This window comes from Bacillus sp. bc15 (assembly GCF_900142585.1).
Taxonomy (GTDB): domain Bacteria; phylum Bacillota; class Bacilli; order Bacillales; family Bacillaceae_G; genus Bacillus_A; species Bacillus_A cereus.
Window position 1 is genome coordinate 609027 of record NZ_FRBJ01000002.1, and the last position, 57671, is coordinate 666697.

The window sequence follows — 57671 nt, forward strand, 5'->3', positions numbered from 1 at the left end:
TACTACTTTGTCTGCTTCCACAACGACTTCAATTTCTTCTTTTAGCAATTTATATCCTTGTGGTGCTTTTGTTTCTTTTAATGTGTATGTTCCTGGTTCTAATTTCTGAGAAACTACTTTACCAGTTTTATCTGTTCGTAACGTATCTACTTTCTTGCTGTCTTTATACACTTCGAATTCTGCGTCTGATAATACTTTCGTTTTATCTTCCGCATCTACTTTCACGATTTCGAATTGACCCGTTACTTTTTCATTCGTAACTTCTTGTTTTACTACTTCGTTCGCTACAACGTTCACTTCTACTGTCACTTCTAGCGCTTTATAACCTTCCGGCGCTTTCGTTTCTTCTAACGTATACTTTCCTGGCACTAAGCTTTCGAATTTCACAACGCCGTCTTTATTCGTTGTTTTCGCTTCTCCAACTACTTGACCAGCTTCGTTCTTTAATTTAAATTCCGCACCCGCTAGAACTTTTCCACTCTCTGCATCCTTTTTGATTACTTGTAAGCTTCCTAGTTCTTTTGCATTTTCTACTTGTACTTCTACTACTTTGTCCGCTTCCACAACGACTTCAATTTCTTCTTTTAACAATTTATATCCTTGTGGTGCTTTCGTTTCTTTTAATGTATACTTTCCTGGTTCTAATTTCTGAGAAACTACTTTACCAGTTTTATCTGTTCGTAACGTATCTACTTTTTTACCATCTTTATATACTTCGAATTCTGCATCTGATAATACTTTCGTTTTATCTTCCGCATCTACTTTCACAATTTCAAATTGACCTGTTACTTTTTCGGGGATCTTTTTATTCACCACATCTACAGTCAATACTTTATTAGCCTCTACATCAACAGAAACTGAACTAGATGATAATTCATATCCTTTCGGTGCTTCTACTTCTTTTAATGTATAGCTTCCAACTGGAAGTCGTTTCGATAAGGCTTCACCTTTATCATCTGTAACAATTGTTTCCACAACTTTCCCATCTTTATCGATAACATCAAATTTTGCACCTGGTAGAAGTTGACCAGATTCACTATCTTTTTTCAATAATTTAAATTGGCCATTCTCTACTTTTTTCGTATTCTTCATAACAAGTTCAATTACGTTTGTATTATCAATTGTTACTTTGACTGGTGTATCAACTTTTATATATCCTTCTGGTGCATTTATTTCTTTTACAAAATAGTCACCAAGTGGTAAATCTTTAACTTCCGCAATACCCTTTTCGTTTGTTGTAACAGTAGCCACAACGTTATTATCTTTGTCTATAACATCAAATTTTGCGTCTTTTAAAAAAATGTTTTCATCGTTTTCATCAACTTTTTTAATTTGTAAATGTCCTTTTTCAACTGCTGGTTTATTCCACTTTGGCCAGTTAAATTTAAAGTTATGAACCTCAAAACCATCTCTTTGGTGTAATCCTCCAACATAGGCTTGTCCATTAATAGAACCACCTTTTGTTTCTACAACTGCATTAGGTGCAAACACACTACCTACTACACCATAACCTTTAGTTGTTATCTTTGTAGCATTAGGAAATACCCAAATTACCTTACTAGCTAACTCAGTAAAAGATGAATTAGGATCGTATGCTTGAGATGTATTAATTAAATCCGTCGCCATCCCAGTATTTCTTGTATCATACAAAATTGCACCGCCACCAAAACTCACTTCTTCTGCATCTGAATAAATAACAATAAAGTCTTTATTCTCTACATTCGGAAGAAAAACGTCTTTTACATCAAATGCTTTCTTTCCCGTCTGGCCTGAAGAGACATAAATATTAGGGTTGTTTACATCTTCACCGATTCCAAAGCTCATATTAGGTTTTGGCTTATCAGTGTATAGTTTACTTGCATCCCCAATTACACCATCAACGTCTTTTCTAAATTCTTTAAACTTAGCATCAATCTCCGCTTGCTCTTTATAAGAGATACGGTCATATGACGTTTTCATTGCTCCATCTGGGTCACCGTCTTTTGTCATCGCCACTGTTCCATCTTGAATAATTACCTGTCCTGCTCCCGCTTTCGTAAATTGACCGCCTAGTAATAATGATGGATATCCTTCATCTACCCAAGTTGCTCCAGCTAAGTTATTTGCTCCAGTTGCAGCCGCTACGACTGTATAACTTGATGCGTTCATATTTTTCTGAACAGCCATCGCACCTTCAATATCCGCACTCGTTGCACTATGATCTCCAAAAATGATGGCGTTGTAATAAGATACATCACCTAAACCTTTTAATTCTGTTGTAGCTGCCTCTGCTTTTAATGGTAAATGGATTAAAAAATTCATACATATTAGTAATACAACTATTAAACTACTACTTAACTTTTTAATTTTTTGATTAAATGATTTCCTCAAGAAATTCATTCCCCCTTTTAAACTTCCTAAAACCACAAAAAGAAGTACATATCATATGTACCAAACCTTACTCACATTAACTTAAAATAATCCATTTAAATAAAACAAAGAAACACTACAACTACTTAATAAGATTGCTACAATTCATTTTTGAAATAATACGTGAACTAAACTGTCATGCGGAAATACTTTTACGTATGGGAGCCCAATAAAATTAATCTGAAGAATATTTCATGTGGTGTAACTGTTTTGGCAACATCATCCACTTTACATTAGTTTTCTAAAGGATTCAAGTGAATTGTATAGATTTCATACACAATTCATATTTTAAAACGCTTTCACTATTTTTAATAAGATAAACAAAAAAACGTAGCCAAAAAGCTACGTTTTTCTGTCATCGTTTCGGTGTATTTTTATGATTCTTCAAAAACGGAAGCGGGAATTGCTTACGGAAATGCTCTTTAATCATGTACTCTACACCGTTCTCACTATTTGAACGTGTAATCCAATCTGCTGCTTGCTTTAACTCTACAGGTGCGTTCCCCATCGCTACACCAAGTCCCACGTTTTCAATAACCTCTAAATCTTCCATACTATCTCCAATCGCAACCATTTCATTTAGCGAAATATTTAAATGCTCTCCAAGCAATTGTAATCCGCGTAACTTTGATACATTTTGCGGCAAGATTTCTATTCGTTTTGAATCACATTCAACATACTCTACATCTTGGAATGCTTTTCTTAATGTGTTTAGCCCGCGTTCTTTTTCACCTTTACTTTGGAAAAGAACATCAATTTTTGGCGCCGCTACCGGATGGTCACGAAGCGCGTCACCTAACGAATCTACAAATTGAACTGGATAAAATAACGGATCTGCGCTTGATAATACAGTGCGCGCAATTAAGTTTGGTGTAGTTCTCTCACGATTTCCTATCGAAAACCGTTCATGAGAAATACGTACGTTACAATCAAAGTGCTCTAACACTTGCACAATGTTAAAAGTCTTCTCTTCGGACAATCTTCTTTGAACGTACGGCTTATCTAACGTTGCTGAAACGAAAGCACCACCATGTGTCACTAATATAGAATCTAATTTTAAAGCCTTTGCTACTTTATGAGCGGATTGAAAATTACGGCTCGTAAATAACGTAACGTATACATCTTTTCTTTTCACAAATTCAATTGTTTCTCTTAATCCTTTTGCAATTTTTCCATTGTTGTATAGTAGTGTCCCATCTATATTAAGAGCTAGTAAGCGATAAATCATGTCGCACTCCCCCTCTTCGCTGTTGTACTCTATCCATAATTTATGAAATAAATGTAGCAAATAGAACGAGTTAGAATTACTACTGAAAATTTGGTTTACTATATACATATACACTTAGTAAAGGAGATAGTACAATGCAGGCACCTCCTTCTTTTTATGAAGGCGATACGTTAGAAGTCGCAAAAAAATTACTCGGGCAAAAACTTGTTCATATTGTAGACGGAATAAAGCGAAGCGGAATCATTGTAGAAGTAGAAGCATATAAAGGCCCAGATGATAAGGCCGCACATAGTTACGGCGGCAGACGGACAGATCGCACAGAAGTTATGTTTGGCACACCAGGGCATGCTTACGTATATTTAATTTACGGTATGTACCATTGTTTTAACGTTATTACAGCACCAGTTGGCACCCCGCAAGGTGTTCTCATTCGAGCCCTTGAGCCAGTAGACGGTATTGAAGAAATAAAACTAGCGCGCTACAACAAAACAGACATTACAAAAGCGCAATATAAAAACTTAACAAGCGGTCCTGGCAAACTATGCCGTGCACTCGGAATTACTTTAAAAGAACGAGGCTTATCATTACAAAGTGACACATTGCATATTGAACTGGTCCCAAAAGATGAACATATATCATCACAATATAAAATAGCAGCAGGACCTCGTATTAATATCGACTATGCAGAAGAAGCTGTACATTATCCGTGGCGTTTTTATTATGACGGGCATCCGTTTGTTTCAAAGAAATAAACATATGTAAAGGGAGAGACTATGAGAGGCAAACCTGAACTAAAAATAGAATCAGAAAAAGTATATAAAACGAAGAAAAATCCAAATGGAATGTTTATAGCAAGAATACTACAAATTCCGAAACAAGAAGATAAACTAGACTTTGTCCTTATTTTACAAAATAAAAAAACGAAAAATATTATTTATAACAAAGTTTTAGTAACAACAGATAACGACTATTATTCTTTCCGACTCGCTCGTGGGAATATTAAATGGTCATCCTTATATACTGTTACAGTATGGGATGGGCTTGGACATCAATTAGTAGAAGTATCAGCCTTAACTGGTAAAGAGAACTATTCTATTTCTGATGAGCATTATTCCGCATATCGGGAGTAACTCAAAATAAAAGAGAAGCCGAATTGGCTTCCCTTTTTACTCTGCACCTTCCGCAGTTGCAATATTATCCTCTAAGTTTTCTCTTGATAATTCAGCCGCCATAAAATCAGCTGTTTCTGGAAGTGCTAAATGCATATGAGCTTTTTGACAAATTTGGATCGTACAGTTTTCTATAACATAGTCGAAAACATGTCCACCTCCGCTTCTTTCATCATCAATATAATGTAAGTGGAATCCAGCTACACCAATACCTTGCGCATAATCTGGTGTCCAAAATCCAGCAAGCGTACCTTCTGTATTTTCAAATGAAAAGATTGGTTGTGATTTCGTCACTTCAACGAGCGGTGTATACGGTTTTTCTTGTCTTGGAACAGTTCTCGTCCTTACTTCACGGAACGTACCGTCCATTCGAATACCGTAAAATAAGTTTTTACTTGGCATTAATTCATGTAATAATGCTTCAACTTCTTCACGATTCATCGGATGCTCTACCGTATAACTCATTTCTTTTTCAAAAAACGTTACAGTCGCAAATGGCGTTGTTTCTTCTGGCTCTACTTTTTCCGCTGAACCGTCTGAACGTAAATGATAAAATTCATTATCAAATGCAATCATTTCACCATCTAATTGATCAAATGTGCCGATGCCGAAATCACCATGTTTTTTCAAATCTTCAAAGCTAATCACACCATCATATATACCATCTAATAGCGCAAGCATTGTAGATGTTTGATATACTTCATTACTCATTTTCGTTTTTTTTGCATCAATATCAATTAATTGCGCAACAGTCATCTCAAATCTGCCTCCATTAGTTTAATTGGTTTGGTAATAATTTTTCGCTTAATTTAATGTTGTCACGATAGTCAATTGGAATATCAATAATGACAGGACCATCTGCTGCTAATGCTTCTTTTAATACCCCTTCTAATTCATCAGGCGTGTTAACACGAAGACCTAACGCTCCGAAACTTTCCGCATATTTCACAAGATCAACATCACCAAACTCTGTAGCTGATGTTCTACCGTATTTCATCATTTGTTGGAATGCAACCATATCATATGTGCCGTCTCTCCAAACAAGATGGACGATTGGAGAATTTAAACGTACCGCCGTTTCTAACTCCATCGCTGAGAATAAGAAACCACCGTCACCTGATACGGAAACTACTTTTTTACCTGGTTCTACTAAAGTAGCTGCGATTGCCCAAGGAAGTGCAACACCTAACGTTTGCATACCGTTACTAAATAATAATCTACGTGGTTCATAAGAACGGAAACATCTCGCCATCCAAATAGAATGGGAACCGATGTCACATGTAACAGTTGTATCGTCACTAATTAAAGAACGAAGTGTACGAATCACTTGAAGTGGATGCGTAACACCCTCCGAAGCACGGTTCGGAACTTCTGCTTGTTCTGATAATTTCGCGCGTAATCGTTCTAATACCGCTTCTGATTTCGTACTTAATACAAGTTTCGGTAATTTCTCCGCGATGCTATTTACCGTTAAGGCAATATCACCAATTAATTCACGCTCTGGTTGGTAATCATGGTCGATATCTGCTTGATGGTCGTCAAGATGAATAATCGTTCTGTCGCCAAGTTTATTCCAGAATTTTGGATCATACTCGATTGGATCATAACCGATAGAAATAACAAGGTCTGCTTCTTCTAGTAAAATATCACCTGGTTGGTTACGGAATAATCCAACGCGGCCGAAGAAATGATCTTCTAACTCACGTGAAATCGCACCAGCTGCTTGATATGTTTCAACGACAGGAAGTTCTGTATCCGCAATTAATTTACGAACAGCTTTCGTCACTTCATTTGTGCTCGCTCTCATACCGAGTAAAATAACTGGTAATTTCGCTGATTTTATTTTTTCTACTACATATGTAATATCATTTGTGGGAGCGATTCCAAGCTGTGGCTTAGAAAGCGCACCGATAGACTCTACAGTTGTTTCCGCAGTCATAACGTCTTGCGGAAGACTTACTAAAGTAGCTCCCGGATTTGTGGAAGTCGCACTTCGAAATGCATTACTAAGTGCTTCTGGCACATTATCAGGATGCTCTACTTCTACGCTATATTTTGTGATTGGTTCGAATAGTGCAGCATTATCCATAGATTGATGCGTACGTTTTAATCGATCCGTACGCGGTACTGCACCAGCTAAAGCAACAACGGGATCACTCTCCGCATTCGCAGTAACAAGACCTGTCGCTAAATTTGATGTCCCTGGTCCTGAAGTTACAAGACATACGCCCGGTTTCCCTGTTAATCTACCAATAGCAGCTGCCATAAATGCTGCATTTTGTTCATGACGACAAACGATTAACTCTGGTCCTCTTTCTTGCAATACATCAAATACAGAGTCAATCTTTGCTCCTGGAATACCGAAAACATGTGTAACACCTTGTTTAATTAAACAATCAACAACAAGATCTGCTCCTTTTGTTTTTGTCTTCACGTCGTTTGCTTTTACACCTGTACTCAAAACTAATCATCCCTTTATTTCATAATGTGTGTAATAAAGATTTTAATTTCACCTAGTTAATTAAGCTGGTGAAGTATCATTTATCATTATATTACAAATGCATTATTTTTCCAACAATATGAATTCGACATTATTTTGACAAGATTTAAAGAATACGCTTACAACCTTTTGTTTATCTTAAAATAACATTTTTATATCTCTTCTAAAAATGTACAAAAATACTTCCACCTATTCACATTATTAACAAATTTATAGTACCTTGCAAAGAATAATAGTAAGTGATATATTTGTAAATAATGGAATACCCATTATTTGGAATGTTATTCGCAATTAGTATATCTCCTTTCAAAAAGTAGATATAGATTGTGTGTGCTGTTTAGAAAAAAGATAGGATTTTCAGCCATAATTCATCATTTTATAAAGGAAAGTGATCGTTATGAACAAAAGTGAATTTTTAGAACAACTTAGTTCTTCCCTACGGAATATGCCTAATTCAGAAAAGGAGGATATTATCTCGGAGTACGAAACTCATTTTATTAGTGGTAAACAAGATGGAATATCTGAAGAGGAAATTTCTAAAAAGCTAGGAAATCCTAAAACTATCGCTAAAGAACTTAATATTTCATATGTAATAAGTAACGCTGACAATAGGCGTAGCCTAAAAAATATTATGACAGCACTGTTTTCTGTTATGAGCTTAAGTATTTTAAACTTTATATGTATCATTATCGCCTTTTTCGTACTACTCTTTTTATTACCGATTCTTCTAGCACTTATCATTGCCACGCCAGTATTAATTATTTCGCCTATTTTATTAATAGGATTAGGATTCTTTAAAGGGTTTCATCAAATTAGTTATTCCGATGTTTATAATGTGTTCATCGCTTTTTGCGTCGGTTTACTCATATCCGTCATATCTTATCAAATGGTAAAACATCTATATGCACTTTTAGTAAAGTATTTGAAATGGAATATTGCTATTTTACAAAGACACTAATGAATGTAAAAGGAGATTAAAATGAAGAAATATACTTTATATTCACTCATGCTACTTACTCTTTTATTTCTATCAGCTTGTTCAAACAGTGCACAACCTAAGGAAGAAAACGATGTACAATCTATTAAAGATGTTGCTATTAAAGTTCCAGAAAATATATTTAGTTCCTCAAAGAAAAATGAAAATATTAGTGAAGACGAAATGAAACAAAATATAAAAACTTATTTAGATTATAGCGGAGAGTTATACGAGAACATCGTTCCACTTTCGTCAGCCATGTCTGACGAGAAGGTTACTGAGTCCGACCGGGATAAATTACAAAAACTAATAGATTTAGCTCAACAAAACGATGCGAACTTCCATCATTTTATTAGTAACAATACGATTCCTGCTGATTACAAACAGCCTTCGAAGGAGATTCATAATTATATTTCAGCATCTACAGCACTTTCAGTAGAATTAGATCAGGAAATAGAAAAATTCGCTCAAGATGGTAACTTATTCAAAACTGATTTCTCTTTTACAAAGCGCTTTGAGAAAGTTAATGGTAGGAAGCAAAAAGAAATTGAAGAGTTTTTGAAGGAAAAGAACATTAAAACTGAGTATTTCAGTAAGTGATAATACATGTTAGATCATACATTCCTCTTTAAAATAGTCACCAATATATGGAGATTTTAAAGAAGCTTTATTATGTGTAAGGATGCACTTCATCCGTTTCCTATAAAAAAGGCCTCCTTAAAGGAGGCCCAAGCAAAAACAACAAACGCAAAATAACAACAAACGCAAAATAACAACAAACGCAAAATAACAACAAATAATGGACGATAAAATCACTATATTGACAAAGTATAGGATTTTTATCAATTGGAGTAACTCAACCCTAAATTACTCTTTTAACAATGCAATACTAATAACTTATTACAGCAATTTTTTACCGTGTCTTAAAATAATTGACTGTCTTTCAAATAATTCTATTTATATTGATTGTTATTAATTAGTATATACTTGAATACGACTATACATCCTAATAAAAGGCAATATATTAAGCTGTTAGTCCTCGCGAGTTTATTTTGCCTTTAATGTAACTATACTATATTCTTCCATTTATATCACCGAACATTCCTCTCGTATTCACGCATTTTTCTTGCGTGAATACCGCAACTTAATAAAGAGCTACATTAAAAATTTATAGTTGGAATAAACCATAGTTCTTTCGCCTTTTGTACTGCTTCCATTCTTGATGAAACTTGTAACTTATGAAATATGTCGGTCAATTTATATTCTACCGATCTTTGACTTAAGTTTAATATTTCGGCAAGCTCTCTATTTGTTTTTCCTTTACCAACTTCAACTAGAATCATCTTCTCTTCATCATTTAAAGAAATTATATTTTTCATTTCGCCTTCTACATTTATATTAGATGCATTTTCTACTATCCTTAACTGTCTTACAAGTTGATGAGAAAGAACTACTTCTTTTTTCACTGCATGGCGGATTGCGTTTACCACTTCTTTCTCAGAAGAAGTTTTACTTAATACACCAAGTACTCCGTTATCTATTAATAAATTATAATGTGCAAGCACATCAAATCCTGTAAAAATAAGAATAGCTGCTTCTGGTTGCACACTAAGTATATATTTAGAAAGCTCTAAACCATTTATTTTTGGCATTTGTAAATCTATTAAATATACATCATACTGTTTATTATGCATAACTTCTCTTATTTCTTCACTATCATGGAAAACATCAGCCTCTATATCATCATATCTTTCAATTAATGCTTTAGTCCCTAGGCCAACTGCAACGTGATCATCTACAACAAGAACAGAAATCATTTTTTCATCCCTTCCACATCTAAAGATTGAATCAATTAATCAATTTTCATACTAACTTTAATCTTTAATCCATTATTCACCTTTGAATCTATTGACATTTCTCCACCTAAACTATGAATTCTAGCTACAATCCCGGATAAACCTAAACTACTATAAGAATGATTTAACTCGTCTAAATCTATCCCCATTCCTATCCCATCATCATCATAAGTTAAATTCAAATATCCATTTTGCTCATATAATCGAATTGTAACTTTAGAAGCTTTTGAATGCTTTAGTGCATTATTTAATAACTCCTGAATAATTCTATAAATTGCTTGTTCATATTCTACATTAGGTAGAATAATATTATCTTGAATTTCATAATAGAAGAAAAATGTAGCTTTAAGATTTACTTGTTTAAATAAATCTAATAATGCTTTTTTCAAACCTAATTCATATAGAAATGGAGGACGTAAGTTATTACATGTTTCACGAATGACATAAATATGATCTAAGACATCTTCATACACTTCGTTAATTATTTTTTTCATATCGACATCTGGAATATCTTTATGATATTCCTCTAATTTCCTAGACAAGCGTATTTGGTCTTGTAATACACCATCATGAATATCACTCGCCAAATTTGTCCGCTCTTTTTCAGACAAATTAAATAGTAACTTTGAAAGCCAAATTGGAGGGTGTTTCGGTTCATTTATCGTTTGCAACTGATTCACTAATTCTTCCACTTGATATGAGCATTCTAATAATAAATCAGCATAACTACACAATGTCTCTAACCATCCAATTTCTTGAATGTTCAAACCTCTCCTATTATTAGATTTACATAACAATATAATCATTGTTTTTGCTGAAATGGACAAAACAAACACAAAATGATCTTCTAATTGTATAATGGAACCAACAGTATATGTCTCTAACTGATATCCATTCAATTGCTTTAGCACATCTTCAGAAACATATCCATCCCCAATAATTTGGAGCGAATTATCCCCTTTACTCACTTCAATACAGCATATTTCTTCTATTCTTAATACATCATTGATTTCTCTCTTTATGCTAACAATTAAGTTTGAAAACTTATATTCATTTTTTGCCTAATGTAAAAATCTATGTAAACTAAACTGATAATTTTTCTGAGAATGATATAATTTTTTCCTTAATTTAAAATCCAAATAATCCTTTATAAAGCAAGAAAGCATTAACGAAACAAACAAGATACCAGCAAATCGAATAACATCTAATATGTTATCGCTAGTATTGTGGAAAATTAAAATCCCTAGTATAACGATGAAACCCGTTAGACATATCGACAGTAAAGCATAATATTGAACTCTATGAATAACATAATTATAATCAAATATTTTCCCTTCAATAATCATATAAAAAATACAAATTGGAACCAATAAAAAAAAGATCGCTGTCGTCTCGACACTTATTATTTCTTTGTAATTTATCAAATTAGGAATTAAAAATAAGAATATAAATGGCATGGCTGATATGATTGTGCTCATAATAATAACTCTTATAAACTTAAAATAATAACTTTTTCTACTTTTAAAATAAAATCTAAACAATACATATACTGTTAATAAAAACAAAACAGAACTTAACAATATAATATAACTCGTCGATAAATCATTATATTTTAAATAAATAAAAATGGTTAAACAAACTAAAATAAACGCTATTATATTTATGTAGATTAATTTTGTTTTTGTTATAAACCTTATCTTCAAGTTTTTCGTAAACATGTCCATAAATTTTATAAAAAAGACAACTGAGTACGTTAAAGAAATAGCAACTACAATATACGCTATTGAATCTTTTCGTAACCCCGCCATAATACTAATGTAACTCATTCCTAAACAATGCAGAAAATAGATTAAATCTTTCGTTCCTGCATTCAAGTATGGAGCACGTATTAAAATATATGTAGCCACAAAAAAACACGTTAGATAAAACACAGTTGGTAAAAAAAGATGATAAACCAATTGCTTATCGTACGGATTATACTCTACTTTATATTCTTCTATTGTTCCCCCTTTCTTCATTGTAATTTTCTTTACCCTTTCAGTAGCGCCATATAATGAAATATTAGAGTTATCATCAGGGAGAATCCCATCTATTTTTTCAATAATATCCCCGACTGCTAGATCTTGTTCTGCTGCCCAGCTATTTTTCACAATATTATTAATCACCAAATGATTTTCTTGATGCTCTATCTCAATCCCTATCCTAGGATATAACATAATTTCGATTGCAAAATAACTAAATAAACTAAGCGATAGTAACGTTACAATCAATTGATATTCATACTTAAATACTCGAATCACTTTTGTACAAAACTCCTTTATAACTACAGCAATAACTCCACTTTCCACATTTTGTCATCATAAATTAAAGCATACACATTTCATTTAACGGTTATAAGCACAAAAAATATAGTTATCCTCTAATATAGAATAACTTTCACATTATCATTCACATTTGTTAGATAGAATTTATCATTCATTCAATAAATCTCTACTTTGTTAGTTGTAATACTAATATTATTTATCCTAATTTCAGACTCATTTATAAGTAAAATTCCTAATAGCTGAGAATTTTGATAAAAAATCACTTTCCATCATCACATGTACCAACTTTTTTAATGATATTTCATATTTAAAGTGATATAACTCGATACAACGCCTCACAGTTCACCTTCCTCCTTGTCCTAATATGCAATTTTAAAGAAAAACCTTAGTTAATACTAATGAAAGTTTATTCATATTTCATCAAAAATTGATTACGCTTTACCGAACATGAATTATTCGGATATATAATATAAAACGTACAGTTCCCCTTATTCCAAATATAAGCCTTTTTCTACAACAAAAAAGACGCTCCTAAACTAGGAGCGTCTTCCACTATTAAGCTTGTTGTTGCGCGCTATATAATTCTTCAAGTGGCTTCATGATAATTTTGTTAACGTCACCGATTACAACGTTTAGGCGTTGCTCAGTTTCCATTAATTTTGTAATTTTAGCATCTTGTTGAATGCGAGCTACAACTTCTTGTGCTTGTTGGTTGTCTTCTTCAGTGATTTCTTGGCCTTGCATCATTTTTTGTTGTAGGCTAAGTTGCATTGTACGGAACTCATCGAATAAATTCTTTGAAGCTGTGTCAGCTTGAACTGCTGCGTAGCTCTCTTTTAAAGTTTTGAAGTCTTCGTTTTCAGCGATTGCTTTTTGTAATTCATATGCAACATCATGAATGTTCTTTGTCATTTTATTTTTCCTCCTTTAGAAGGCTAGCGCTTTTCATACGCACTGCCTTTTCAGTGCATTTACATACGCACCTCTTCTTACCATATCAAACTATGCAAGAGATGTGAAGAAATTTCACTTTTATTTCTATGTACTCACCTTATTATCTAAGAAACAATAGTAACAATCCTTGCATGAGACCGATCATTCCACCTAATAATGCTCCTAAATACGTAATCATTTTCAATTCGTTTTTCGTAATAGACAGAACTAAGTCTTCTAATCTTTCTGTTGAGAATGTAGACACTTCTTGCTGGACAATTTCCGCAAGGTGTAGATTATTTAGTATACTCTCTACGTTTTCTGTTCCCCACTTCAAGCCTTTCTTTACTGCACTTGGAACCACTTTTTCAATAATTGTTTCTCGAACCGGCTCACATACTTGCTGAACAGATTGATTTAAAAACTTACTCACTGTTTCCTCTACTTTAACTGCTGACAGCACGGAGCTTACAATCATTTCTTTCTCTACAAATGCTTCTAATTCTTTTACATCTCTTCCTTTTAACTTTTCCCACTCTTTTTGCAGTACGTCAGTTAAAAGCTGCTTTGTACCATCTTGACCTAAAAACTTAATAACTTCTGGCTGCACACGATCCACTACACTTACATTTCCTAAAAACATTCCGACTAAGTTAAGTAGCGTTCCGCGAGAAGCAAAGAAATCATCAATCATTTTTGAAAGACGTGCTTTCCCTTCTTCACTTTCAAAAAAGCTAATTCCTCGCTCTAAAATAAACGCCGAGACATTCGGAATCGCATTCTCTACTTTTTCATTTACAGAATGAGGTAAAGCCTGTTCCCATGTATATGTATAATACTCTGCTAAAAATGCATGAATTTTTTCTGTAATAACATGTTCGATTTTTCGAGTCGCTTCTTCTTCTACATGCGCTACATTCCATTTTTCTAACATATGTCGCAGTGATTGTTCATTCGTAATTACTTTATCCACTTCCACTTGCGCCCAGTGAATTAAACCTTTTTGAAACTCTTCATTTGTTAGCTTTTTTCCAATTCCTTCTGGTGTTAACAAATGTTCTACAACCATATTTCCTAATTGAACAGCAAGTTCATCACGACGCTTCGGAATTAACCCTGGTGTAAATGGAACTTGAAACTTTCCGATATAAATAGGACGATGAGGACGAAATAACATTTTTATCGCTAAATGATTCGTATATCCCCCAATAATTGCTCCGAGTCCTGTCGTCGTTAACATATTTAACCATATATTCATTACAATCAACCTTTCACTTCTCCAAAACTATAGCATATCATCATACGGACAAAAGTATAATGGTATAAAAACGTATTTGCAATATATAGCTTCGCCTATTATGCAAATAGTAGTAAAGGAGTGATTTCGTTGGTTCTCGGTCTTTTAGCTTCTAAACTTCATTACGAACAAACGTATTACACCGAAATCGCTAAACGCGCTCGGCTTTATCATAATATCGTTGCCCAGTTTACGCCATTTTGTATTGATCCTAAAACAGACCTTATTTCTGGTCTTATTTACGATACAGATACAGGAAAATGGAAAGAGCAAACATTCCCTATTCCTTCTTATATATATGATCGTTATTCTTTTCACGAGGAAACAGACTTTGAAAAAGCAAAATCAATTATTCACTCTTTGCACAATCGTCCTTCCACTACCTTTTTAAATAACACACTTATTAATTTAAGTGAACTACATGATTTATTTCTCACTAATAAAAAACTGTCTCCTTATATACCAAAATTTGAAATTGCAACGATACAAAACATTTTCAAACTGTTGTTAAAAACTAAAGATATTATTATACGCCCCACTAATATACATTCTAAGGATAACTTATATCGAATTGCTTACAAAAATAAAACGTTTCATATCGATACAGTAAATGAAAAATACCATACTTCTATTACAAACAAACGGACAGACGAATTTATATCTTGGTGTAAATCTAACATACGTTCATCCCGTTACATAGCACACACTATGCTACAACCACCAAACCAATTAACATATCCACTCCACATTCGAACCATTTTGCAAAAAAACAAAGAACAAACCTGGAATGTTATAGGTCAATTTATACAAAAAAGCTCATTTCCTAATCAACTTTTACCCTCAACAACGGACGATGATTCATTACATTCATTTTCAAAAATTAAATACGTACTATCTAGTACGGGTGTGCAACTATTGCAAGATGCTTTACACGACATTGTAAATGAAGTATTCCAAACACTAGATCAGTCTTATTCTTCGTTATTTGAACTAGAACTTTCCACAATTATGGATCAAAAAGGCGCAATTTGGCTTATGTATGTCAACACGATTCCCCCTTACGAACAATACATTCGTCATAGTGATTCATTAGCTGAAAAGATATTTCACGGACCACTTAAATTCAGTCGCTTTACACCATAATGAAAGGAGGTAAACCTATTTTGAAAGAACATATATATACATTAAACATTTCAGATGAACATCCAAATAGTATTACTTTACCTTACGTTTTTTCTATTACGCCACCTATTACATCCCTCTCCTTCGGTATACGTCACATTGCAAGTGAAGAGGTGAAAATTCATTATTCCTTTACTCGCGAAATTATTATCGGAAAACATATTGCCGAAAAACTTTTACTACCTCAATCCACTACTATTCATGCATTCACACAAAACCAAACAATTATTTTCGGACCATTAATCGGCATTTTTACAACTGGCTTTAACGATGATTCTTCTAACCCTTTAGGAAATCGTTCAATTGCTCTCAGTGAGTTGTTAACACCACCATTCTCATTACGACCGTTCGTATTCGTCTTTGGCGTTCAGCATATAAACTGGGAAGAAGAAACGATTGAAGGATATTTCTTTCAAGAGAAACAATGGATAAAGAAAAAGGTCCCTTTACCAAATGTTATTTACGATCGATTACCGAATCGACAAGCAGAAAATTACAAACCGATCGTCAGAGCAAAAAGAAAGTTAGAACATGACTACTCCATTCCATGGTTTAACCCAGGATTTTTCAATAAATGGGACGTTCATCAACTTCTTATAAAAGACGAATCAATTAGACACTTATTACCAAACACAGAAGCATTTCAGCATTTTGAACAAGTAGAACGGTTTCTTGGCACGTATAAATCTGTGTACATGAAACCAATACACGGGAGCTTTGGTAGAAATATTCATCAAATATTTTATTCCCAAACAGAGAATTGCTACTACTGTCGTTATCGCGAAAATGAAAAAAATAAACTGAGAAAGTATCAATCATTAGAAACTCTTCTAAACCACGTATTAAAAGGACATGATTTAAAAAAGTTTATCGTACAGCAAGGTATTTCATTACTTCGCTTCGATGGGCAACCTGTTGATTTCCGCATTCATACAAATAAAAACCATTTCGGTAATTGGATAGTTAGTGCAATCGTCGCCAAAATCGCCGGCAAAGGCAGTTTAACAACGCACGTAAATAGCGGCGGTGATACAAAATTGCTACAAGAGCTTTTTCCAGATTCAACGAAACAAGTTCAAATTGAAAATAAATTAAAACATACTGCCTTACAAATAAGTTACGCGCTCGATGAACAAGTAACCGGAAATATTGGAGAAATCGGTTTTGATATCGGTTTAGACACAAAGGAAAATCCGTGGCTCTTTGAAGCTAACTCTAAACCTGGGCGAACTGTATTCCAAGATGAAAAATTAAAAGAACAAAGTGAAATGACGCGCCAATTATTTTACGAATATGCCGTCTACTTAACTGAACATTCTTTACGTGATACAAAAGAAAAAATGTCTCAAATAAAATCAGGGACTTCATCAAACACCGAACATATCCCTTCTCCTATGATTCACTCACAAATACAAAAACAAAAACTTCCACCTAGATAATAAGGTGGAAGTTTTCTATTTACACAAGTTTCACTACAACCTCAGTTTCCACGTTACATACTCCGCAATAAAAAATATGATTGCAATATTCATTTGAATTATTATGCGTTAAACCATCTACTGCACTTAATAATTCTTGATCCATATAGGCACTATAATCGTCTATGTAATCTACAGACTTCCCATAATCTTGGAGTATACTTTGGCAATTTTGACAAGAATATGTTTGTGATTCTAATGCGTTGCAAAGCGGGCAAATCCCCATCATTATTCCTCCATACGTTATCGTTTAAAGCCTCTCTTTTTTAGATTGAAGAGAGCACCTACCCATGCATAGGAGCGGTCACTCCATCCCTACTTAAAAATAGAACTATGAAGTCGCTACCGATTTCATTTCAATAAATCATAAATAAGAAGCTAATAATTAGCCTACAAGTAGCAGGCTACAATGAGAAAATTATATTTAATATCCTCCTTAGTTTGGCCTGTTTTCTTAAAAATACAACGATTACTCTTATTTCATAATTTACGAAATCAATACGTTTTTTTGACAAAATTTACAAATTATTATTTTGTATATCTTTCTAGGTAACATCCATACTATGAGTACAAACTTAATTACCGATGGATTAGCGCCAACCGGGGCGATAATCTGGTTCAACTCCAGCTAGTCCAACCAAAAAAAATTTTTATAACTCTAAGGAGGATATATTCCTATGGCAAACCAAAATTCTTCAAATCAATTAGTAGTACCAGGTGCAACAGCTGCAATCGATCAAATGAAGTACGAAATCGCTCAAGAATTTGGTGTACAATTAGGAGCAGATTCTACGGCTCGCGCTAACGGTTCAGTTGGTGGAGAAATTACAAAACGTCTAGTTGCAATGGCTGAGCAAAGCCTTGGCGGATTCCACAAATAAATATATATGGCAAAAAGGTCTCAAGGCATATGCCTTGAGACCTTCCTTAATTTATTGCAACATTTGTAAAAACTTCTTCGTACGTTCTTCTTTTGGATTTGTAAATACTTCTTCTGGTGTACCTTGTTCGACAACGACACCACCATCCATGAAAATAACACGATTGGCAATTTGATGTGCAAAACGCATTTCGTGCGTTACAATAACCATCGTCATGCCTTCTTTAGCAAGTTCTTTCATTACTTTCAAAACTTCTTGAACGAGTTCAGGATCAAGCGCTGAAGTCGGCTCATCAAATAGTAACACTTCTGGCTCCATCGCAAGCGCACGCGCAATTCCAACGCGCTGTTGTTGTCCACCTGATAATTGGAATGGATATAAATCCACTTTATCTGCTAAACCAACTTTTTCAAGGAAATAGTTTGCTTTTTTCTTTGCTTCTTCTTTCCCTACTTTTTTCACTGTAATGAGCCCTTCCATTACATTCTGAAGTGCTGTTAAATGAGGGAATAAGTTATGGTGCTGGAAGACCATACCTGTTTGTGTACGAAGATTTACAATATCTTTCTTCGATACTTTTTGAGCGAAATTAAGCTCTTTATTACCGATGCTAATATTACCAGCATCCGGTGTTTCTAGTACGTTGAGACAACGCAAGAATGTCGTTTTACCAGATCCAGACGGCCCAATAATAACAACAACCTCGCCCTTCTCAACTGATAAATCTATATGCTTTAGTACGGTATTATCTCCGAAACTTTTTTGTAAGTGCTGAATTGAAATCATAAAAACAAAAACTCCTTTTGTAAAAGGATTATTTTAACGTATAGCGTTCTGAACGCTTTTCTAACATCTGTTGTACGATTGATAATAAGAAACAAATAACCCAATAAATAAGACCTGCTTCGAAATAAACAATTAAAAACTCATAGTTCATTGCCGCAATTTCCTGCGCTTTTCGGAACATTTCTGTTACTAAAATTAACGATGCTAATGAAGTATCCTTCACTAAGCTAATAAATGTATTCGAAAGCGGCGGGATTGATACGCGCGTTGCTTGTGGTAAAATAACACGTTTTAACGCTTGCGGGTATGTCATCCCAATTGTGTAAGCTGCTTCCCACTGCCCTTTCGGAATGGAAAGGATAGAAGCACGAATAATTTCCGATGCATATGCACCGACATTTAATGAAAATCCAACAACTGCTGCTGTATATGGCTCAACTTCAATATTAAGAGTTGGAAGTCCATAGAAAATAATAAATAATTGTACAAGAAGTGGCGTTCCGCGAATGATAGATACATAGATACGAGCAATCCATTGTAAAATACGACTACCAGAAATACGTGCGAGCGCTGTTAACGTTGCCAGTATAATCCCGATAATAAATGTAATAAGCGTTAATGGAATTGTTGTAAAAACAGCTTCCTTCAGCATAGGCATGAAGGAAGTCTGCATAATATCTATCCAAGTAGACAATCGATCTGAAACCAATGCACTACTTAGATACATTTTCACCGAACCATTTTTTCGTTATTTTGTCATACGTACCGTCTTTTTTCATATCTTCTAACGCTTTATCTACTTCTTGTACAAGCTTATCGCTACCTTTACGGAATAAGAATCCACTTTCTGAAGCTTCTTTTTCAGTATCTACAATTTTAATTTTCGCATCTTTTTTCGTTTCTAAATAATTTAATACTGATAACTTATCATTAATTGTAAAATCAACGCGTCCTGAAGCTAATAATTCTGCTGCTTGGCTAAATCCTTCTACACCAATAATTTCCGCACCATTTTTCTTAGCGATATCTGCATAGTTACTCGTTAAAGATTGTGCTCCTTTTAATCCTTTTACATCAGCAAATGTAGCAGGCTTATCTTTATCTTTTGCAATAACTAATGCCGCTGAAGATGAAACGTATGGCTTAGAGAAATCGTATTTCTTTTGACGATCTTCACGAATACCAACTTCGTTTGCAACCATATCGAAACGTTTTGCATCAAGACCAGCAAGTAAGCTATCCCATTGTGTTTCTTTAAATACAGGCTTTACACCTAAACGTTTTGCAACTTCTTCCGATAATTCAACGTCAAATCCAGTTAATTTATTGCTTGAATCGTGGAACGTAAATGGTGGATATGTACCTTCTGTACCAATTACAAGTTCACCGCTTTGTTTAATCTTTTGTAACGCATCTTGACTAGCTGTATCTTTTTTCTCTTCTTTACCGCAGCCGGCTACAATCCCGATCGCTAATGTAGTTACTGCAAGCACTGAAAATAATTTCTTCATGATTGTAATCCTCCAAGTATTCTGATAGGAATTTAAAAACTATATTGATTGTATGCAATCTTGAACAATTTTTCAATGAAAATGTTCTTATTTAGTTTATCCTTTTTCTTCATAATCAAACAAAAGGGAAAAATAACGCCACATACAAAAAATAAGTAACATTTTTTAATATAGCATTAATTGTAGGAAAGGTAAAATAATACTTCTTATTATGTACCTTTATCGCCGACATTTTGCCAACAAAAAAGAACTTGCAACAATCGCAAGTTCTTCCCCGCATTAAGCGCTCTGGTTTCCTTCCATTTGCGTTTTATACATATCATAATAACGCCCGCGCTTTTTCATGAGTTCATCATGAGAGCCTTTTTCTAAAATGGTTCCTCTATCGAGCACAATAATTTGATCTGCGCTTTTAATCGTTGAAAGACGATGAGCAATAATAAATGTCGTTCTTCCTTTTTTTACAACTTCCAATGCCTGTTGAATCATCGCCTCTGTTTCTGTATCAATACTAGACGTTGCTTCATCTAAAATTAAGATAGCTGGATCAAAAGCAAGCGCCCTAGCAAACGAAATAAGCTGACGTTCTCCAGTGGAAAGCGTACTTCCCTTTTCTGTAATTTCTTCATTTATATTGTTTGCAAATCTTTCAGCACCAACATCATGCAATGCTTTTATGATACGCTCTTTTGAAATTTTTTCGTTCTCTAAGCTTACATTGGAAGCGACCGTCCCGCTAAATAAAAACGGGTCTTGCAATACGATTCCCATATGCTCACGAGTTGCTTGTTTCGGCATTTCTCTTACATCATGACCATCAATCGTAAGCTTTCCTTTTTCAAACTCATAAAATTGAAAGAGTACATTCATAATAGAACTTTTTCCTGATCCAGTATGACCGACAAGTGCCACTGTCTCGCCTTGTTTCGCTTCAAAAGAAATATTTTTTAACACTTCATCTTTTCCATTATAAGAAAATGATACATTATCAAATTTCACATTTCCTTTTAAACGAGGCATACGTTCTTCTTCTACCGCTTCCCCTTTTTCCTCTAACAATTCAAAGACACGTTCTGATGCAACGCGCGCTTGCTCTAAGTTTGCAAGCTGATTCACCATATTCGTAATTGGCGAGAATAATCGTGTTAAATAATCGACGAACGCATACAGTACCCCAAGTGAAATAATACCTGTAGCACTTAATGACGCACCGCCAAAATACCAAATCACTCCTGTGAAAGCGATATTTCTTAATACGGATACCAAATTGTGTGAAGTTGCTGCATTTAAATTTAAAATTTTATTTTGATACTTAAAATAATCGCCATTTAATTCTTCAAACTCTTTTTTCGTTTCACGCTCTTGACGGAACGCTTGAATAATCGGCATCCCTTGAATGGATTCATTCACCGTTCCATTAATATCAGATAAACGAGAGCGCATTTTATGATTATATACAGACGCATATTTTCTATAAAGAATCGCCCAAACAATTAAAATTGGGATAATTAATAAACATAATGAAGCGAGCTTCACATCTAATAAAAATAGCGCAGCGAATATCCCAATAATATAGATGATACTAGAAACGAATGTTGCCAGCACCGTTACATATAAATCACGAATGGCCTCTGTATCATTCGTCACACGCGAAACAATTTTCCCTGCCGGTAAATGATCAAAGTACCGAATTGGCAACGTTTGAATATGAGAGAAAACATCCTCCCTCATAATTTGAATAATTTTGTTCGCTGCCTTCTGCAAAAAGAACTGCTTTCCGTATGCAAATAATGATACGACTACTAATAAAGCGAAATAGCCACCACCAAGTAATAATAGACGGTTTATTTCTGGTTTATAAAACGCAAACACTTCTTCTTTCGTTAATGCCTTCGCTTTATACACTTGCACCGCCTTACCATTTTGAACGGTAATCATATCTCCTTTTACAGTACGTGATCCTTCAATATTCACTTTATTCGGTACAAAGTAATATTGAAAACCGACTTGCATTACGCGTACTTCTTTACCTTTTGTCTCGCCTTGTTCAAAGCGATCACTTCGCTTATAAAACGCGCCATTATATGAAACAGCTTCTTCACTCTTTTCTGTTTCATACCAAGGTTTCTCTATCCCGACGATATGATCATCAATCATCGTTTTAGCGACGAAAGGACCAGCAAGCTCTGCAATGACGAAAATAAATAACATCAGCATCGCTGCAAAAATCGTCCCTTTCACTTTCATCGCGTATTGAAACAATCGTTTTGAAACGCTCATATTTTCACCCCACTATCCGCACTTTCACTTTCACCTTGTTGTCTTTCAAACTGTTCAGCATACCAGCCTCCCTTTTGGATAAGCTGAGCATGTGTACCTTCTTCCATTACTTCACCTTCGTCCATAACGAGAATCCAATCCGCATGTTGCACTGCAGATAAACGATGCGTCGTAATAATCGTCGTCTTTCCGCTTCTTTCTGTTCTTATATTTTCAATGATCGCTGCTTCCGTACGAGCATCTACAGCTGATAAAGAATCATCCAAAATTAAAATTTCTGGATTTTGAATAACAGCTCGTGCAATCGAGATCCTTTGTTTTTGCCCTCCTGATAAAGAAACACCTTTCTCTCCAACGAGCGTTTCTAACCCTTCTGGTAAAAACTCTAAATCCTTTTTAAACGCCGCAATTTCAATCGCTTTCTCGAGTTCGTCTTCAGTCGCTTCCCTATTTCCGAATAAAATATTTTCTCGCGCTGTTTTTGAGAACAAAATATGCTCCTGCGGTACATAGCCAATCCACCCGAGTACATTTTCATTCGTTATTTTATCTAATGTCACATTAGAAACTGCAATATCTCCATCTCCAAGCGGATATTGACGAAGAAGCTGACGTACAAGCGTCGTTTTCCCACTTCCTGTTTTTCCGACAACCCCAAGCGTTTCTCCTTGCTTTAATGTGAAAGAAACCTTTTTTAAATTTTCTTCAGTTGATGAAGGATATGAGAAAGACACATCATCAAACTGAATATAATCCGGCTCTTGCACAAGCTTTGGATGTTTCGGATTCTTTACATCTGGCTCATACGCTAACGTTTCATTCACACGGTCAAGCGAAGCATTTCCTCTTTGCATAACATTAATTAATTCACCAATTGCAAACATCGGCCAAATCATCATCCCTAAATACACGTTAAAAGAAACGAGTTCACCAAGCGTCACCTTTGACTGGAACACAAGGTATGCACCGTACACTAAGCCGATTAAATAACTAAGACCGACAAGCATTTTCACAGTTGGTTGGAATAATGCATCAATTCTTGCTACCTTCATATTTTTTTCGTAGACGTCATCTCCTAAATGATGAAATCTTTCCTCGTCTGCATTCTCTTGTACGTATGCACGAATAACGCGCACACCAGCGATTGATTCAAGCACTTTATCGTTCATATCACCAAACGCATCTTGCGCAACGGTAAATCTTTCATGCAATTTCTTTCCATATATATTCATCGCATACGCCATAATTGGAAGCGGGATAAGCGCTGCAAATGTAAGCTCCCAACTAATTGTAAATCCCATCATAAAAACGATCGTAAGCATGTATAAACTAGAATCTACAAGCGTTAATATACCAAAACCAGCTGTCATAGCGATTGCTTTTAAATCATTCGTTGCCCTCGCCATTAAGTCGCCAGTACGATTTTTTTGATAAAAAGTCGGCGTCATCTTAAGTAAATGACCCATAAATTTAGAGCGCATCGTTTTCTCAAGTACAAATGCACCGCCAAACAATTGATGTTGCCATACGAAAGTGAGGCCATATCCAACGATCGTAACCCCTATTAAAATAAGAATAGACTGTATAATAGCTTCGTTTGATAACGTTCCTGTTTTTATGTTATCTATCGTAACCCCTAACACTTTCGGGGGAATCACTTCAACTATATTCACAATTAAAAGAGCTCCAATGGCAATACTATATCTCTTCCAGTGCTCTTTAAAAAACCACTTTAACTTTAGTAATACTGATAACAATGTAACCTCTCCCTTCTCGTTCTCGTTTACTTCTCATTTCTTTATCCACTATCCAAACCCATTACATTTACATTTCGTAACCCATACAATCTCATCACATTTTTCCACCTTCCAAAGTTTTATATAGGAATATGGAAAATAAACAAAAAAAAGCATACCGCCGCTTGACGATATGCACAGGAATGCATAAAAAGCGTACGTTACGATGTACGCAACGTACGCTTTTTATAAGACAAAGATGCCCTATATATCCGCACGGGTTGCGTAATGATATAAATGTTTTCTGCCATTTAACAGACCTAAGCTCATTACATTTACAATTACAATCATTACGCACACCCCCTTCATTTATTTTCCATTTATAATCTTACAACTTTATTGAGTATTCTGTCAATTGTTTTTTTACACATAAAGTAAAATGCACGAAAATGCAAATGGTTCATGACATAATAAATCAGTTTGAAATAAAAGAATGTTCTGTAAGAAAGGGCATACAAAATAAAAAAAGAATAAGAAATCGTTTTCACAAACATTTCATTTGAAAAATGTTATCAAACCCCCTACAATCACCTTATACTCACTCTTACAAGTTGCTATTTTAGGAGGACTAATCATGACAACTAGCAATACGTACAAATTTTATTTAGACGGAGAATGGAGAGAAAGCTCTTCAGGAGAAACAATCGAAATTCCATCTCCATACTTACACGAAGTAATTGGACAAGTACAAGCAATTACTCGCGGAGAAGTAGATGAAGCAATTGCATCTGCAAAAGAAGCTCAAAAATCATGGGCTGAAGCTTCCCTACAAGATCGCGCAAAATACTTATATAAATGGGCTGACGAGCTCGTAAATATGCAGGATGAAATTGCCGATATCATTATGAAAGAAGTCGGTAAAGGCTATAAAGATGCGAAGAAAGAAGTTGTTCGTACAGCTGACTTCATTCGTTACACGATCGAAGAAGCTTTACATATGCACGGAGAAAGCATGATGGGCGATAGCTTCCCTGGCGGAACGAAATCGAAACTTGCGATCATCCAACGCGCACCACTTGGTGTTGTATTAGCAATCGCACCATTTAACTACCCAGTAAACTTATCTGCTGCAAAACTTGCACCAGCATTAATTATGGGTAACGCTGTTATTTTCAAACCAGCAACTCAAGGTGCAATTAGTGGTATTAAAATGGTTGAAGCACTTCATAAAGCTGGCCTTCCAAAAGGACTTGTAAACGTAGCGACAGGACGTGGTTCTGTAATTGGTGATTACTTAGTAGAACACGAAGGCATCAATATGGTATCGTTCACAGGTGGTACAAACACAGGTAAACATTTAGCGAAAAAAGCTTCAATGATTCCACTTGTATTAGAACTTGGTGGTAAAGATCCTGGTATCGTTCGTGAAGATGCTGACTTACAAGATGCTGCAAACCATATCGTAAGCGGTGCATTCTCTTACTCTGGTCAACGTTGTACAGCTATTAAACGTGTACTTGTACACGAAAACGTAGCGGACGAGCTTGTTAGCTTATTAAAAGCGCAAGTAGCTGAACTATCAGTTGGATCTCCAGAACAAGACAGCACAATCGTTCCATTAATCGACGACAAGTCTGCTGATTTCGTTCAAGGTTTAGTTGACGATGCTGTTGAAAAAGGTGCTACAATCGTTATCGGTAACAAACGTGAGCGTAACTTAATTTACCCAACATTAATCGATCACGTAACAGAAGAGATGAAAGTTGCTTGGGAAGAGCCATTCGGCCCAATCCTTCCAATCATCCGTGTTTCTTCAGATGAACAAGCAATTGAAATTGCTAACAAATCAGAGTTCGGCTTACAAGCAAGTGTCTTCACTAAAGACATTAACAAAGCATTTGCAATTGCTAACAAAATCGAAACTGGTTCTGTACAAATTAACGGACGCACAGAGCGCGGCCCTGACCACTTCCCATTCATCGGTGTAAAAGGTTCAGGTATGGGCGCACAAGGTATTCGTAAGAGCCTTGAGTCTATGACACGTGAAAAAGTAACAGTATTAAACTTAGTTTAATCTTATAAAAAGAAGCTGATCTATTTTTAGATCAGCTTCTTTTCTATATAAATACTTCCGAAAAACGGAGTATTTCGTTCTACTTCCGATTTGGTTTTCCAAATCGAACTAAAACATGCCATAATAATTTTAATTCCTGAAGCACTTCTTCATAAGTTCCACGATCACTCCAAGATAATGGATTGCGCTTCAAATCCACTACAGCAGAGCCAATTATATTTGCATCGATGCAATGATTCCGTGCAATGCGTCTTGCTAAAGATGGCATTTTTGAACCTCTAAAATCCATTGGAACTTCGTCTACCGCAAGTACAAAACCGATGTGCCAATACAAATCAATCGCATACTTCAGGCAAATTTCTTCTAAAACTTTTCCTACATCCGTACCCTTAAATGAAGGATCTGCAACAAGCGCCTCCACGTCTTCTTTAAGAGAAATCTCTCCATGAATCTGCGCTTCAATATAATGATTAAGATTACGGGCTGGCTCTTTGCTTACTAAATCTATAAACGGCCTTTTCAGGTTAGCTAGTAAATGATTAATTAATATTGTTGGCGTCAAATTTCCTTCACCAATTGCAAAATCTCTTACAAATGTCTCTTCCAAAAGAGCAGCTAAAATCATATCAAACTCCTCATAAGTCCCCTTTTCTTTCGGATCTTGATGCGAATCTAAATACGTATATGTAGAGCGCGAAGAAACTTTTGGAGATAAAAGAAAATAACATGAACCAAAACGCGGAGCCGGCCCATCTGGATGTAACATTAAATTTAGCGCTCCGTATTTTGGCCGTTGCTCATTCGTTACGCCTTCTAATTGATATGCCCCTCCAAATATTCTCTTTTCCCAAAGGTCACGTTCACCACCAGGGTAAGCAGATACGCTTCCATTAGATAGTAATGTTTCAAATTGACTTTTATATACTCCTTGCTCAAACAATGCTTCAGCAACACTTTTCATACTCGAATCAAGTCTGTCTGGATGAAAGTGTAAAGCAATCCTTGCATGAGATTTTAAATTAGCGACAGCTTCTTCAAATATTTCATCTGTAATATTAGACATTTTAAGTATATGATTAATCGTTGCTTTAGCCTCACGTTTTTCGTTCTCTGCATATTTTGAAATATACTCTAAAGCAAATAATTGAGATCTTGATAATTCCATAATCCAATCTCCCCTTTAATTGAAATGACCTTAATCCTTTCAATTAAAAGTGCATTTTTTCCTTCTTATGCAACTAACCTAATTTATTGAACAAAAAGTACTTTAATACAGTCTAATTACAGATACGAGCATTCTTTACGGGTAAATCCACACATTCTACAGAAATGTGATATCCTAGCCATCGCTCAGCAATATGTTCAAATGATAAAACAGATCCCGTCGTAAAAAAACGATGCTTCGGATTCAGATTGTCAGACAAAATTCCTTTGTGCTGTAAAATGGTACTTAACTCTATCGCTGTTTCTTCTGCAGAACTAATAATCGTTACATCTTCTCCTAACCCCCTTTTTAATCACAAACTCTTCTCTATAATCTGATTATTACTATATCCATTGACGTATAAAAATACATTTGTTACTCTTAAAGACGTTAATTTAATATTTAAATCCTCATTCGTATCTCGGTGAGGTAGAGGTTGCAATCATTAAGAGTATCATTTCAGGAGATGTAGTGGCATTGATGAAGGAATGAGAAAGGAATGGTTGCCGAAGTAAGTCGTGTCCACCATGCACGCTTGCTGGGTCTGCATTTAATAAGTGCAGAACTGTCACAAACGTTTCGTTTGTGGAGAGCTATCGAGAGGTATGTCGTGGGTTTCTTATAAGATAGAAAGCATGTAGCGGCAGATTACGTGCTTTTTTTGTTTTGTTTGGGACTTCTCTTCTCTACTAAGAAGACATACATATCTCCTCGCTTGACTTGGTTATACTAACTTTGGAGGTATTTTCTATGCAACAAAAAAAATGGGGCTTTTGGGTACTAACAGCTTTCGTTGTCGGTAACATGGTTGGCGCTGGTATTTTCATGGTGCCAAGTACGTTGGCACAAACAGCAAGCCCACTCGGTGTCACTTTAGCTTGGTTGACTACAGGGTTTGGTGTTTTAATGCTAGCTCTTGTTTTCGGTAATTTAGCAATTCGTCGTCCTGATTTAACGACAGGACCACAAAGTCATGCATATGCTTTATTCTCAACACCAAAAAAGAAAAAAATGGCTGGCTTCAGTATGGTATGGGGATATTGGGTTGCAAACTGGGCAAGTAACGTTGCCATCATTACATCATTTGCGGGATATTTATCACTCTTCTTCCCAATTATGAAAGATACGCGACTGCTATTTTCAATCGGTTCTTTTAACATAGAAGTCGGAAAACTAATTACATTTACGATTTGTTCCATCTTACTTTGGGGAACTCATATTATATTAACAAATGGTGTAAGCGGAGCTGGAAAACTAAACTTCTTAGCAACAACAACGAAAGTAACTGGATTCCTTTTATTCATCGTCGTTACGTTATTTGCATTCGAAGCTTCTAAATTTGGACAATGGTACACACCGATGATCGATAAATCAGGTGCATCACACGGTCTTCTTTCACAAGTAAATTTAGCGGCTCTTACAACGCTTTGGGCGTTTATCGGAATTGAATCAGCCGTTCTTTTATCAAACCGTGCTGTTTCTCCAAAAACGGTAAAACGTGCAACAGTTGCGGGATTACTTATTACAGTTGCGATTTACTTAGGAATTACAATTTTAACAATGGGTGTACTTCACGTTGATAAATTACAAGCTTCTGAACGTCCATTAGCAGATGCATTAAACGCTGCAATGGGTCATGGCGGCGGGAAACTGATGGCATTACTTGCTCTTACTTCCCTGTTCGGTTCTATCTTAGGCTGGATTTTATTAAGCTCAGAAGTACCATATCAAGCAGCAAAAGAAGGTTTCTTCCCTTCCTTCTTCACGAAAACAAATAAAAAAGGAAGTCCAATTTACTCATTACGATTAACAAACATTATGTCGCAAGTGTTCCTATTCTCAACATTATCAGGAACCATTGCGGAAGCTTATACATTCGTTATTACCGTATCAACACTGGCCTACCTCATTCCATATCTCGTTTCACCAATCTTCCAGTTAAAACTAGTCGCAACTGGTGAAACATATAAAAATGAAATGCGGGCAAGAATTACAGATGGCATAGTCGCAGTTATCGCACTTTGCTACGCACTATGGGTTATTAAAACCGGCGCATCCGATATAAAAACGTTCCTTCTCGGAATTGGTTTATTCGTAATCGGATTTGCTTTCTATCCATTAATGAATCGTGATCAGAAAAAAAATAACGAAAAGAAAAACGGGCAAGTTGCATAACGCAATTTGCTCGTTTTTTCTTTTGTAAAACATATATAATAGAACAAAGAGGTGAAAAACATGTCAATCGAATCGCTATGGAGCAGTCGCTTCCAACAACATATTCAAAATATCATTACATACTTTGCACGTATGATTAACGGTTTACTATATAGCTTTATCTTTATTTCATGCGTTGGCGCATACTACTATGCTCAGTTTCTAAAAACATCTCCTTCTAAAGGAATATCTTTACTACTCATCACGATTGTACTTACATTCATTATAACGAGATGCCCTATCCGTACATTTATTCAAAAACCTGATGCTGTCTATTTACTAGCACTAGAAGAGAAATTAACATCTTATTTCAAAAAATCTCTTCTATACAATTACATCATTCAGCTTTTCCCATTGTTATTTACGTTCCTTATTCTCGTTCCAATTGCTATGCAATCATTGCAATTAACGGTTCCTTTTTTATGTACAATCTTTATCATGTTAATGATTACGAAAGCCTGGAACATGTACATACATTGGATGTGGCGTGATAGTCACGAAAAAAACATATGGCTAATCATTCGTATTACTTGTAACGCCCTAATCATTTTCATGCTGTTTTATTCCGCAAATGTTCTCATATTGGGCGGACTACTCTTACTACTTGCTTTCCTACTTCTATATACGAAAAAACAGCCTACAAAACGAATACCTTGGGATTACATAATCGAGCAAGAAGAAAAAATGAACGTTCGTTTTTATCAATTTGCTAGCATTTTCACAGATGTTCCGCAACTGAATAAACAAGTAAATAAAAGAAAATGGCTTACAAATTGGATTGAACCTTTATTACATAAAAAACGAGCAACTTTCTTCTACTTACATACACTAGCATTTTTACGTGGAAATGATTATTTCGGCATATATATTCGCTTAGGATTGATCGGTGCTTTCGCCTTATATTTCATACCAAATATATACGTAAAAGGCGCTATCGCTTACATCGTTCTATATATGATTTCTATGCAGCTCCGTTCACTGTGGAAATATTTTTCAGGAAATATTATTGTAGCATTATATCCGATTGGTACTGAAGAAAGAATGAAGCAATTTCTTCGCTTAATCTTTATATTGCTAAGTATTCAACTCATTGTATTTTCAATTGTTATACTCATTGCTACAGGTCAATTTTTACATAGCCTTATCATTATGATTGTCGGGTTACTCTGGATCAAATTTATTATTGTACCAAAAACAAAGCAACGCGTTTCTTCGTTTTAACGAAAAGAAATATCTTAAAAGCCAAGGAGCAAATAAATTATCTCCTTGGCTTTTTTATTTTGCTTCCTCAAACAAGAATCACTGAAACAACCGATATTTTATGATTTTTACATACAAAAACGATAATACATGTTTACGACCTAATAAAAAGGGTATCTATTAATTAACAGAGTAAAGGAGGGGCCTATATTGTGAATAAAAAAACGGAACAACTGAAGCATCACGTTACTGACAATCAATGCAAACATGCTTTAACAACAAATCAAGGGGTAAAAATAGCTGAAGATGAATTTTCTTTAAAGATGGGCTTAAGAGGCCCAACCTTAATGGAGGATTTCCACTTTCGCGAGAAAACGACCCATTTTGATCACGAACGAATTCCCGAAAGGATTGTTCATGCACGCGGAGTTGGTGCTCATGGTTATTTTCAGCTTTATGAATCGTTAGAAGCATATACGAAAGCAGATTTTCTTACTAATCCTTCAAAGAAAACACCTGTATTTGTACGGTTCTCAACCGTTCAAGGTTCTAAAGGATCCAATGACACAGTAAGAGATGTACGCGGATTCGCCACAAAATTTTATACAGATGAAGGAAACTATGATTTAGTGGGTAATAATATGCCAGTATTCTTTATCCAAGATGCTATTAAATTTCCTGATTTTGTCCATGCAGTTAAACCAGAACCACATAATGATATTCCTCAAGGAGCTAGCGCTCATGATACCTTTTGGGACTTTGTTGCGCATAATCCTGAGTCCACTCATATGGTCATGTGGCAAATGAGCGACCGAGCTATTCCGCGTAGTTTACGAATGATGGAAGGTTTTGGAGTTCACACATTTCGACTCATTAACGCAGAAGGAAAAGCCCATTTCGTAAAGTTTCACTGGAAACCTACCCTCGGGGTTCATTCATTAGTATGGGATGAAGCTCAAAAGATTGCTGGGAAAAATCCTGATTTTCATCGTCAAGATTTATACGAAGCAATTGAAAAAGGGCATTATCCTGAATGGGAGCTTGGATTACAGTTAATTCCAGAAGAAGATGAACATAAATTTGATTTTGATATTTTAGATCCAACGAAATTATGGCCAGAAGAAGAAGTTCCCGTAAAATTAGTTGGTAAAATGACACTGAACAAAAATGTTGATAACTTCTTTGCTGAAACAGAGCAGGTAGCTTTTCACCCTGGTCATGTCGTACCAGGTATTGATTTTTCAAATGACCCTCTTCTGCAAGGAAGATTATTCTCCTATACAGATACACAATTATCTCGTTTAGGGGGCCCTAATTTCCATCAAATCCCTATCAATCAACCCGTATGTCCTTTTCATAATAATCAACGTGATGGTATGCATCAAATGCAGATTCATCGCGGTCAAACAAGCTATCATCCTAATGGATTAAATAACAATCAACCTGCAACCGTCCAAGCCGAACAAGGAGGATATGAACATTATCAAGAAAAGATTGATGGGCATAAAATTAGAGGTCGCAGTAAAAGCTTTCTTAACTTCTATTCTCAGGCTAAACTTTTCTACAATAGTATGAGCCCTATTGAAAAGCAGCACATAAAAGAAGCTTTTTGCTTTGAAGTTGGGAAGTGTAAATCAGACATGGTGAAGGCAAATGTAATTGCTCTTCTAAACCACGTCGATCGTCAATTAGCACAAGAAGTCGCTAACATTATTGGAGCTCCTTTACCTAAGGTAAATCACGAAGTAAATTCAGATGCAAAATCACCTGCACTAAGTATGTCCAATACTATTTTTAAATCTGATTCCAAAAATGTTGCAATTCTATTAAATGGTGAACCAAGCGTCTCACTTCTGTCCGAATGGATTCAAGCTTTTGTACAACACCGAATTAACTATAGCATCATAGATAATAAAATTTATCAGTTCAATGATTCCATTAAAGTAACTGATACTTATACAACAACAGACTCCTCCCTTTTTGATGCAGTATTAGTGTTTAGTAGTGAGTCTGTCATTCAACCCCCTGTTTTAGAATTTGCAGAAACTACTTTTAAACATTTTAAACCGATAGCTCATGTCCTTAGTAATCCTCATGCTTTGGACCATAGTAAGATTAAACTGGATGGAGCAGGAGTTTACAACTTAACAAATACTTCAATTGAATCATTTATAGAAGGCATTGCCCAAGGAAGATTCTGGAGCCAATAATATAATGTAAGGAGCGGATTAGAATGAGTAAAAAAATTGCTATTTTAATAACGGATTATTTCGAGGACACAGAATACACAGAGCCAGCAGAAGCTTTTAAACAAAAGGGATATGAATTAACAACTATTGAAGCAGAAAAAGGTAAAACGGTACACGGTAAGCAAGGAAAAAGTGAAGTCGTGATTGATAAAAGTATTGATGATGTTTCTCCAGAGAACTTTGATGCCCTCTTCATACCGGGTGGATTTTCTCCAGATATACTTCGTGCCGATGAACGTTTTGTTCGCTTTAGTAAAGCATTTATGGATGCGGAAAAACCTGTTTTCGCTATTTGTCACGGACCTCAGCTACTCATCACTGCACAAACACTTGAAGGACGCGATGTAACTGGATATAAATCTATTAAAGTCGATTTGAAAAATGCCGGCGGGAACTTTCATGACAAAGAGGTTGTCGTATGTCAAAATCAGCTAGTAACAAGTAGACAGCCAGAGGACATCCCAGCGTTTATTGAAGAATCGTTGCGTATATTAGGATAACTACTTCGGTTAACTAACCTCCTTTTATTTACATGAAAATAATTAATCAGTGGGGTTTTATTCATCCACCACTGATTAATTATCCCTCACCAACTGGTCGTTTGCAGGAAATCCGACCACCACAAATAGCAGGATAAATAAAAAAGGGGGGAATCCAAAAGTTCAGTTTTAATAATCTTTTGGATTCCCCCCTTTTCTCGCCCCAAAATTCCTTATCACTTTTCATAGGCAGTTCTCATATAGTGAAAATGACTATATAATTCCTATCCATAAGTTAAATAATGATTTCGCACATATATAAATACAAAAGATGGGAGCCTTATTTATGAATAACAATCCACCTTCAACGCCCCAAGACAACTCCGAAAACAATAGCCGTGATATTACACTGCAAACATTAAGGGTCATCGGACTTGTCGTCCTTATTAGTGGTTATATCCTCGTTGCGCTCTCTGAAGTAGGTGAGCTGAAAGTCTTATTAACAAACCCAAATAGCAATCCTGATTTAGCTGAAGTTGATCCGTTTTAAAAGCCATATGAAAAGCGATTTCTAGCATCGCTTTTCATATCGTTTTATCCAATCTGAGAAACCTCCCCCTCATACTTCTCTTTCCCTATCGCCTTCATAAATAATAAAATACTGCTCATACCAACGATAAAGTACAGAGCACTCATACCCCAAGATGCAATAAATGAACCTAGCATAACACCTAATGCCCCGTTCATTTTTGCCACTTGAAAGACCATTCCGTTAATCGCCATATAAGAACCTCTTGCCTCATTTGGCACCATATCTGCCATAATAGATTGACGCACTGGCACATACATCATCTCGCCTACTGTTTGGAAAAGCCCTGCAATTAATAAAATCCATAAGCTATTGCTCGTTCCGAGTATTGTAAATCCAATCGTGTAAATAAATAAGCCTACATATAAGATTTTCAAATCGTTGAAGCTTTTCAGCATTTTAATAAGAAGTGCTGAACATAACACAACTAAAATTGTATTCTCTGCAGAAATCCAGCTCAGCATGCGAATACCTGTTAAATCAAACGTAAAACCATTCCCGAATAAAAAGTGCACCGTTTCAAATTCCTTCTGCAAACGTACCCCTAAATAATTATTAATTTGAAACTCTAACGATAATGTACATATACTCGCTGCACAAAAAATTAAAAATGCTTTATCTTTCATCACGACTTTATAACTATCTGCCATATCTTTTAATACATTTTTCTTCTCCATCGTTTTTCGTGCTACATACACTTCTTCCATATACACAGCCATCACATATAAAGTCATAATGGCAACAAGCGTTAATACGATAAACAATTGTAGTCTATAGTTTTCAAATAGTAATCCTCCAAATATCGCTCCAATTGCAATGGATAAGTTAATAGCCCAGTAATTAATGCTGTACATCACTTTTCGATTTTCAGGTGTACTCACATCAATTAACATCGCTTCTGTCGCAGGATTCATAAGTCCCGATCCTAAACTATTCACTAGCATAAAGATAAATGTTAACCACGGTGAGTCAACGTAATCCGAATTCGCAACTCCCATACAAGCAATGGAAATGACTTGTATACTTTGACCGATAATCATAACCTTTTTACGCCCAAGCCGGTCTCCAACATATCCACCGTATAAACCAATTACTAATGAAGCTATGACATTAATAAGTAGTAACGCACCAGCAATCGCGCTACCTAACTTTACGGAAAAATAAATCGCCATAAATGGAAAAATCATCGTGGACACAGTACGTGTTAAAAACGATGTTATAATTCTAATTTTTATATTTCGATGCATACTCCAAAATCCCATTGTTTCCCCTCCTTATGCTTACTTATTTTACTTTGAAAAAAAGGAAGAAAAAGGTTAGAATATTCTAAAGAGTTTCCCCTTTTATGATAGAAGGAAGTGTATATATGAAAATTATGGACTATTACATTAGACTAAGACTACATGCACAAGATCAACAACATATGCGAAATAGCTTACAAGAATTAGCGGATGTTTTATATTGCAGTACGAAAAACGTAAAGATTTTATTAAAGAAAATGAGCGAGGAGCAATTAATTAGCTGGACTCCAGGGCGAGGCCGCGGAAATAAAACGGAAATTCTATTTATACATAATTTCGTAGAAGCGATTGAGTCCTATACAGATGAACTGTTAGCGCAAGAAAAATTAAAAGATATCTTTCTTCTTTTAAAAGAACCCCTCCCCCTCGCACTTCAAAAAAAGATAGAAAATAAACTACATCATCATTTTGGATACGAACCTTCAAATGATATGTACGACGTATTAAAGATTCCTATATCGAGAAAGATATTCCCATTAGATCCGGCTTTTGTGGCTGTAACTACAGAGAGCCATCTTACGAGTCAAATTTTTGATACATTAGTCGTCTATAACGATGTTACTGAAAAAATGGAGCCTCACATTGCGCATACGTGGGAATTAAGTGAAGACGGGCTTACGTGGACTTTTTATTTACGAAAGGATGTATATTTTCATAACGAAACAGTTTTAACTTCTAAAGATGTACAATTTTCATTTGAAAGACTAAAAGAAGTTTACTCTCCTTTCGAATGGTTAACAGAAGAAATCGTTCAAATTGAAACGCCATCACCACTACAAATTCGATTCCATTTAGCGAAACCAAATTTATTTTTCTTACACTATGTAAGTTCAATGCAGCTCGCAATTTTACCGCGTGATACGAGTATTCAAAATCATCATTATATAGGTACTGGACCTTTCAAACTTGCTCATTACTCTGAAGATAATATCATACTCGAAGCGTTCACCCATTATTTTAAAGAGCGCGCGTTATTAGACCGTATTGAATTTTGGGGTATTCCTGACCATGTGCAAATAGATGCTGATTATGAACTACCAAACGAAGAGGAAAATGAAAGGCATGATATACAAATAGAAGAAATAGGTTGTATTTATGCTAGCTTCAACTTTAAAAAACCTGGTCCTCATCACGACATTTACTTTCGAAAAGCTTGGAGAGAACTATATGATGTTGAAATGATACTTCGTAACATAGAGGGTAGACGGACAATTGCTGCATCAAGCTTTTTCCCTGATAGAAGCCGCCTTGCAACAAGAAGATCCTACTCTTTAGAAAAGGCAAAAGAGTATTTGAAAAAGAGTACATATAATGGAGAAACGATACATATTTACTTCTTCGCATTTAAAGATAGTGCAAATGATGCATATTTCTTAAAAGAACGATGTGAAAGTTTAGGTATACAAGTAGAGCTTCACCCATTTCCCGTTTCAGATTATATGAATCGCTCTATTGATAAACATACTGATATTATTTTCATGGGAGAAGTATTTGCTGCCAATCATGAAATTGCATTCTTAAATGTATTTAAAAATAAAAGTTGCTTCGTAAATCGGTTCATGGACCCGCACTACGAAAAACAAATTAACTGTTTACTAGATACATTTTTACTAGAAGAAAATAAAGAAAAGCGCTATGAACTCATGTATGAGATTGAAGAGTTTTTACAAGCAGAACACATCATTTTATTTAACTATCACGTTCTAAAAAGAAAAACATACCCTTCTTCTTTAAAAAACGTAACAATTGATTCATTCGGTTGGGCAAATTTTGCGAAGTTATGGATACAGCCATCCATGTCTTAAAATGTGAGTCATTATAAAAGGAGAAGGTACTACATCCTTAGTAGTACCTTCTTCACATACTATTATTTAATTACTCCATCTAAGTGATCTTTCAAGTTCACTAAAAACTTCTCTATATCCGGATTCTTCACCACATCATAACAAGCAAAACTCTTTAACGGACTCATACCGAGAAACTTTTGCACTCGGTGTAAATGACTAAGCGCTGATTCTAAACTTTCTCCTTCAAAGAACTTCGTCTTATCTCCAAATGCTTTTTCAGGTGCATTCCAAGTTGTAGAGAACATATACTCTTTCTCTTTTAATAAACCACCTGTTCCATATTCATCTGCACCTTTAAAGAACAAACCGTATTCATATACTTCATCCATATACGTTTTAAATAAGCCTGGAACACTAAACCAGTAAATTGGTGTTTGATAAATCACAACATCAGACCATAAAAACTTCTCTTGTTCTTCTTTAATATTGTAACCATCTTGAATCGTTGTTGTTTTCACATGATGATTCTCGCCTAATACAGTAACCATATAATCTACTAACGTTTTATTTAATCGTCCTTCCTTTGTACCGTATTTTTCATGTCCATTTATAATAAATATATTTTTCATCGTTTTTCTCTCCCCTATATGATCTACTCTTCAGCTATTAAGCCGAGTTGCTGCTGTAGTGTAAGATTATCTTCTAAATGCCAATCTTCCGTTATCTTTCCGTCTTTCACATGTAAAATATCAATTGCAAAAAAATTAACTTTCTTACCATTATGTGTTCCTGTAAAAGAAAGACGGGCTGTTACTTTATCACCAACAACTAATAAGTCTTCAATCTCGCAATGTATATCAGGCACAACTTTACGAAAATTTTGCGCTGCAAACTTTAATCCTTCAATGCCTTGTGGTCGCCCTTTCGGCAATGTATTATCGAAGAAATCTTTAGTAACAGTCTGCGGAATAAGTTCCTCCTTACCTGTATCCCAAAATGCATAAAAACGCTGCGCCGCATGAACCATTTCTGTCGCTTCTTTTTTACTTAGTGAGGGATCAATTGTCATTGCTTTTGGCTTTGGCATTTCTTTTAATAACTGAACTTCAGTTTTTTGTTCCACACCACATGCTACAAGCACAATACAAATAACAAACAAACTAAGAAACCCAAATAACTTTTTTATCCCCATGGAAATCACCACCTCCTTATATAAATCCTTTTTGTTTCGTATTGCTATTGTATATGCACTAACTTCCTTTATGGAAGTAGTGATATTTTTTTCATATAGTTACCAAAAGTATAGTTTTGTGATACTATAAAGCAAATTCATCTAAAAAATTTTATGGAGGCTAGTTCCATGAACAATATAGATCCAGTTGAATTAACGAAAGGTTTACCGGGCATACCTTGTCCTATCGCTAAAACACTTGATGTAATTAGTACAAAATGGACATTTTTAATCATTCGTGATCTTCTTATCGAAGGAACATTACGCTTTAGTGATTTACAAAAATCAATGGATGGGATTAGTCCAAAAACATTATCGCTTCGACTAAAGGAATTAGAATCTCAAGGCATTATAACGAGAAAAGTATATCCAGAAGTTCCGCCTCGTGTAGAGTACACATTAACGGATAAAGGAAAGCAATTAGAGGGGATTTTTATTGAATTAAAACGGTTTGGATTAAGCTTATAAAACAAAAACCCCTTACCGTCGTAAGGGGTTTTATTACTTCGCAAAACTTTCAGCCAACTGTTTCTCTCTCCACATAAATGTAATGCCGAGACCAACTATTAAAACAACGCCTGAAAATGCATATGGATAATGAATATTCATATCAAATAATATTCCGCCCATCGCTGGTCCTGCGATATTTCCTAAACTCGTATAAGTCGAGTTCATACCAGCGACGAATCCTTGCTCTTTTCCGGCTGCTTTTGATAAAAATGTCGTTAAAGCTGGACGAAGTAAATCAAATGCTAAGAAAATGAAGCAAGTAACGAGAAGTACAATCCAATAATTAAAGACTACAGTTGAGACGAATGCTAATACTGCACCTACAATTAAACATATTTGAATTAACACTTTCTCACCGAACATGTCTACCAATTTGCCAAACATAAATACTTGCACAACTACTCCAAAGATTGAACTAATTGTAATAATTGCCGCAATATCTTTCGGCGAGAAACCAAATTTATGATCAGAGAATAAGCTAAACACTGTTTCATACGCTGATAATCCGAATGCGAGTACAAATACGATAATAAATGCAATTGCATACATTGGATGTAATGATTTCTTTAAATCCCCAATAAAACTTGATTCTTTCGTATTAGAAGAAATCTCTGCAAGTTCTTCTTTCGTTAACGGTTCTTTTAAAATAAAGATCGAAATCACACATGCTATAAAAGCAATTACTGCTGCAACGAAAAACGGCACACGTATACCGTATTCTGCAATAAATCCGCCGATTCCAGGCCCTATAATGAATCCAGTACTAATAGCCGCAGATAAGTATCCCATCGCCTTTGGACGTTCCTGAATAGATGTAATATCCGCAACATATGCCGTAACACCAGGCATAATAAAAGCAGCACTAATTCCGCCTAATACCCTTGCTACATAAAGCATCCATACATCTTTTCCTAATCCAAAAAGAAGCTCTGAAACACCAAAAATAAATAATCCAATGATTATCATTTTCTTTCTACCGTAAAGATCAACCCACCGGCCTGTAATAGGTGAAGTAATGAGCTGTGCCATTGCAAACACTGCAACGAGATATCCCATCGTCTTCCCTGTTAAACCCATATCATTCATAAAGGACGGCATAACCGGAATGATTAATCCAATCCCTAAAAAAGCGATAAATATATTACTCAAAAGAATGACCAATACCATCTTTTGTTCTTTTATCGGTTTCTTCACTTTTTAACACCTCTTCCCGTAAGTTCCTCTCAAAAAATAATGCCCAAGAAGCTTTTTCTCTATCCTTCTATTTGTGGGCTAGTCATGAGTAGAGATGCCCCCTACTCGTTAGAATTTCACACTATCCTTCCACACATACATACGCATTAGGTGAATGACTATCATTCAGTTTTCCTCAAAAATGAACCTACCTTTTCAGACAGGTTCATCTCACTATTTCTTTATATGTAGTGCATGTGTTAAAAAATCTAGTACTTCTGCCTTTTGTAGCTCGACTTGCTCATCATCTTTATGATCATATAGATACACTTGTTCCGCTGCTGATTCAACTAGAGCGATAAATAACTTCGCTGTTCGCTCTGCGTGAACCGAATCACGAATTTCACCAGCTTCTTTTGCCTCATTTAAAAATTCACTTAGCCACATATAAAGGGGCTCATACACAGCTTCCCATTCTTTTATATGTTCTGTAGATGCAAGACCAGCATACATTAAAGCTTGTATTTCACGATATTCAGCTATAAAGTGAAACACCGCATCTATTACTTGCGTCACTTTACTTGAGAAAGGCGCATCGTTTTGCACTTTTTCTTTCACTGCAAGTATCATCTTTTCAACCATCACTTCTGCTATTGCAGGCATAACAGATAACTTAGAAGGAAAATATAAATAGAAAGTTCCTTGCGCAATGCCAGCTAATTTCACGATATCAGAAATCTTCGTTTTTTCGACGCCCTTTTCCTGAAACACTTCAATAGCTGCATAGACAATTTTCTCTTTTTTATTCATCATCTAAACCCTTTCACACGCATATTGAATGACTGTCACTCATTTTATAAGATAATCGATTGTACTGTCAATGATAGTGAACTCTAAGAGGAAATCATTTTTTTATAATAAAATCTCCTAATAAACAATTAGGAGATAAAAATACAATATACCTTTAAGAAAGTGCCTTTAATCCTGTCACTCCACATACAATAAGAAACACACTAATGATACGCGCTTTACTTTTCGACTCACCAAACAAGAACATGTTTAACAAAACTGCACCTGCTGTTCCGATACCAATCCAAACCGCATACGCGACACTTACTTGTAAAAATAAGAAGGAAGTATACAAAAATGCGAAGGATGTAGCAAACCCACCTATATAAATCGCACCATTGGCTAATGTCTTATCTTTACTATACATTTTAAGTCCTATCACACCGACTATTTCACTAATTGCAGCACAAAATACGAAAAACCAACCCATTTTTAAGCAGCTCCTTCCACAGTTTCTTCTTTATTGTCAGCTAACTTTAAACCGATAACGCCGGCTACTACCATAAGAATGAAGAATAGTTTGCCTGCGCTGAAACTTCCACCGAAAAGAAATACATCCATTAAGAAAGTACCTACCGTACCAGCTCCAGCGAAAACAGCATATACAGTTCCTGTTGCAAGATGTTCACACGCTTTAGAAAGGAAGTGAAAATCAACAGCGATAACTCCTAAAATAATAATCCAATGCCACCAAGTATTAGCCGTATTAAAACCAAACACCCAAAAAATTTCAAAGATACATGTTAATATGACATATAACCAAGCTCTATTTTTCATACCTCTCACCTCTTATGACTGACTATCAGTCATTTTTATTTTAAAAAAATATACTCTTTCATCAATACTATATAAAAACAAATATCATCCTCATTTACCATTTATATTTGTTCCGTTTCCAAGTAAACTGCATCCTGTCATACAAAATGACTGAATGTCATTCATATATATATTGTACATGAACATTTTAAAAACTGTCAATGCCGAAAGTTTATTTAAAATTTCTTTCATCTGATTTGTATATTTCCTAATAATCTGTCAATAATGCTAGTAACATAATATTTTCTCCACTCCCCCTTGGAGAGATCCCTTGAATGGAGCAGTTAGCTTTTGCTAACTGCTCTTTTTTATTTATCCGCACACTATGATGAAATACTCATAGATCAAATCCATTTTTCATCACATAACAACATCTATTTATTTTCCAATGAGCTTTTGTATGTACGAATTTTATTCTCAAGCATCTTCTCTGTAACCTCTAAGTTTTCTCTTTGAATCTGAATAGATTTCCTATGATCTTCTAGGAGCTGTAAACGAGCTTCTGTTGTATGCACCCCTTCTGTATATAATCTAGCGTATTCTCTTATTTTCGCTATTGGCATTTGCGTTTGTTTTAATTTCATTACAAACTGCAACCACTTTATATGTGACTCTTCGTAAAGTCGATTTCCATTTGTATCACGATTTGCAATTAATATATTTTCCTTTTCATAATAACGTAGTGTATGTGTGCTCACGCCTAATAATTTTGCTACCTCACTAATTGTGTACATACTAAAGCTCCCTCCACATGCTTACCCTCATATATTTTATGACCGTATCAAATTTATAAAAAACATTTGACTTAGAGTATACTCTAACAAATACAATCTAACCATAAATGAATTTGAATTTAGGGGGATTTTATATGAAATACACGGTTATTACTGGTGCAAGTTCCGGAATTGGTTATGAAGCAGCTTTAGCATTTGCATCTCGCGGAAAAAATTTAGTACTTGTAGCTCGAAGACAAGAAGAATTAAACGGATTAAAATTAAAAATTAACGAAATGCATCCGGAGTTAGATGTTGTCATTCGAAGAACTGATTTATCTGTTACTGAAGATGTTTATAAACTTTATGAAAGCCTACAAGCTTTTCAAATTGAAACGTGGATTAACAACGCAGGTTTTGGTAATTTCGCCTCAATTGCTGAACAAAATTTAAATAAAATCGAAACGATGTTACATGTAAATATAGAAGCACTAACAATACTCTCTTCTCTTTTCGTTCGAGATTATTCAATGGTTGATGGAACACAGCTTATTAACGTTTCATCGGGCGGCGGATACACGATTGTTGCTGATGCTGTTACGTATTGCGCTACGAAATTCTATGTAAGTGCATTTACAGAAGGGCTGTCTCACGAACTGAAAGAACAAGGCGCAAAACTGCAAGCAAAAGTTTTAGCTCCTGCTGCAACTGAAACAGAATTTGCGAAGCGTTCATTTGATATTGATGAATTCCAATACGATAATGTTGTACCAAAATTCCACACTGCAAAACAAATGGCACAATTTATGCTCGACCTTTATGATAATGATAAAGTTGTAGGAATTGTCGACGGTTTAACGTATAACTATGAACTTAAAGATCCACTTTATAATTTTGCCGTGAGACAAAAGAACTCAAATTCTTAATAACCTGTCCATTTCTTATGGAAATATATATTCCCACTATATATGTAAATAATAGTGGGAACTTTTTCCCTATAAATTTTTCATCCAACATACCGCACCATCGCCACTTCATCACAATAATCCACCTTTGGACAATGTCTACAATCAATCCATACTTTCTCTGGCAACGCTTCTTTGTTTATAAAATCAAATCCACACTTTTGAAAAAATACTGTTTCATATGTTAAGGAAATTACTCTTCTTACATTTATTTTCGTAGCTTCCTCCATTACATGATTTACGAGCATACGCCCTATCCCTTTCCCTGCATATGTATGCGAAACTACTAACGATCGTATTTCTGCAAGATCTTCTCCTAATACATGCAATCCAGCAACTCCAACAATTCTCTTGTCTTCTTTCATAACATATAAACATTGCAAATATTGATAAAGAGACAAAAGAGAACGTGGTAAAACCACTCCCTCTTTTGCATAAACCTCAATAAGACTATAAATTTCTTTCACATCACTCGTCACCGCATTAAAGATTTTCATATTACATCCCCTTGCCCTCGATATTAATATTTATAACTTTAAATGAATTTTAATTCATAATTTTATATAATAATACAGCTCTCTTTTCTCCTCGTCAATCACTTTATGCAAACAAAAAACCAAGCAATCTAATTGATGCTCGGTTCCTCATCTCGTATCGGCAATACCGTCGAATATTTAATTTCACGAAGTGCTAAACTTGTCTGTATCCTTGTAATACCAAGCTTATTCAGCTTTCTAATAAACTGCTCCAGTTCTTTACGATCACGATTTGCAACTTTTAATAAATAATCGTACTCTCCTGTTAAACAGTGACATTCTAACACTTCCGGCATCGATTCTAATTCTTTCTCCAACACTTCCAGCTTGTCAAATTGATGAATATTTGTACTCATAAAAATAAAACATAATAAATCAAACCCAAGCTTTTCTTGATTTAAAATCGCAACTTGCTTATCGATGAACCCTTCCCCATCTAACCTTTTTATTCTTGCATGCATCGCAGCCGGTGATAAATTAACGCGACGTGCCAGCTCTGCATTACTTACTTGTGACTCCTTCTGCAATATATCTAAAATTTGTACATCCAAATCATCCAACACTTTAATAACAGACGACTCCATTACAATTCCCCCTTTTTTCTTACCGATGATTATTCGAAAAAACACCTTATACCTTACACAAAACTGAATATCATTCCTTAAATATCATTCATAACTAAATATTTTATCGAGTTTTCACCATTATACAAAAGAATATATTACACAATAAAGAAAAATGCTAAAATTATTTACAATTCGTATTGATTACAAAAAAGGGGATTTTAGCATGCCTTATTTTTACGTCTTTTTACTATTACTAACGAGCTTATTATGGGGAGGAAATTTTGTCGTTGGAAAATCACTCGTCGATCATGCATCGCCGATGACACTGACAAATTTAAGATGGATGATTGCGATTGTTTGTTTATTACCAATGGTATGGTTTAAAGAAAAGAAAATCCTTCCACCACGTACCGCAATACTTCCGTTAATATTGATGGGAATTTCAGGGGTCGCTCTTTTTAACATCTTTCAATTTTTAGCATTAGAAAAAACATCCGCTACGAATGTAGGTCTTATCTCTACTTTGAATGCAATTTCAATCGCATTATTTTCAGTATTATTTCTAAAAGAAAAAGTAAATACACTTCAAATCCTATCCATGATTCTTTCATTCTTCGGGGTTATCCTCGTCCTATTAAAAGGTGATTTCTCGCTTTTATTTTCACTACATTTTAATAGCGGTGATTTATGGATGATTGCAGCAGTTTGTATTTGGGGAATCTATTCTGTTTGCAGTAAATGGGCAACAAAAACAACTACACCACTTATGGCAACGTTGTACTCTGGTATTTTCGGCGTTATTTTATTACTACCGTTTAACATAGGTAGCTTCACTGTTTCAAATATAAATACTTCTTTCATCACATCACTTTTATATACTGGGCTTATTTCGACAGTTCTTTGTATGGTATTTTGGAATATTGGTGTACAAAAATTAGGCGCAACTACATCAGGTATTTTTCTAAACTTCAATCCAATCTTCACAGCCATTTTAGCATTCATATTCCTCGGAGAAGAATTAACGTGGATACAAATTTTAGGGACAATTGTCGTTGTAACAGGATGTTATTTATTTTCTCATTTCAAAACTGTTGCCGTTCAGCCTGTTAGACCTTTAATGCGAAAACATTCTTAATAAAAAAACATCGTCATCTAGGTTGGCGATGTTTTTATTTACTCTTCATTTCTTTTATATACTGCTTTTCCTCTTCTGGCGATAAACGTTCCGTCGCCTTGCCGGTATCTCCACCTTGAAGGCTCCATAAAAAGTTATGCTCCTCAACAGTTTGAGAAAAATCTCCTTTTTCCCATCTATTTATAATAGAAAATAACTTCATTTTATATTGAAAACCTGTACTATTTTCAATATCTCTTTTTACATTAGAAATTTCCTTTTTTGTCATCTCTACAAATCCCCATTTTTCAGAGGATTTTACCTTTTGATGCACCATTTTATGCATAGTAGAAATAATTTCACCTTCACTAATTTGCGGGGCTTCTTCTGCAGCTTTTTTCTCTTTTTCGTTTGCCGCTTGCTCGGTTTGAATATTTGTATTTTCTTTTTCCACATATGCAAGCAATTTCTTTCCGCCAACTATAGAAGAGATGATTACCATAATGGTAATACATATACCTACAATCCATTTAAAAAGCATTAGCTCTTCATCGCTTCCCTAACAATATGACTATCTACATACTGCTTAAACTTCACGATTTTTCCATTTTCAAGCTGCCATATATGAACAAATTCTGCTTCAAATGATTTTCCTGTTTCTTTATAAACTCCAGAATACATACCTTCAGCAATAATTACATCTTTTCCGTTTACTTCATGATATGTATTTACACTTGCTTTATAATCATCCCATTCTGATCCTAAACGGCTAAATACATTTTCCATTATAGCTTCTACGCCTGTATATGTTCCGCCATACGGGAAACCTTCTGCCTCTGTCCATTCCACTTTTTCAGAGAGGGCTTCTGCTAAATGCTTTGCATTCGAAGAAGCTGATCCTTCATACGTGCTTTGAATAATTTCTAAATTTGATTTAGGCATATTACTTCCTCCCGTTTATTTATTTTTACACAAGACGTAACCAATGCAGTTACATCTTGTGTAAAAAAATATTTAAATTATTTCATTCGTAATTCATCAGTTGTAATCATTATAGTTACAATAATTCTTCAAGTCAACAATTTATAAATAAAATTTACTTCGTTTTCATTACTTTCTCTTTTAAGAAACGATCTACATATCCTTCTGCTTTTACTACGAATAAATACGCACCCATTGATAATAATGCAAGATCTAATTCATATCCTGGATTCTTTCCATCTCCTAATAAACCTGCTGCTCCATTTACCTTTACGATAGCTCCAGCTAAAATAAGAGCGAATAACAATCCTACATATCGTACACCTAAACCGATAATTAATAATATACCACCAACTAATTCTACAGTTGCTACGCCGTATGCAAGGCCACCTGGTAAACCGATGCTTGTAAACCATCCTGCTACATTATCGATACCTGATTGAAATTTTGCTAAACCGTGTGCAAAGAACGTAACTCCTAACACGATACGAATAATTAAATTCCCAATATATTGATTCATTTTGAACTCTCCTTTTTGTTTTGTTATGGTGAACTTTTATTTACAAGTCAAAACAATACGGTATTTTATTTCATTCGTCAAATACTTTTTTAAAGAAAACAAAAAACATTATCCGTTTTACGGATAATGTTTTCTTACAAAATAGCGCTAATTCGAGCTTTTATTCTATCGCATAAAAAAAGTTGAAACATTTTTCCAGCGCCAATATAAGGCAGTAAAGAAACGTCCTCTTCCACAACCATTCCAACAACATTCACTTTCTCATCTACAGGTAAATCATGTGTGGCAACTTGCATCTCCCCTGCATATCTACCGTACAATTCATTATCAATTGTAATACTGCCCTTCTTTCTTACAATTGTATGCATCGGCTGTAACACCACTCTATTTCCTTCCCTTGATTCTACAGATCGAATAACATCACGAGCCGGATCTAGTCTATTTGTATGCACTTGCTCCACCACTTTTAATACTTCTTTATCAGTTATAAATGATTTGTAACGCAATGGAATAATCCCTCTACTCGCACTAGCTACTTCTTGCATGCTTTCCAAACCTGCGCTTATATCCCCAATCAACACTTTATCGACGCCACAATCTTGAACCAGTTCTAAATACGCTTCAAGCGGGCGCATATTGCGGTGTTTCTCTAACGTCGGTAAACCTTCATATAACGGACCACGTTTTTCCGCATCTCCTGGAATAAATGCCATCGTTTTTATTCCGCACTCCTGTAAATATTGATTTTGCTTTTGTAAGAAGGACCTTGCTAGTCCTGTCTCTGGACGTGGGTAAAAATTATGCCACGCTTCTACATTCTCTACTCGTATATGTTCTGTAAGTAACTCTTTCCAAAATGACTTTGTAATCGTACTCGCATTTAAAGCTACTTTCATCTTATGAGATACGCTTGCAATTTCTTTTGGCGCAATGCCGTAATCCATTCTTAAACCGGTAATGCCCCAGTCCAATAGTTCTTCCACATTTTCATATGTTAGCCCTAAATGATGTAACGATTTTGGAGAAACATCAACCATTAACTCCATTTCATGTGCAAGAGCTTGTTTCCCTAATATTTGAATTAACTCTTTATACGTATTTGGATCATCTTCTGGAATGTGCAGTGATGTAAAAATAGATGTAAACCCATTTTCCTTCGCTACTTTTAGCCACTCTTTTTGTTTCTCTACTCGTTCTTTTGAAAGATAAATGGAAACTCCGATCATATAAATCTCCCTTTCTATTAATAGAAAAAGAGAAAGGAATCCCTTTCTCTATATGTTTTCTGCCATTTCTTCTTTAAATCCGAAGAAGTACGTAAAGATAAATCCGAAAGCATATGCAATTACTAAACCTAAGAAATATAGTAAATATTTATTGTCAGCAATTAACGGAATTAAAGATAGCCCTGATACGCCAATCCCAAGAGAAGCTGTTTGCATAACTGCTTGGAATGCACCACCGACAGCTGCTCCTAAACAAGCAGTAATAAACGGTTTCCCAAGTGGTAATGTAACCCCGTATAATAGCGGCTCACCAATTCCTAAAAAGCCAACTGGCAATCCACCTTTAATTACATTTCGAAGTCGTTTGTTTTTTGTTTTCACATAAATCGCAATTGCTGCGCCCACTTGGCCAGCACCAGCCATTGCGAGTACTGGTAATAAAGGTGTTACGTGTGTTTGATTAATAAATTCCATATGAATTGGTGTTAAACCATGATGCAATCCGACCATAACGAGAGGTAAAAATGTTCCCGCAAGTACTGCGCCAGCAAATGCTCCGCCAATATTTAAAATAGTATTAATTCCGCTCGTAATACCATCTGATAAGAAACCTGCTAATGGCTGAATGGCTAACATCGTTACGATACTTACAACTAATACAGTAATGAGTGGTGTCACGATAATATCAACTGCATTTGGCACTGCTTTTCGAACTTGTCTTTCCACTACAACCATAAGCCATGCTGCAAAAATAACTGCAAACAATCCGCCCCGTCCGGGCACTAATGCTTCACCAAACAATTTTACGTTTGCCATCGCCGGGTTGAAAATTAAAATACCAGCAATTGCCCCAAGAACCGGTGTCCCGCCAAATTCTTTCGCTGTATTCCAGCCGACTAAAATTCCTAAGAATGTAAAGATACCGCCGCCAATGAGTAGTAACATTTGTAACCACGTTGCATTTGGATCAGCACCAGCATTTTTCGCAAAGTTAGCAACCCCGTTTATAATTCCTGACGCAACAAGCCCCGGAATTAATGGGATGAAAATACTTCCTATTTTTCGTAAAAAGTTTTTCACCGGTGTATTATTTTTCTTCTTAATCTCTGATTTCATCTCTTGCCCAATATCTTCAAGGTGATGATCTGCTACCTCACCAATTCGTAGTCCTGTTAAGCCTTCCATTTCAGCTGCTACTTTATTTACTGTTCCTGGACCAACGACAACTTGAAGCGTCTCATCTTCTATAACACCCATAACGCCTTCAACTTTTTTCAAAAGGTCCATATTTACTTTACTTTCATCATGAAGCGTTAAACGTAGTCTCGTCATACAATGAGCAATACTACGAATATTTTTTATTCCTCCAAGTTGCTCCGAAATTTCCTTGGCCATTCTCTCTTCTTTCTTCATAATAGAATCCCCCTCCCTATTATTTTATAGTGCTTTCTTCACAAACCCTTTTGCGCATTTTAGTTTCTCCAGTGCTTCCCCATATTCGCACTGCAACAACACCATAACAATGGCAGCTTTTACGTTACGTTCTGCCTTTTCATAATACTCTGCCGCTACTTCATAACTAGCGCCTGTTGCTTCCACAATAATTCGTTTTGACCGTTCTACTAACTTTTCATTTGTGGATTGAACATCTACCATTAAGTTTTTATATACTTTTCCTACACCAATCATCGAAGCTGTTGAAATCATATTCAGCACTAATTTTTGTGCTGTACCAGCTTTTAAACGCGTTGATCCTGTTAATATTTCTGCACCTGTCTCTACTTCCACATTTAACTTTGCATATTTACTTATTTCAGCATTTTTATTACAAGAAATACTTGCTGTACTCGCTCCTACGCTCTGTGCGTATTTCAAGCCGCCAATTACGTAAGGAGTTCTGCCACTTGCAGCAATTCCAATCACTGTATCTTTCTCATTTAATCCAATACTTTTTAAATCTTCTTCTGCTAACTCTTCGCGATCTTCGGCACCTTCCACCGCTTTAGTAAACGCTTTCAACTCACCTGCTATAAATCCTTGCACCATTTTATCATCCGTGCCAAATGTCGGCGGACATTCCACTGCATCTAGAATACCTAAACGACCACTCGTACCAGCACCAATGTAAATTAAACGTCCCTCTTCTTCAAAAGATTTAATAACAGTCTGTACAACCTTTTCAATTTGTTCTATCTCTTTTTCAACTGCTAACGCAACAGTTCGATCTTCTTCATTCATACTTTGCAACACTTCTTTTATGCTCATTTCATCCAGATTCATTGTTTTCTCATTACGATGTTCTGTCGATAAATTTTCTAACATATTTCCACCCTCTTTGAAATTATATTTCACACTTTTATTATAACTTTAAGAAACTAAAAATCAATAACCCTTTCTTATTTTATGAAATAAAATTTCACAACATGACATATTTGTGTCAAAGATAATAAAAAAGATGAGTCTCCTCATCTTTTCTTCTACTTTAACTTCCGTAACCGCAACGCTTCTTCTCGCGTCTCCATAAATTGATCCAATACTTTATTACCAATTCGGTTGAAAGTAATCACATATAAAGCATCAATCATATTCAGTTGCGTCATTCTCGACGCAATACTTGCAATACGATGATCTTGTTCTACATCTGGCATACAAAGACGAATGTCTGCTTCTTTATATAAGGGGGATGATTGATCTAGCTTCGTAATTCCAATAACAGTTGCACCTTGTCTCTTTGCATACTGCGCCATTTCAAGCACATCTCTCGTTCGACCAGATGTTGAAATCGCAACAAATATATCGCCTTCTTTTAAATTCGTCACAAGCGGCAACATCATATGAAAATCAGATAGCATCATCGCTGTAAATCCAAGCCGCGTAAATTTATAAGCCCCGTCCATTGCTGGCGTAGCTGATCCGCCTACTCCGTAAAAGATAATTTTATCCGCATTTACAATACGATCTGCAGCTTTTTCAAGTTCCTTCTTATCTATCGCAGTAACGCTCGCCTCAATTGCAGCTTTATTCACATAAGTGACTTTATTAAACAAATCGTACGGTCCATCTTCCGTATTCATCACTGAAAAATCGTTAATATTATAATCAGCAATCGTTAATTCACGAACGAGTGCTATCTTAAATGCTTTAAAACTTCCGATCCCAATCGACTTACAAAAACGAACGACACTCGCCTCACTTGCGCCTGCATTCGTTGACACTTCTTTCGTCGTTAAGTTCGGAACAATCTCTGCATTCTCCATTATGTACATGGCAACCTTCTTTTCAGCTGGTGAAAATTGATCCATATTACTTTCAATTTTAAATAGTAATGTTGAAGCTTTCACTATTTAACCTCCACTTCTTACGGTTGCGTTCACTTATTTTCTCTTGCTTCAAGAAGGTAAAAACCATCATCGCCAGGAGGATGAAACACATTTACAATGCGATTCCCTTTTTGATAAACAGTTCTTTCTCCTTCTGTCCACTTCTCTTTCCAACCGTTCATCCAAATCGCAACATCAGGTAAAAAAGCAGTATATTTCAGCTTCTGACCGTACTCACCATCTGCTTCTTCCGAAAAAATAGAAACCGGAAAATCTTTCACTTTTGATTCTTTCCATGCAGTAAATGGTATACATACTGCAATAAGTACGATTACACCGATAACCTTCTCCTTCGTAATCTTCACACTTCCCTCTCCTTGTCATATCACATACATAGATTTTACCATAATTACAAACCCTTCATGCTATATGACCATTGCTTTTTGGAATAAAAAAAGAGCTTACCTACATCAGATAAGCCCTTCCTCTCTATACAAAATATTTCTTCAAAAGTGGCGGTGTAATAATCGTCGTCAATATAACAACAATAACAATCGCTGTGAAATTTTCTTTCGCTAATAAATTCGCCGTAAGTCCATTTGCTGCGATGATAAGCGCTACTTCACCACGTGATACCATCCCCGCGCCAATACTAATAGAAGATTGGAGATTAAAACCTGTCAATCTCGCTCCTAAACCTGATCCAATTAACTTTGTGAAAATTGCAATGAGGGTCATAATAATAATGAACCAAAGCTGGCTTCCAATGCCTTGAAATGTAATTTCCATTCCGATACTTACGAAGAATACTGGAACAAATATTGCATAAGCAATCGGTTCAATTTTATGTTCCACTTCATGCTTATACTCTGTTTGAGAAATAGCAATTCCTGCTGCAAATGCTCCAATAATACCTGCAATTCCCATCATTTCACTGTAATAAGAAAAAGAAAAGCAAATAATAAGAGCCGCGCTAATTAACGCTTCTGTTACACGAAGCGGGACAAGCATTTTCATAATCCAAGGAACGACTTTCCAAGCAATAAAAACAATACTTACAAAGAAAATAATTTTCTTTGCAATGACAAGTGTTATATTCACATCTTGTGTTCCTAAAAAACTCATTACAAATGCCAATAAAATAACGACAATGACATCATCAAATACGGCAGCACCTAAAATTGTTGTACTTTCTCTCGTATTCATTTTTCCTAGATCACGTAGCGTCTGCACCGTAATACTAACCGATGTTGCGCAAAGTAATAACCCTAAAAAAATGGCATGGGACTGTATTAATCCAAACAGTAACCCTGTTACATAACCACCGATGAAAGGAAAAATAATTCCACCAGCCGCTACTGCAAATGACGATTTCAAATTCCGATTTAACTCTTCTAAATCTGTTTCAAGTCCCGCCATAAACATAAGTAGCAAAACACCAATCTCACTCAGTTCATCAATCAGTTCAGAACTATTAATAATACCGAGTACAGCCGGACCGATAATAATACCAACAATTAACTTACCAAGTACAGAAGGCTGACCAAGTCTCACACTAATGTCACCAGCTAATTTCGTACAAAGTAAAATGACGACAAGTTCAAAATAAAATAACATAGCATCTGCTCCTACTTTAACTTTAATCAGTGGGTCGTTAACCCCCGTCCATTTCTGCAAGTAGTTTCCCCTATTGATCCGAATTTTATTTTTCATATTTTTATTTGACAAAATATTCTGAATTATATTAAGATTAATCCAGCAATTTTAAAAAACTACATACCATAACTGTACCTCCATTTCCTTACATACTCTTTTTTAACGGGCTCATACTATAGTCGCAGTTATGGAAATGAAAAAACGGGGGGAGAGTCCACAGTGAAGTCATTATTACGAAAAAAAGCGCTTAGTACTGAATCACCAAAGCAGCTAGATAGAACATTAACTGCACTCGATTTAACGTTTTTAGGGATCGGCGCCGTAATTGGGACAGGGATTTTTGTATTAACAGGTATTGTTGCAGCAAAACATTCTGGTCCTGGTATTATGCTATCATTTCTTATTGCTGCATTTACTTGTGCTTGTGTAGCCTTTTGTTATGCTGAATTTGCTTCTTCTATTCCTGTCTCAGGAAGTGTGTATACTTACGCATACATGACAGTCGGAGAAGTCGTCGCCTTCATCGTCGGATGGTGTTTAATGCTCGAATATTTACTTGCCATTGCAGCAGTAGCTGTCGGTTGGTCTGGTTATTTGCAATCATTACTACAAGGGTTCAATATACACCTGCCCGCCATAATCGCCTCGGCCCCCGGCGTAGGAAAAGGTGGTCTCATCGATTTACCAGCTGTCTGCATTTTACTTCTTATTACTGGCCTTTTAAGTTTTGGTATACGTGAAAGTGCACGCATTAATAATATTATGGTTCTTATTAAACTAGCTGTTATCATTGCCTTTATCGTAGCAGGTGCAAAATATGTAAAACCTGAAAATTGGACACCGTTCATCCCATTCGGATACGACGGTATTATTACTGGGGCTGCCACTGTGTTCTTCGCCTTTTTAGGTTTTGATGCAATCGCAACCGCTGCAGAAGAAACGAAAAAACCGCAGCGTGACTTACCAATTGGTATTATCGGTTCTCTTCTTATTTGTACTGTTTTATATATGATTGTATCTTTCGTTTTAACAGGTATGGTTCCTTATACGCAATTAGACGTCTCTGATCCAGTTGCATTTGCATTGCATTTCGTTGGTGAGGATACAATTGCAGGACTACTCGCTGTCGGAGCGATGACTGGAATGACAACCGTTCTCTTAGTCGTTATGTATGGACAAGTTCGCGTTTCGTATGCAATGAGCCGTGACGGTCTACTTCCAAAAGCGTTAGCACGTGTAAATAAAAGAGTAAAAATCCCTTTATTAAATACGTGGATTACTGGCGTTGTTGCTGCTTTATTAGCAGGACTTTTAGATTTACATTTGCTAGCGAATTTAGTAAACATCGGCACATTAACAGCCTTTACATTCGTTTGCTGCGCAGTACTTATTTTACGAAAAACACATCCTGATTTAAAACGTGGATTCCGTACACCTTTCGTACCTGTATTACCAGTTGTCGCTATTCTTTGCTGCTTATATTTAATGATCAATTTGTCTAAAACAACATGGATTAGCTTTGCAGTTTGGCTTATAGTCGGCTTATGCTTCTATTTCTTCTACTCTAGGAAACATAGTCATTTAGCTACCGAAAAAACGAATGATGAAAAGAAAAAAGCATAACAAAATAGCTCGCCGTTTTAGCGGCGAGCTATTTTTCTGTACTATTATATTTTTTCGTTAACGACTGTAAAATGAAAAATATGCCGATGCAAGCTGTAAACCATGCCCAATTTCCTATTGGCGTTGCGTATTTAATAATTCCAATACCTACAAGTAATAGGAAAATAATCACCTGATATATGAGCTTCCACTTTTGCATATATTCCCTCCTTTACTTCGTTCCCTTCTTTTTATTCTTCCAGGCATTCAAACTATCAAAGAAAAAGTTAATAAATAACGTTCCTAGTCCTGCTAATAAGAAAGTCATTAAAAATAAAACCCAAATACTTTTCTCTTTTAAGAAATAATATCCTACAAGGAGCACAACCGCAATCCATACATATTCAAGAATTCTTTTTAGCTTTTTCTGTTCCAAATTATTCGCTCCTTCATTCTATACTACTTTTAGTATAACAAAAAAGAAGCCTATCATGATAAGCTTCTTTTCTTCTCTCTTATTTGTTTATGCTTTTTTCAACAAGTGAAATTGTATACTCTAATGTACGATTCATCGTTTCTACCTGTGCATCTTTTACTTTTACATCTTTCACTACAGCTTCGGCCACTGTAATTTTTTGAATCAGTGCTTTCATTGAACCGTCCGTTACATTTGCATCTTGCGCTTTTTTCACTACTACTTTTGCAGATTCAATATTGATTTGTAATTTTTCTTTCGGTGTTTTCGGTTGTTCTACTACTTTAGATTGTACAAATGTTACATTAGCTGTTTTTAATTCGTTATATGTTTGAATAATTTGTTCCCCAGTACTTCCTACATTTTCAAATGCTTGCTTTGCAATGTTATAGCTTTTCTCTAGTTCTTGAAATGCTTCCTTTGAATATTGACCTGGCTTATCACCAAACTCATACGTACCAGCTAACACTTCTTTCACTTTTCCAAGCTCTTCATATAACGCGTTCACTTGCTCTAACTTTGTGCGGTTAGAAAACTCATTGTACGCCGCTAATACTTCTGAAGAACTTAACGCTTTACTATATAATTTCGCAAGCGCGATTTGTCCATTTAACGGAATACCACCATTTCCGTTACTATCAGGATCCGCTCCAAATGCAAATGGTACGTTTGGATGATACACTTTCCCAGTAGCTGGCTGACTATTTACTTTTTTACCATCTACGTAAATTGCCACTTCGCTTCCGTTATACGTTCCTGTTAAGTGATATGTTTTGTTTGCTTCTAATTGAACGCCAACACGTTTATAGCTACCACCAATGTGAGCCCATAATTCAACATATCCACTCCCTGTAGACTCAAATCCAATTCCGCCGCCTTCTGTATTTTGCAAAATACCTTGTCCGCGAATTTCATTCATTGAAAATACAGTTTCTAACGTAAACGTATTTGCTATTTTCTCTTTTTGTGCTGCTGAAAATGGAAGGTATCCAAATGTATTTGCTTTTCCGTTTAACTTCATAACATTCTTCTTCAATGTTTTATCATATTCAATAGTCACATTACCCTTCATATCACCTTTTGTACCAAATGGTGAATTGTCTTTAAATGTACCATCTGCAAAGTTTACATCGAAAACATCAGCTTTTGGTACTTTCACATTCGGGTCAATATTATCTTTTTTCGTAGTAATTTCCGCAGTTAACGGCTGCGCGGTTTCATTGCCAAATGAATCAATCGCAACTACTTCAAGTGTATATGTTTTCCCGCCATCTAACCCTGCAAGCGTAAACGTAAGATCTTTCGGCACTGGATCACGATAAAACTCTGAGAATGCTAACAATTTATTTTTTATTTCACCCGTTTGCTTATCTCTAGCTTGTACACGGTAAGAGTGAACAAGGAGGTTGTCCAATGCTTGCGGGAATGTTACTGTTGCCGCATTTTCTGTTACATTTGATACAGCAAGCTTTGCATCCTTAGCAAAGTAAGGCTTTTCTTTATCACGATCTTCTACATGTGTAAATGTTTCTTTCTTTGCTGGTAATTTAATTTTCCAAGGCTCGCCTGTCCAAGAATTCGTATGGAAATCACGACGATTAATCGTTACTTCTTTATCATCTACTTCTACTAATAAACCTTGGCTTAACGTACTAGCTCCTGGCGGGATATTCCCTTGTACTTTACCACCTTCAACTTCCATATAACTTACTGAAGATGTACCAACTGATGTAAAGTCTTTTTGATGTATCGATCTCGGATCATCTAATGGATAA

56 protein-coding genes, 1 pseudogene and 1 riboswitch (1 of these 58 only partly in view) are annotated in these 57671 nt (G+C 35.4%); of the genes and pseudogenes, 18 read left to right on the plus strand and 39 right to left on the minus strand.

Going from position 1 to position 57671, the window contains the following annotated elements; all coding sequences use genetic code 11:
* Both BUA87_RS12990 and BUA87_RS12995 read right to left on the minus strand, forming a co-directional pair.
* Positions 1–2379: MSCRAMM family protein (locus BUA87_RS12990; protein WP_142953282.1), on the minus strand; the 2379-nt coding region annotated here is incomplete at its 3' end.
* 385 nt (positions 2380–2764) lie between these two features.
* Positions 2765–3637, minus strand: coding sequence for a Cof-type HAD-IIB family hydrolase (locus BUA87_RS12995; protein WP_061660059.1), 873 nt, complete (start codon positions 3635–3637; stop codon positions 2765–2767).
* A gap of 134 nt (positions 3638–3771) precedes the next feature.
* Between BUA87_RS12995 and BUA87_RS13000 the strand changes: the two genes are divergently transcribed.
* Positions 3772–4389 (plus strand): DNA-3-methyladenine glycosylase, encoded by a 618-nt coding sequence (locus BUA87_RS13000; protein WP_072939881.1) that lies wholly within the window; start codon positions 3772–3774, stop codon positions 4387–4389.
* 21 nt (positions 4390–4410) lie between these two features.
* Positions 4411–4767 carry a hypothetical protein gene (locus tag BUA87_RS13005; RefSeq protein ID WP_001214381.1) on the plus strand — a complete coding sequence of 119 codons (357 nt, stop codon included), beginning with the start codon at positions 4411–4413 and terminating at the stop codon, positions 4765–4767.
* A 36-nt stretch (positions 4768–4803) separates the two neighbouring features.
* Here the strand turns inward: BUA87_RS13005 and alsD are convergent, their stop codons facing one another.
* Both alsD and alsS read right to left on the minus strand, forming a co-directional pair.
* The gene (alsD, locus tag BUA87_RS13010) at positions 4804–5562 is read right to left on the minus strand and encodes an alpha-acetolactate decarboxylase (protein WP_000215004.1); all 759 of its coding nucleotides are present in this window, start codon (positions 5560–5562) and stop codon (positions 4804–4806) included.
* A gap of 16 nt (positions 5563–5578) precedes the next feature.
* Positions 5579–7267 carry an acetolactate synthase AlsS gene (gene alsS / locus BUA87_RS13015; protein ID WP_023521267.1) on the minus strand — a complete coding sequence of 563 codons (1689 nt, stop codon included), beginning with the start codon at positions 7265–7267 and terminating at the stop codon, positions 5579–5581.
* Between the two features lie 436 nt (positions 7268–7703).
* Between alsS and BUA87_RS13020 the strand changes: the two genes are divergently transcribed.
* Both BUA87_RS13020 and BUA87_RS13025 read left to right on the plus strand, forming a co-directional pair.
* Entirely contained in the window at positions 7704–8264 is a 561-nt protein-coding gene (locus BUA87_RS13020; protein WP_016513650.1) for an HAAS signaling domain-containing protein, read from the plus strand.
* Between the two features lie 21 nt (positions 8265–8285).
* Positions 8286–8882 carry an NDxxF motif lipoprotein gene (locus BUA87_RS13025; protein WP_071713862.1) on the plus strand — a complete coding sequence of 199 codons (597 nt, stop codon included), beginning with the start codon at positions 8286–8288 and terminating at the stop codon, positions 8880–8882.
* Positions 8883–9442: 560 nt separating this feature from the next.
* Here BUA87_RS13025 and BUA87_RS13030 read toward each other — a convergent pair.
* The 5 genes from BUA87_RS13030 to BUA87_RS13045 form a co-directional block, all read right to left on the minus strand.
* A complete protein-coding gene (locus tag BUA87_RS13030; protein ID WP_000626498.1) occupies positions 9443–10099 on the minus strand; it encodes a response regulator transcription factor in 657 nt (218 codons plus the stop codon).
* A 35-nt stretch (positions 10100–10134) separates the two neighbouring features.
* A complete protein-coding gene (locus BUA87_RS31825; RefSeq protein WP_253207793.1) occupies positions 10135–11106 on the minus strand; it encodes a sensor histidine kinase in 972 nt (323 codons plus the stop codon).
* Positions 11107–11199: 93 nt separating this feature from the next.
* Complete coding sequence (locus BUA87_RS31830) at positions 11200–12486, minus strand: PDZ domain-containing protein (RefSeq protein ID WP_255291140.1); 1287 nt, start codon at positions 12484–12486, stop codon at positions 11200–11202.
* 531 nt (positions 12487–13017) lie between these two features.
* Positions 13018–13374, minus strand: a complete 357-nt coding sequence (locus BUA87_RS13040) for a YlbF/YmcA family competence regulator (RefSeq protein WP_000164614.1) — start codon at positions 13372–13374, stop codon at positions 13018–13020.
* Between the two features lie 142 nt (positions 13375–13516).
* Complete coding sequence (locus BUA87_RS13045; protein WP_029948477.1) at positions 13517–14653, minus strand: DUF445 domain-containing protein; 1137 nt, start codon at positions 14651–14653, stop codon at positions 13517–13519.
* 129 nt (positions 14654–14782) lie between these two features.
* Between BUA87_RS13045 and BUA87_RS13050 the strand changes: the two genes are divergently transcribed.
* Together BUA87_RS13050 and BUA87_RS13055 are read left to right on the plus strand one after the other, a co-directional pair.
* Entirely contained in the window at positions 14783–15835 is a 1053-nt protein-coding gene (locus tag BUA87_RS13050) for a YheC/YheD family endospore coat-associated protein (RefSeq protein WP_071713864.1), read from the plus strand.
* Between the two features lie 20 nt (positions 15836–15855).
* A complete protein-coding gene (locus tag BUA87_RS13055) occupies positions 15856–17313 on the plus strand; it encodes a YheC/YheD family endospore coat-associated protein (RefSeq protein ID WP_000658097.1) in 1458 nt (485 codons plus the stop codon).
* Positions 17314–17332: 19 nt separating this feature from the next.
* On the opposite strand, the gene BUA87_RS13060 is transcribed toward BUA87_RS13055, so the two are convergent.
* A complete protein-coding gene (locus BUA87_RS13060) occupies positions 17333–17578 on the minus strand; it encodes a hypothetical protein (RefSeq protein WP_000510474.1) in 246 nt (81 codons plus the stop codon).
* A gap of 451 nt (positions 17579–18029) precedes the next feature.
* On the opposite strand from BUA87_RS13060, the gene sasP reads away from it, so the two are divergent.
* The gene (gene sasP / locus BUA87_RS13065; protein WP_000013338.1) at positions 18030–18233 is read left to right on the plus strand and encodes a small acid-soluble spore protein, SasP family; all 204 of its coding nucleotides are present in this window, start codon (positions 18030–18032) and stop codon (positions 18231–18233) included.
* Between the two features lie 51 nt (positions 18234–18284).
* On the opposite strand, the gene BUA87_RS13070 is transcribed toward sasP, so the two are convergent.
* From BUA87_RS13070 to BUA87_RS13095, 5 genes are all read right to left on the minus strand, one after another.
* On the minus strand, positions 18285–19019 hold the full coding sequence (locus BUA87_RS13070; protein WP_000623591.1) for an amino acid ABC transporter ATP-binding protein: 735 nt from the start codon (positions 19017–19019) through the stop codon (positions 18285–18287).
* A gap of 28 nt (positions 19020–19047) precedes the next feature.
* Positions 19048–19746, minus strand: a complete 699-nt coding sequence (locus tag BUA87_RS13075; protein ID WP_000281499.1) for an amino acid ABC transporter permease — start codon at positions 19744–19746, stop codon at positions 19048–19050.
* Complete coding sequence (locus BUA87_RS13080) at positions 19733–20530, minus strand: amino acid ABC transporter substrate-binding protein (RefSeq protein ID WP_000732856.1); 798 nt, start codon at positions 20528–20530, stop codon at positions 19733–19735. Before BUA87_RS13080 ends, BUA87_RS13075 begins: the two co-directional genes overlap by 14 nt.
* 279 nt (positions 20531–20809) lie before the next feature.
* Complete coding sequence (locus BUA87_RS13090; protein ID WP_016082717.1) at positions 20810–22810, minus strand: ABC transporter ATP-binding protein; 2001 nt, start codon at positions 22808–22810, stop codon at positions 20810–20812.
* Positions 22807–24567, minus strand: a complete 1761-nt coding sequence (locus BUA87_RS13095) for an ABC transporter ATP-binding protein (RefSeq protein ID WP_071713865.1) — start codon at positions 24565–24567, stop codon at positions 22807–22809. The genes BUA87_RS13090 and BUA87_RS13095 overlap by 4 nt, the downstream gene beginning before the upstream one ends.
* A 613-nt stretch (positions 24568–25180) precedes the next feature.
* Between BUA87_RS13095 and gapN the strand changes: the two genes are divergently transcribed.
* Entirely contained in the window at positions 25181–26620 is a 1440-nt protein-coding gene (gapN, locus tag BUA87_RS13110) for an NADP-dependent glyceraldehyde-3-phosphate dehydrogenase (RefSeq protein ID WP_000213615.1), read from the plus strand.
* A 79-nt stretch (positions 26621–26699) separates the two neighbouring features.
* Here the strand turns inward: gapN and BUA87_RS13115 are convergent, their stop codons facing one another.
* Both BUA87_RS13115 and BUA87_RS13120 read right to left on the minus strand, forming a co-directional pair.
* On the minus strand, positions 26700–27785 hold the full coding sequence (locus BUA87_RS13115) for a DUF3626 domain-containing protein (protein ID WP_071713866.1): 1086 nt from the start codon (positions 27783–27785) through the stop codon (positions 26700–26702).
* Between the two features lie 112 nt (positions 27786–27897).
* Positions 27898–28137: pseudogene (locus tag BUA87_RS13120) on the minus strand (glutamate racemase); the annotation flags it as partial.
* 109 nt (positions 28138–28246) lie between these two features.
* A riboswitch (Lysine riboswitch) is annotated at positions 28247–28428 on the plus strand.
* A 146-nt stretch (positions 28429–28574) separates the two neighbouring features.
* On the opposite strand from BUA87_RS13120, the gene BUA87_RS13125 reads away from it, so the two are divergent.
* From BUA87_RS13125 to BUA87_RS13145, 5 genes are all read left to right on the plus strand, one after another.
* Positions 28575–29999, plus strand: a complete 1425-nt coding sequence (locus BUA87_RS13125; RefSeq protein WP_023521252.1) for an amino acid permease — start codon at positions 28575–28577, stop codon at positions 29997–29999.
* 60 nt (positions 30000–30059) lie between these two features.
* Positions 30060–31259, plus strand: coding sequence for an ABC transporter permease (locus tag BUA87_RS13130; protein WP_071713868.1), 1200 nt, complete (start codon positions 30060–30062; stop codon positions 31257–31259).
* A gap of 191 nt (positions 31260–31450) precedes the next feature.
* Complete coding sequence (locus tag BUA87_RS13135; RefSeq protein WP_072939887.1) at positions 31451–33448, plus strand: catalase; 1998 nt, start codon at positions 31451–31453, stop codon at positions 33446–33448.
* Positions 33449–33471: 23 nt separating this feature from the next.
* Entirely contained in the window at positions 33472–33987 is a 516-nt protein-coding gene (locus BUA87_RS13140; protein ID WP_071713870.1) for a type 1 glutamine amidotransferase domain-containing protein, read from the plus strand.
* A 325-nt stretch (positions 33988–34312) separates the two neighbouring features.
* Positions 34313–34516 carry a hypothetical protein gene (locus tag BUA87_RS13145; protein WP_001063872.1) on the plus strand — a complete coding sequence of 68 codons (204 nt, stop codon included), beginning with the start codon at positions 34313–34315 and terminating at the stop codon, positions 34514–34516.
* A 44-nt stretch (positions 34517–34560) separates the two neighbouring features.
* On the opposite strand, the gene BUA87_RS13150 is transcribed toward BUA87_RS13145, so the two are convergent.
* Positions 34561–35817, minus strand: a complete 1257-nt coding sequence (locus BUA87_RS13150) for an MDR family MFS transporter (RefSeq protein ID WP_000508235.1) — start codon at positions 35815–35817, stop codon at positions 34561–34563.
* An 83-nt stretch (positions 35818–35900) separates the two neighbouring features.
* Between BUA87_RS13150 and BUA87_RS13155 the strand changes: the two genes are divergently transcribed.
* The gene (locus tag BUA87_RS13155) at positions 35901–37661 is read left to right on the plus strand and encodes an SgrR family transcriptional regulator (protein ID WP_072939891.1); all 1761 of its coding nucleotides are present in this window, start codon (positions 35901–35903) and stop codon (positions 37659–37661) included.
* A 62-nt stretch (positions 37662–37723) separates the two neighbouring features.
* Here the strand turns inward: BUA87_RS13155 and BUA87_RS13160 are convergent, their stop codons facing one another.
* Together BUA87_RS13160 and BUA87_RS13165 are read right to left on the minus strand one after the other, a co-directional pair.
* The gene (locus BUA87_RS13160) at positions 37724–38272 is read right to left on the minus strand and encodes an NAD(P)H-dependent oxidoreductase (protein WP_016513642.1); all 549 of its coding nucleotides are present in this window, start codon (positions 38270–38272) and stop codon (positions 37724–37726) included.
* Between the two features lie 23 nt (positions 38273–38295).
* The gene (locus BUA87_RS13165) at positions 38296–38835 is read right to left on the minus strand and encodes an ester cyclase (RefSeq protein WP_016097794.1); all 540 of its coding nucleotides are present in this window, start codon (positions 38833–38835) and stop codon (positions 38296–38298) included.
* A 168-nt stretch (positions 38836–39003) separates the two neighbouring features.
* Here BUA87_RS13165 and BUA87_RS13170 point away from each other — a divergent pair, with 168 nt between their 5' ends.
* The gene (locus BUA87_RS13170) at positions 39004–39342 is read left to right on the plus strand and encodes a winged helix-turn-helix transcriptional regulator (RefSeq protein WP_001059470.1); all 339 of its coding nucleotides are present in this window, start codon (positions 39004–39006) and stop codon (positions 39340–39342) included.
* Between the two features lie 33 nt (positions 39343–39375).
* On the opposite strand, the gene BUA87_RS13175 is transcribed toward BUA87_RS13170, so the two are convergent.
* The 5 genes from BUA87_RS13175 to BUA87_RS13195 form a co-directional block, all read right to left on the minus strand.
* Positions 39376–40578 (minus strand): MFS transporter, encoded by a 1203-nt coding sequence (locus tag BUA87_RS13175; RefSeq protein WP_000742945.1) that lies wholly within the window; start codon positions 40576–40578, stop codon positions 39376–39378.
* Between the two features lie 213 nt (positions 40579–40791).
* Positions 40792–41370 (minus strand): TetR/AcrR family transcriptional regulator, encoded by a 579-nt coding sequence (locus BUA87_RS13180; protein WP_001996782.1) that lies wholly within the window; start codon positions 41368–41370, stop codon positions 40792–40794.
* 151 nt (positions 41371–41521) lie between these two features.
* Positions 41522–41836 carry a DMT family transporter gene (locus BUA87_RS13185; RefSeq protein ID WP_000539671.1) on the minus strand — a complete coding sequence of 105 codons (315 nt, stop codon included), beginning with the start codon at positions 41834–41836 and terminating at the stop codon, positions 41522–41524.
* Between the two features lie 2 nt (positions 41837–41838).
* Positions 41839–42183, minus strand: coding sequence for a DMT family transporter (locus BUA87_RS13190; RefSeq protein WP_000796020.1), 345 nt, complete (start codon positions 42181–42183; stop codon positions 41839–41841).
* Between the two features lie 413 nt (positions 42184–42596).
* Complete coding sequence (locus tag BUA87_RS13195) at positions 42597–42956, minus strand: MerR family transcriptional regulator (RefSeq protein WP_000288074.1); 360 nt, start codon at positions 42954–42956, stop codon at positions 42597–42599.
* Positions 42957–43090: 134 nt separating this feature from the next.
* Between BUA87_RS13195 and BUA87_RS13200 the strand changes: the two genes are divergently transcribed.
* Positions 43091–43861 carry an SDR family NAD(P)-dependent oxidoreductase gene (locus tag BUA87_RS13200; RefSeq protein ID WP_000878082.1) on the plus strand — a complete coding sequence of 257 codons (771 nt, stop codon included), beginning with the start codon at positions 43091–43093 and terminating at the stop codon, positions 43859–43861.
* Positions 43862–43941: 80 nt separating this feature from the next.
* Here BUA87_RS13200 and BUA87_RS13205 read toward each other — a convergent pair whose 3' ends face one another.
* Positions 43942–44397, minus strand: a complete 456-nt coding sequence (locus BUA87_RS13205) for an N-acetyltransferase (RefSeq protein ID WP_072939894.1) — start codon at positions 44395–44397, stop codon at positions 43942–43944.
* A gap of 128 nt (positions 44398–44525) precedes the next feature.
* A complete protein-coding gene (locus BUA87_RS13210; protein ID WP_000446096.1) occupies positions 44526–45020 on the minus strand; it encodes an Lrp/AsnC family transcriptional regulator in 495 nt (164 codons plus the stop codon).
* A gap of 205 nt (positions 45021–45225) precedes the next feature.
* Between BUA87_RS13210 and BUA87_RS13215 the strand changes: the two genes are divergently transcribed.
* On the plus strand, positions 45226–46137 hold the full coding sequence (locus tag BUA87_RS13215; RefSeq protein ID WP_001146242.1) for a DMT family transporter: 912 nt from the start codon (positions 45226–45228) through the stop codon (positions 46135–46137).
* Between the two features lie 34 nt (positions 46138–46171).
* Here the strand turns inward: BUA87_RS13215 and BUA87_RS13220 are convergent, their stop codons facing one another.
* The 9 genes from BUA87_RS13220 to BUA87_RS13260 all read right to left on the minus strand — a co-directional run bounded on the left by BUA87_RS13220 (position 46172) and on the right by BUA87_RS13260 (position 53840).
* Positions 46172–46657 (minus strand): PRK06770 family protein, encoded by a 486-nt coding sequence (locus BUA87_RS13220; protein ID WP_072939896.1) that lies wholly within the window; start codon positions 46655–46657, stop codon positions 46172–46174.
* Complete coding sequence (locus tag BUA87_RS13225; protein WP_001126708.1) at positions 46657–47058, minus strand: nuclear transport factor 2 family protein; 402 nt, start codon at positions 47056–47058, stop codon at positions 46657–46659. Before BUA87_RS13225 ends, BUA87_RS13220 begins: the two co-directional genes overlap by 1 nt.
* Before the next feature lie 154 nt (positions 47059–47212).
* Positions 47213–47617: a DoxX family protein gene (locus BUA87_RS13230; protein ID WP_001077751.1), complete on the minus strand. Its 405-nt coding sequence runs from the start codon at positions 47615–47617 to the stop codon at positions 47213–47215.
* A gap of 134 nt (positions 47618–47751) precedes the next feature.
* Positions 47752–48843 (minus strand): DUF871 domain-containing protein, encoded by a 1092-nt coding sequence (locus tag BUA87_RS13235; protein WP_072939899.1) that lies wholly within the window; start codon positions 48841–48843, stop codon positions 47752–47754.
* A gap of 48 nt (positions 48844–48891) precedes the next feature.
* A complete protein-coding gene (locus BUA87_RS13240) occupies positions 48892–50256 on the minus strand; it encodes a PTS transporter subunit EIIC (RefSeq protein ID WP_072939902.1) in 1365 nt (454 codons plus the stop codon).
* A 24-nt stretch (positions 50257–50280) separates the two neighbouring features.
* The gene (gene murQ, locus BUA87_RS13245) at positions 50281–51165 is read right to left on the minus strand and encodes an N-acetylmuramic acid 6-phosphate etherase (RefSeq protein WP_072939905.1); all 885 of its coding nucleotides are present in this window, start codon (positions 51163–51165) and stop codon (positions 50281–50283) included.
* A gap of 155 nt (positions 51166–51320) precedes the next feature.
* The gene (locus BUA87_RS13250; protein WP_000648167.1) at positions 51321–52184 is read right to left on the minus strand and encodes a MurR/RpiR family transcriptional regulator; all 864 of its coding nucleotides are present in this window, start codon (positions 52182–52184) and stop codon (positions 51321–51323) included.
* A 29-nt stretch (positions 52185–52213) separates the two neighbouring features.
* Positions 52214–52528 carry a hypothetical protein gene (locus BUA87_RS13255; protein ID WP_000704960.1) on the minus strand — a complete coding sequence of 105 codons (315 nt, stop codon included), beginning with the start codon at positions 52526–52528 and terminating at the stop codon, positions 52214–52216.
* Positions 52529–52652: 124 nt separating this feature from the next.
* On the minus strand, positions 52653–53840 hold the full coding sequence (locus BUA87_RS13260) for a cation:proton antiporter (protein WP_001174882.1): 1188 nt from the start codon (positions 53838–53840) through the stop codon (positions 52653–52655).
* A gap of 198 nt (positions 53841–54038) precedes the next feature.
* Here BUA87_RS13260 and BUA87_RS13265 point away from each other — a divergent pair, with 198 nt between their 5' ends.
* Positions 54039–55442, plus strand: a complete 1404-nt coding sequence (locus BUA87_RS13265; protein ID WP_072939909.1) for a branched-chain amino acid transporter BcaP — start codon at positions 54039–54041, stop codon at positions 55440–55442.
* A 28-nt stretch (positions 55443–55470) separates the two neighbouring features.
* Here BUA87_RS13265 and BUA87_RS31360 read toward each other — a convergent pair whose 3' ends face one another.
* The 3 genes from BUA87_RS31360 to BUA87_RS13275 form a co-directional block, all read right to left on the minus strand.
* The gene (locus BUA87_RS31360) at positions 55471–55641 is read right to left on the minus strand and encodes a hypothetical protein (RefSeq protein ID WP_001174835.1); all 171 of its coding nucleotides are present in this window, start codon (positions 55639–55641) and stop codon (positions 55471–55473) included.
* A gap of 12 nt (positions 55642–55653) precedes the next feature.
* A complete protein-coding gene (locus BUA87_RS13270; protein ID WP_000435797.1) occupies positions 55654–55857 on the minus strand; it encodes a hypothetical protein in 204 nt (67 codons plus the stop codon).
* A 79-nt stretch (positions 55858–55936) separates the two neighbouring features.
* A protein-coding gene (locus tag BUA87_RS13275; RefSeq protein ID WP_065228345.1) for a LamG-like jellyroll fold domain-containing protein crosses the window boundary here: on the minus strand, positions 55937–57671 show its 3' portion. 725 nt of this gene lie beyond the right edge of the window; only the last 1735 of its 2460 coding nucleotides appear in the window; its start codon lies off the right edge, out of view; the stop codon is at positions 55937–55939.

Excerpts from the sequence above, each read along its gene's own strand:
- BUA87_RS12995 (WP_061660059.1), bottom strand. The coding sequence starts at position 3,637 with ATGATTTATCGCTTACTAGCTCTTAATATAGATGGGACACTACTATAC.
- BUA87_RS13000 (WP_072939881.1), top strand. The coding sequence starts at position 3,772 with ATGCAGGCACCTCCTTCTTTTTATGAAGGCGATACGTTAGAAGTCGCA.
- BUA87_RS13005 (WP_001214381.1), top strand. The coding sequence starts at position 4,411 with ATGAGAGGCAAACCTGAACTAAAAATAGAATCAGAAAAAGTATATAAA.
- alsD (WP_000215004.1), bottom strand. The coding sequence starts at position 5,562 with ATGACTGTTGCGCAATTAATTGATATTGATGCAAAAAAAACGAAAATG.
- BUA87_RS13020 (WP_016513650.1), top strand. The coding sequence starts at position 7,704 with ATGAACAAAAGTGAATTTTTAGAACAACTTAGTTCTTCCCTACGGAAT.
- BUA87_RS13025 (WP_071713862.1), top strand. The coding sequence starts at position 8,286 with ATGAAGAAATATACTTTATATTCACTCATGCTACTTACTCTTTTATTT.
- BUA87_RS13030 (WP_000626498.1), bottom strand. The coding sequence starts at position 10,099 with ATGATTTCTGTTCTTGTTGTAGATGATCACGTTGCAGTTGGCCTAGGG.
- BUA87_RS13040 (WP_000164614.1), bottom strand. The coding sequence starts at position 13,374 with ATGACAAAGAACATTCATGATGTTGCATATGAATTACAAAAAGCAATC.
- BUA87_RS13045 (WP_029948477.1), bottom strand. The coding sequence starts at position 14,653 with ATGAATATATGGTTAAATATGTTAACGACGACAGGACTCGGAGCAATT.
- BUA87_RS13060 (WP_000510474.1), bottom strand. The coding sequence starts at position 17,578 with ATGGGGATTTGCCCGCTTTGCAACGCATTAGAATCACAAACATATTCT.
- sasP (WP_000013338.1), top strand. The coding sequence starts at position 18,030 with ATGGCAAACCAAAATTCTTCAAATCAATTAGTAGTACCAGGTGCAACA.
- BUA87_RS13070 (WP_000623591.1), bottom strand. The coding sequence starts at position 19,019 with ATGATTTCAATTCAGCACTTACAAAAAAGTTTCGGAGATAATACCGTA.
- BUA87_RS13075 (WP_000281499.1), bottom strand. The coding sequence starts at position 19,746 with ATGTATCTAAGTAGTGCATTGGTTTCAGATCGATTGTCTACTTGGATA.
- BUA87_RS13080 (WP_000732856.1), bottom strand. The coding sequence starts at position 20,530 with ATGAAGAAATTATTTTCAGTGCTTGCAGTAACTACATTAGCGATCGGG.
- BUA87_RS13090 (WP_016082717.1), bottom strand. The coding sequence starts at position 22,810 with ATGAGCGTTTCAAAACGATTGTTTCAATACGCGATGAAAGTGAAAGGG.
- gapN (WP_000213615.1), top strand. The coding sequence starts at position 25,181 with ATGACAACTAGCAATACGTACAAATTTTATTTAGACGGAGAATGGAGA.
- BUA87_RS13115 (WP_071713866.1), bottom strand. The coding sequence starts at position 27,785 with ATGGAATTATCAAGATCTCAATTATTTGCTTTAGAGTATATTTCAAAA.
- BUA87_RS13125 (WP_023521252.1), top strand. The coding sequence starts at position 28,575 with ATGCAACAAAAAAAATGGGGCTTTTGGGTACTAACAGCTTTCGTTGTC.
- BUA87_RS13130 (WP_071713868.1), top strand. The coding sequence starts at position 30,060 with ATGTCAATCGAATCGCTATGGAGCAGTCGCTTCCAACAACATATTCAA.
- BUA87_RS13140 (WP_071713870.1), top strand. The coding sequence starts at position 33,472 with ATGAGTAAAAAAATTGCTATTTTAATAACGGATTATTTCGAGGACACA.
- BUA87_RS13145 (WP_001063872.1), top strand. The coding sequence starts at position 34,313 with ATGAATAACAATCCACCTTCAACGCCCCAAGACAACTCCGAAAACAAT.
- BUA87_RS13150 (WP_000508235.1), bottom strand. The coding sequence starts at position 35,817 with ATGGGATTTTGGAGTATGCATCGAAATATAAAAATTAGAATTATAACA.
- BUA87_RS13155 (WP_072939891.1), top strand. The coding sequence starts at position 35,901 with ATGATAGAAGGAAGTGTATATATGAAAATTATGGACTATTACATTAGA.
- BUA87_RS13160 (WP_016513642.1), bottom strand. The coding sequence starts at position 38,272 with ATGAAAAATATATTTATTATAAATGGACATGAAAAATACGGTACAAAG.
- BUA87_RS13165 (WP_016097794.1), bottom strand. The coding sequence starts at position 38,835 with ATGGGGATAAAAAAGTTATTTGGGTTTCTTAGTTTGTTTGTTATTTGT.
- BUA87_RS13170 (WP_001059470.1), top strand. The coding sequence starts at position 39,004 with ATGAACAATATAGATCCAGTTGAATTAACGAAAGGTTTACCGGGCATA.
- BUA87_RS13180 (WP_001996782.1), bottom strand. The coding sequence starts at position 41,370 with ATGATGAATAAAAAAGAGAAAATTGTCTATGCAGCTATTGAAGTGTTT.
- BUA87_RS13185 (WP_000539671.1), bottom strand. The coding sequence starts at position 41,836 with ATGGGTTGGTTTTTCGTATTTTGTGCTGCAATTAGTGAAATAGTCGGT.
- BUA87_RS13190 (WP_000796020.1), bottom strand. The coding sequence starts at position 42,183 with ATGAAAAATAGAGCTTGGTTATATGTCATATTAACATGTATCTTTGAA.
- BUA87_RS13195 (WP_000288074.1), bottom strand. The coding sequence starts at position 42,956 with ATGTACACAATTAGTGAGGTAGCAAAATTATTAGGCGTGAGCACACAT.
- BUA87_RS13200 (WP_000878082.1), top strand. The coding sequence starts at position 43,091 with ATGAAATACACGGTTATTACTGGTGCAAGTTCCGGAATTGGTTATGAA.
- BUA87_RS13205 (WP_072939894.1), bottom strand. The coding sequence starts at position 44,397 with ATGAAAATCTTTAATGCGGTGACGAGTGATGTGAAAGAAATTTATAGT.
- BUA87_RS13210 (WP_000446096.1), bottom strand. The coding sequence starts at position 45,020 with ATGGAGTCGTCTGTTATTAAAGTGTTGGATGATTTGGATGTACAAATT.
- BUA87_RS13215 (WP_001146242.1), top strand. The coding sequence starts at position 45,226 with ATGCCTTATTTTTACGTCTTTTTACTATTACTAACGAGCTTATTATGG.
- BUA87_RS13220 (WP_072939896.1), bottom strand. The coding sequence starts at position 46,657 with ATGCTTTTTAAATGGATTGTAGGTATATGTATTACCATTATGGTAATC.
- BUA87_RS13225 (WP_001126708.1), bottom strand. The coding sequence starts at position 47,058 with ATGCCTAAATCAAATTTAGAAATTATTCAAAGCACGTATGAAGGATCA.
- BUA87_RS13230 (WP_001077751.1), bottom strand. The coding sequence starts at position 47,617 with ATGAATCAATATATTGGGAATTTAATTATTCGTATCGTGTTAGGAGTT.
- BUA87_RS13235 (WP_072939899.1), bottom strand. The coding sequence starts at position 48,843 with ATGATCGGAGTTTCCATTTATCTTTCAAAAGAACGAGTAGAGAAACAA.
- BUA87_RS13240 (WP_072939902.1), bottom strand. The coding sequence starts at position 50,256 with ATGAAGAAAGAAGAGAGAATGGCCAAGGAAATTTCGGAGCAACTTGGA.
- murQ (WP_072939905.1), bottom strand. The coding sequence starts at position 51,165 with ATGTTAGAAAATTTATCGACAGAACATCGTAATGAGAAAACAATGAAT.
- BUA87_RS31360 (WP_001174835.1), bottom strand. The coding sequence starts at position 55,641 with ATGCAAAAGTGGAAGCTCATATATCAGGTGATTATTTTCCTATTACTT.